General features: G+C 69.2%; 59 protein-coding genes and 7 pseudogenes (1 of these 66 running past the window's edge). 39 read left to right on the forward strand and 27 right to left on the reverse strand.

Going from position 1 to position 54,113, the window contains the following annotated elements:
* Positions 1–41 precede the first annotated feature (41 nt).
* The 3 genes and pseudogenes from ACFV9H_RS09800 to ACFV9H_RS09810 all read right to left on the reverse strand — a co-directional run.
* Entirely contained in the window at positions 42–344 is a 303-nt protein-coding gene (locus tag ACFV9H_RS09800; RefSeq protein ID WP_385395770.1) for a transposase, read from the reverse strand.
* Positions 345–393: 49 nt separating this feature from the next.
* Positions 394–900: a hypothetical protein gene (locus tag ACFV9H_RS09805; RefSeq protein WP_385395773.1), complete on the reverse strand. Its 507-nt coding sequence runs from the start codon at positions 898–900 to the stop codon at positions 394–396.
* A 159-nt stretch (positions 901–1,059) separates the two neighbouring features.
* A pseudogene (locus ACFV9H_RS09810) lies at positions 1,060–1,584 on the reverse strand (energy-coupling factor ABC transporter ATP-binding protein); the annotation flags it as partial.
* Between the two features lie 164 nt (positions 1,585–1,748).
* Here ACFV9H_RS09810 and ACFV9H_RS09815 point away from each other — a divergent pair.
* Positions 1,749–2,000, forward strand: coding sequence for a hypothetical protein (locus ACFV9H_RS09815; protein ID WP_385395776.1), 252 nt, complete (start codon positions 1,749–1,751; stop codon positions 1,998–2,000).
* A gap of 238 nt (positions 2,001–2,238) precedes the next feature.
* Positions 2,239–2,814 (forward strand): hypothetical protein, encoded by a 576-nt coding sequence (locus ACFV9H_RS09820; RefSeq protein WP_385395778.1) that lies wholly within the window; start codon positions 2,239–2,241, stop codon positions 2,812–2,814.
* A gap of 267 nt (positions 2,815–3,081) precedes the next feature.
* Here ACFV9H_RS09820 and ACFV9H_RS09825 read toward each other — a convergent pair whose 3' ends face one another.
* Positions 3,082–3,558 carry a hypothetical protein gene (locus tag ACFV9H_RS09825; protein ID WP_385395780.1) on the reverse strand — a complete coding sequence of 159 codons (477 nt, stop codon included), beginning with the start codon at positions 3,556–3,558 and terminating at the stop codon, positions 3,082–3,084.
* Positions 3,559–3,683: 125 nt separating this feature from the next.
* Between ACFV9H_RS09825 and ACFV9H_RS09830 the strand changes: the two genes are divergently transcribed.
* Complete coding sequence (locus tag ACFV9H_RS09830; RefSeq protein WP_385395783.1) at positions 3,684–4,205, forward strand: hypothetical protein; 522 nt, start codon at positions 3,684–3,686, stop codon at positions 4,203–4,205.
* 483 nt (positions 4,206–4,688) lie between these two features.
* Here ACFV9H_RS09830 and ACFV9H_RS09835 read toward each other — a convergent pair whose 3' ends face one another.
* Positions 4,689–5,540 carry an MBL fold metallo-hydrolase gene (locus ACFV9H_RS09835; RefSeq protein WP_385395785.1) on the reverse strand — a complete coding sequence of 284 codons (852 nt, stop codon included), beginning with the start codon at positions 5,538–5,540 and terminating at the stop codon, positions 4,689–4,691.
* A 236-nt stretch (positions 5,541–5,776) separates the two neighbouring features.
* Here ACFV9H_RS09835 and ACFV9H_RS09840 point away from each other — a divergent pair, with 236 nt between their 5' ends.
* Entirely contained in the window at positions 5,777–5,932 is a 156-nt protein-coding gene (locus tag ACFV9H_RS09840) for a hypothetical protein (RefSeq protein WP_385395787.1), read from the forward strand.
* 302 nt (positions 5,933–6,234) lie between these two features.
* Positions 6,235–7,764 carry a hypothetical protein gene (locus ACFV9H_RS09845; RefSeq protein ID WP_385395790.1) on the forward strand — a complete coding sequence of 510 codons (1,530 nt, stop codon included), beginning with the start codon at positions 6,235–6,237 and terminating at the stop codon, positions 7,762–7,764.
* Between the two features lie 173 nt (positions 7,765–7,937).
* Here ACFV9H_RS09845 and ACFV9H_RS09850 read toward each other — a convergent pair whose 3' ends face one another.
* On the reverse strand, positions 7,938–8,378 hold the full coding sequence (locus ACFV9H_RS09850; protein ID WP_385395792.1) for a VOC family protein: 441 nt from the start codon (positions 8,376–8,378) through the stop codon (positions 7,938–7,940).
* 741 nt (positions 8,379–9,119) lie between these two features.
* On the opposite strand from ACFV9H_RS09850, the pseudogene ACFV9H_RS09855 reads away from it, so the two are divergent.
* Positions 9,120–9,482, forward strand: a pseudogene (locus tag ACFV9H_RS09855) (ATP-binding protein); the annotation flags it as partial.
* A gap of 329 nt (positions 9,483–9,811) precedes the next feature.
* Here the strand turns inward: ACFV9H_RS09855 and ACFV9H_RS09860 are convergent.
* The 5 genes and pseudogenes from ACFV9H_RS09860 to ACFV9H_RS09880 form a co-directional block, all read right to left on the reverse strand.
* The gene (locus tag ACFV9H_RS09860; protein ID WP_385395794.1) at positions 9,812–10,534 is read right to left on the reverse strand and encodes a hypothetical protein; all 723 of its coding nucleotides are present in this window, start codon (positions 10,532–10,534) and stop codon (positions 9,812–9,814) included.
* A 121-nt stretch (positions 10,535–10,655) separates the two neighbouring features.
* Positions 10,656–11,192, reverse strand: a complete 537-nt coding sequence (locus ACFV9H_RS09865) for a hypothetical protein (protein ID WP_385395796.1) — start codon at positions 11,190–11,192, stop codon at positions 10,656–10,658.
* Between the two features lie 315 nt (positions 11,193–11,507).
* Positions 11,508–11,827, reverse strand: a pseudogene (locus ACFV9H_RS09870) (IS110 family transposase); the annotation flags it as partial.
* A gap of 993 nt (positions 11,828–12,820) precedes the next feature.
* Positions 12,821–13,705 (reverse strand): DUF1963 domain-containing protein, encoded by an 885-nt coding sequence (locus tag ACFV9H_RS09875; protein ID WP_385395799.1) that lies wholly within the window; start codon positions 13,703–13,705, stop codon positions 12,821–12,823.
* A gap of 184 nt (positions 13,706–13,889) precedes the next feature.
* Positions 13,890–14,918 (reverse strand): LysR substrate-binding domain-containing protein, encoded by a 1,029-nt coding sequence (locus ACFV9H_RS09880; protein ID WP_385395801.1) that lies wholly within the window; start codon positions 14,916–14,918, stop codon positions 13,890–13,892.
* A 116-nt stretch (positions 14,919–15,034) separates the two neighbouring features.
* Between ACFV9H_RS09880 and ACFV9H_RS09885 the strand changes: the two genes are divergently transcribed.
* Positions 15,035–15,847, forward strand: coding sequence for an inositol monophosphatase family protein (locus ACFV9H_RS09885; protein ID WP_385395804.1), 813 nt, complete (start codon positions 15,035–15,037; stop codon positions 15,845–15,847).
* Between the two features lie 60 nt (positions 15,848–15,907).
* On the forward strand, positions 15,908–16,552 hold the full coding sequence (locus tag ACFV9H_RS09890; RefSeq protein ID WP_385395806.1) for an NADPH-dependent F420 reductase: 645 nt from the start codon (positions 15,908–15,910) through the stop codon (positions 16,550–16,552).
* A gap of 227 nt (positions 16,553–16,779) precedes the next feature.
* Here ACFV9H_RS09890 and ACFV9H_RS09895 read toward each other — a convergent pair whose 3' ends face one another.
* Positions 16,780–17,241, reverse strand: a complete 462-nt coding sequence (locus tag ACFV9H_RS09895) for a hypothetical protein (RefSeq protein WP_385395808.1) — start codon at positions 17,239–17,241, stop codon at positions 16,780–16,782.
* Positions 17,242–17,496: 255 nt separating this feature from the next.
* Positions 17,497–18,573 carry a serine hydrolase domain-containing protein gene (locus ACFV9H_RS09900; RefSeq protein ID WP_385395811.1) on the reverse strand — a complete coding sequence of 359 codons (1,077 nt, stop codon included), beginning with the start codon at positions 18,571–18,573 and terminating at the stop codon, positions 17,497–17,499.
* 865 nt (positions 18,574–19,438) lie between these two features.
* Here ACFV9H_RS09900 and ACFV9H_RS09905 point away from each other — a divergent pair.
* The 4 genes from ACFV9H_RS09905 (at position 19,439) to ACFV9H_RS09920 (ending at position 22,187) form a co-directional block, all read left to right on the forward strand.
* A complete protein-coding gene (locus tag ACFV9H_RS09905; protein WP_385395813.1) occupies positions 19,439–19,567 on the forward strand; it encodes a hypothetical protein in 129 nt (42 codons plus the stop codon).
* 191 nt (positions 19,568–19,758) lie between these two features.
* Complete coding sequence (locus tag ACFV9H_RS09910) at positions 19,759–20,124, forward strand: hypothetical protein (RefSeq protein ID WP_385395816.1); 366 nt, start codon at positions 19,759–19,761, stop codon at positions 20,122–20,124.
* A gap of 45 nt (positions 20,125–20,169) precedes the next feature.
* The gene (locus ACFV9H_RS09915) at positions 20,170–20,844 is read left to right on the forward strand and encodes an endonuclease/exonuclease/phosphatase family protein (RefSeq protein ID WP_385395818.1); all 675 of its coding nucleotides are present in this window, start codon (positions 20,170–20,172) and stop codon (positions 20,842–20,844) included.
* Between the two features lie 548 nt (positions 20,845–21,392).
* Complete coding sequence (locus ACFV9H_RS09920; RefSeq protein ID WP_385395821.1) at positions 21,393–22,187, forward strand: class I SAM-dependent methyltransferase; 795 nt, start codon at positions 21,393–21,395, stop codon at positions 22,185–22,187.
* Positions 22,188–22,262: 75 nt separating this feature from the next.
* On the opposite strand, the gene ACFV9H_RS09925 is transcribed toward ACFV9H_RS09920, so the two are convergent.
* Entirely contained in the window at positions 22,263–23,246 is a 984-nt protein-coding gene (locus ACFV9H_RS09925) for a GNAT family N-acetyltransferase (RefSeq protein WP_385395823.1), read from the reverse strand.
* Between the two features lie 339 nt (positions 23,247–23,585).
* On the opposite strand from ACFV9H_RS09925, the gene ACFV9H_RS09930 reads away from it, so the two are divergent.
* Positions 23,586–24,155, forward strand: a complete 570-nt coding sequence (locus ACFV9H_RS09930; protein WP_385395825.1) for a YrhB domain-containing protein — start codon at positions 23,586–23,588, stop codon at positions 24,153–24,155.
* A gap of 187 nt (positions 24,156–24,342) precedes the next feature.
* Entirely contained in the window at positions 24,343–24,765 is a 423-nt protein-coding gene (locus tag ACFV9H_RS09935) for a hypothetical protein (protein WP_385395828.1), read from the forward strand.
* A 964-nt stretch (positions 24,766–25,729) separates the two neighbouring features.
* On the opposite strand, the gene ACFV9H_RS09940 is transcribed toward ACFV9H_RS09935, so the two are convergent.
* The 3 genes from ACFV9H_RS09940 to ACFV9H_RS09950 form a co-directional block, all read right to left on the reverse strand.
* Entirely contained in the window at positions 25,730–26,179 is a 450-nt protein-coding gene (locus tag ACFV9H_RS09940; protein ID WP_385395831.1) for a DUF2267 domain-containing protein, read from the reverse strand.
* Between the two features lie 49 nt (positions 26,180–26,228).
* Entirely contained in the window at positions 26,229–26,624 is a 396-nt protein-coding gene (locus ACFV9H_RS09945) for a DUF2267 domain-containing protein (RefSeq protein WP_385395832.1), read from the reverse strand.
* A 93-nt stretch (positions 26,625–26,717) separates the two neighbouring features.
* A complete protein-coding gene (locus ACFV9H_RS09950) occupies positions 26,718–27,152 on the reverse strand; it encodes an Hsp20/alpha crystallin family protein (RefSeq protein WP_385395835.1) in 435 nt (144 codons plus the stop codon).
* Between the two features lie 129 nt (positions 27,153–27,281).
* Here ACFV9H_RS09950 and ACFV9H_RS09955 point away from each other — a divergent pair, with 129 nt between their 5' ends.
* The 5 genes from ACFV9H_RS09955 (at position 27,282) to ACFV9H_RS09975 (ending at position 31,347) form a co-directional block, all read left to right on the forward strand.
* A complete protein-coding gene (locus ACFV9H_RS09955; RefSeq protein ID WP_385395838.1) occupies positions 27,282–27,938 on the forward strand; it encodes an HSP18 transcriptional regulator in 657 nt (218 codons plus the stop codon).
* 608 nt (positions 27,939–28,546) lie between these two features.
* A complete protein-coding gene (locus ACFV9H_RS09960) occupies positions 28,547–28,741 on the forward strand; it encodes a hypothetical protein (protein WP_385395841.1) in 195 nt (64 codons plus the stop codon).
* Complete coding sequence (locus ACFV9H_RS09965; protein ID WP_385395844.1) at positions 28,738–29,079, forward strand: hypothetical protein; 342 nt, start codon at positions 28,738–28,740, stop codon at positions 29,077–29,079. The genes ACFV9H_RS09960 and ACFV9H_RS09965 overlap by 4 nt, the downstream gene beginning before the upstream one ends.
* Before the next feature lie 521 nt (positions 29,080–29,600).
* Positions 29,601–30,299 carry a DUF4232 domain-containing protein gene (locus tag ACFV9H_RS09970; RefSeq protein WP_385395847.1) on the forward strand — a complete coding sequence of 233 codons (699 nt, stop codon included), beginning with the start codon at positions 29,601–29,603 and terminating at the stop codon, positions 30,297–30,299.
* Positions 30,300–30,378: 79 nt separating this feature from the next.
* Positions 30,379–31,347 (forward strand): SMP-30/gluconolactonase/LRE family protein, encoded by a 969-nt coding sequence (locus ACFV9H_RS09975; protein WP_385395850.1) that lies wholly within the window; start codon positions 30,379–30,381, stop codon positions 31,345–31,347.
* Here the strand turns inward: ACFV9H_RS09975 and ACFV9H_RS09980 are convergent.
* Positions 31,245–32,141, reverse strand: a complete 897-nt coding sequence (locus tag ACFV9H_RS09980; RefSeq protein WP_385395853.1) for a DUF1266 domain-containing protein — start codon at positions 32,139–32,141, stop codon at positions 31,245–31,247. The genes ACFV9H_RS09975 and ACFV9H_RS09980 overlap by 103 nt on opposite strands.
* 190 nt (positions 32,142–32,331) lie before the next feature.
* Positions 32,332–32,676 (reverse strand): annotated as a pseudogene (locus ACFV9H_RS09985) (indole acetimide hydrolase); the annotation flags it as partial.
* A 15-nt stretch (positions 32,677–32,691) separates the two neighbouring features.
* Here ACFV9H_RS09985 and ACFV9H_RS09990 point away from each other — a divergent pair.
* Together ACFV9H_RS09990 and ACFV9H_RS09995 are read left to right on the forward strand one after the other, a co-directional pair.
* The gene (locus ACFV9H_RS09990) at positions 32,692–32,940 is read left to right on the forward strand and encodes a hypothetical protein (RefSeq protein WP_385395856.1); all 249 of its coding nucleotides are present in this window, start codon (positions 32,692–32,694) and stop codon (positions 32,938–32,940) included.
* A 10-nt stretch (positions 32,941–32,950) separates the two neighbouring features.
* Positions 32,951–33,433, forward strand: coding sequence for a DUF5959 family protein (locus tag ACFV9H_RS09995; protein WP_385395859.1), 483 nt, complete (start codon positions 32,951–32,953; stop codon positions 33,431–33,433).
* 71 nt (positions 33,434–33,504) lie between these two features.
* On the opposite strand, the gene ACFV9H_RS10000 is transcribed toward ACFV9H_RS09995, so the two are convergent.
* The 4 genes from ACFV9H_RS10000 to ACFV9H_RS10015 all read right to left on the reverse strand — a co-directional run bounded on the left by ACFV9H_RS10000 (position 33,505) and on the right by ACFV9H_RS10015 (position 36,966).
* Positions 33,505–35,277: a hypothetical protein gene (locus tag ACFV9H_RS10000; protein ID WP_385395862.1), complete on the reverse strand. Its 1,773-nt coding sequence runs from the start codon at positions 35,275–35,277 to the stop codon at positions 33,505–33,507.
* 255 nt (positions 35,278–35,532) lie between these two features.
* Positions 35,533–35,967 carry a hypothetical protein gene (locus tag ACFV9H_RS10005; RefSeq protein ID WP_385395865.1) on the reverse strand — a complete coding sequence of 145 codons (435 nt, stop codon included), beginning with the start codon at positions 35,965–35,967 and terminating at the stop codon, positions 35,533–35,535.
* Between the two features lie 150 nt (positions 35,968–36,117).
* A complete protein-coding gene (locus tag ACFV9H_RS10010) occupies positions 36,118–36,399 on the reverse strand; it encodes a VOC family protein (RefSeq protein WP_385395869.1) in 282 nt (93 codons plus the stop codon).
* 153 nt (positions 36,400–36,552) lie between these two features.
* Positions 36,553–36,966: a VOC family protein gene (locus ACFV9H_RS10015; protein WP_385395956.1), complete on the reverse strand. Its 414-nt coding sequence runs from the start codon at positions 36,964–36,966 to the stop codon at positions 36,553–36,555.
* 688 nt (positions 36,967–37,654) lie between these two features.
* On the opposite strand from ACFV9H_RS10015, the gene ACFV9H_RS10020 reads away from it, so the two are divergent.
* Complete coding sequence (locus ACFV9H_RS10020; RefSeq protein ID WP_385395872.1) at positions 37,655–37,813, forward strand: VOC family protein; 159 nt, start codon at positions 37,655–37,657, stop codon at positions 37,811–37,813.
* Between the two features lie 79 nt (positions 37,814–37,892).
* Here the strand turns inward: ACFV9H_RS10020 and ACFV9H_RS10025 are convergent, their stop codons facing one another.
* On the reverse strand, positions 37,893–39,338 hold the full coding sequence (locus tag ACFV9H_RS10025; RefSeq protein ID WP_385395874.1) for an acyltransferase family protein: 1,446 nt from the start codon (positions 39,336–39,338) through the stop codon (positions 37,893–37,895).
* A gap of 319 nt (positions 39,339–39,657) precedes the next feature.
* On the opposite strand from ACFV9H_RS10025, the pseudogene ACFV9H_RS10030 reads away from it, so the two are divergent.
* The 5 genes and pseudogenes from ACFV9H_RS10030 to ACFV9H_RS10050 form a co-directional block, all read left to right on the forward strand.
* Positions 39,658–39,765, forward strand: a pseudogene (locus tag ACFV9H_RS10030) (DDE-type integrase/transposase/recombinase); the annotation flags it as partial.
* Positions 39,759–39,929 (forward strand): annotated as a pseudogene (locus ACFV9H_RS10035) (DDE-type integrase/transposase/recombinase); the annotation flags it as partial. The pseudogenes ACFV9H_RS10030 and ACFV9H_RS10035, both read left to right, overlap by 7 nt.
* A 12-nt stretch (positions 39,930–39,941) precedes the next feature.
* Positions 39,942–40,100 (forward strand): hypothetical protein, encoded by a 159-nt coding sequence (locus tag ACFV9H_RS10040; RefSeq protein WP_385395877.1) that lies wholly within the window; start codon positions 39,942–39,944, stop codon positions 40,098–40,100.
* Between the two features lie 292 nt (positions 40,101–40,392).
* Positions 40,393–40,914 carry a DUF3887 domain-containing protein gene (locus ACFV9H_RS10045; protein WP_385395959.1) on the forward strand — a complete coding sequence of 174 codons (522 nt, stop codon included), beginning with the start codon at positions 40,393–40,395 and terminating at the stop codon, positions 40,912–40,914.
* Between the two features lie 767 nt (positions 40,915–41,681).
* Entirely contained in the window at positions 41,682–42,158 is a 477-nt protein-coding gene (locus ACFV9H_RS10050) for a 4-oxalocrotonate tautomerase family protein (RefSeq protein ID WP_385395880.1), read from the forward strand.
* A 60-nt stretch (positions 42,159–42,218) separates the two neighbouring features.
* Here the strand turns inward: ACFV9H_RS10050 and ACFV9H_RS10055 are convergent, their stop codons facing one another.
* Positions 42,219–42,803: a TetR/AcrR family transcriptional regulator gene (locus ACFV9H_RS10055; protein ID WP_385395882.1), complete on the reverse strand. Its 585-nt coding sequence runs from the start codon at positions 42,801–42,803 to the stop codon at positions 42,219–42,221.
* Between the two features lie 79 nt (positions 42,804–42,882).
* Between ACFV9H_RS10055 and ACFV9H_RS10060 the strand changes: the two genes are divergently transcribed.
* The 4 genes from ACFV9H_RS10060 (at position 42,883) to ACFV9H_RS10075 (ending at position 44,974) form a co-directional block, all read left to right on the forward strand.
* On the forward strand, positions 42,883–43,320 hold the full coding sequence (locus ACFV9H_RS10060; RefSeq protein WP_385395884.1) for a 4-oxalocrotonate tautomerase family protein: 438 nt from the start codon (positions 42,883–42,885) through the stop codon (positions 43,318–43,320).
* Positions 43,313–44,341, forward strand: coding sequence for a zinc-binding dehydrogenase (locus ACFV9H_RS10065; protein ID WP_385395886.1), 1,029 nt, complete (start codon positions 43,313–43,315; stop codon positions 44,339–44,341). Before ACFV9H_RS10060 ends, ACFV9H_RS10065 begins: the two co-directional genes overlap by 8 nt.
* A gap of 10 nt (positions 44,342–44,351) precedes the next feature.
* Positions 44,352–44,492 carry a hypothetical protein gene (locus ACFV9H_RS10070; RefSeq protein WP_385395889.1) on the forward strand — a complete coding sequence of 47 codons (141 nt, stop codon included), beginning with the start codon at positions 44,352–44,354 and terminating at the stop codon, positions 44,490–44,492.
* A gap of 77 nt (positions 44,493–44,569) precedes the next feature.
* Positions 44,570–44,974 carry a hypothetical protein gene (locus tag ACFV9H_RS10075; RefSeq protein ID WP_385395892.1) on the forward strand — a complete coding sequence of 135 codons (405 nt, stop codon included), beginning with the start codon at positions 44,570–44,572 and terminating at the stop codon, positions 44,972–44,974.
* 166 nt (positions 44,975–45,140) lie between these two features.
* Here the strand turns inward: ACFV9H_RS10075 and ACFV9H_RS10080 are convergent, their stop codons facing one another.
* Together ACFV9H_RS10080 and ACFV9H_RS10085 are read right to left on the reverse strand one after the other, a co-directional pair.
* Positions 45,141–45,350, reverse strand: coding sequence for a hypothetical protein (locus ACFV9H_RS10080; RefSeq protein ID WP_385395894.1), 210 nt, complete (start codon positions 45,348–45,350; stop codon positions 45,141–45,143).
* A gap of 710 nt (positions 45,351–46,060) precedes the next feature.
* Positions 46,061–46,161: pseudogene (locus ACFV9H_RS10085) on the reverse strand (PRC-barrel domain containing protein); the annotation flags it as partial.
* 1,248 nt (positions 46,162–47,409) lie between these two features.
* Here ACFV9H_RS10085 and ACFV9H_RS10090 point away from each other — a divergent pair.
* The 8 genes from ACFV9H_RS10090 to ACFV9H_RS10125 all read left to right on the forward strand — a co-directional run.
* The gene (locus ACFV9H_RS10090; protein WP_385395897.1) at positions 47,410–48,537 is read left to right on the forward strand and encodes a hypothetical protein; all 1,128 of its coding nucleotides are present in this window, start codon (positions 47,410–47,412) and stop codon (positions 48,535–48,537) included.
* A 195-nt stretch (positions 48,538–48,732) separates the two neighbouring features.
* On the forward strand, positions 48,733–49,185 hold the full coding sequence (locus tag ACFV9H_RS10095; RefSeq protein ID WP_385395900.1) for a hypothetical protein: 453 nt from the start codon (positions 48,733–48,735) through the stop codon (positions 49,183–49,185).
* Positions 49,186–49,373: 188 nt separating this feature from the next.
* Positions 49,374–49,907: an integrase core domain-containing protein gene (locus ACFV9H_RS10100; RefSeq protein WP_385395902.1), complete on the forward strand. Its 534-nt coding sequence runs from the start codon at positions 49,374–49,376 to the stop codon at positions 49,905–49,907.
* Positions 49,908–50,104: 197 nt separating this feature from the next.
* Entirely contained in the window at positions 50,105–51,190 is a 1,086-nt protein-coding gene (locus ACFV9H_RS10105) for an S-(hydroxymethyl)mycothiol dehydrogenase (protein WP_385395904.1), read from the forward strand.
* On the forward strand, positions 51,190–51,822 hold the full coding sequence (locus ACFV9H_RS10110; RefSeq protein WP_385395907.1) for an MBL fold metallo-hydrolase: 633 nt from the start codon (positions 51,190–51,192) through the stop codon (positions 51,820–51,822). The genes ACFV9H_RS10105 and ACFV9H_RS10110 overlap by 1 nt, the downstream gene beginning before the upstream one ends.
* A gap of 278 nt (positions 51,823–52,100) precedes the next feature.
* On the forward strand, positions 52,101–52,463 hold the full coding sequence (locus ACFV9H_RS10115; protein ID WP_385395910.1) for a bifunctional 3-phenylpropionate/cinnamic acid dioxygenase ferredoxin subunit: 363 nt from the start codon (positions 52,101–52,103) through the stop codon (positions 52,461–52,463).
* Positions 52,460–53,662, forward strand: coding sequence for an NAD(P)/FAD-dependent oxidoreductase (locus tag ACFV9H_RS10120; RefSeq protein WP_385395913.1), 1,203 nt, complete (start codon positions 52,460–52,462; stop codon positions 53,660–53,662). Before ACFV9H_RS10115 ends, ACFV9H_RS10120 begins: the two co-directional genes overlap by 4 nt.
* Positions 53,663–53,792: 130 nt before the next feature.
* On the forward strand, positions 53,793–54,113 hold the 5' end (the start) of the coding sequence (locus tag ACFV9H_RS10125; protein ID WP_385395916.1) for an aromatic ring-hydroxylating dioxygenase subunit alpha. The gene runs 813 nt beyond the window's last position; 321 of the gene's 1,134 nt are visible here — the first part of the coding sequence; the start codon lies at positions 53,793–53,795; its stop codon lies beyond the right edge, outside the window.

The raw sequence follows: 54,113 nt of genomic DNA on the forward strand, positions 1-54,113 counted from the left end.
GTGGAGGGGGGGCTGGCTGGCCGAGGAGCGTCCCGGGGTGTTCACGCCGAGGCGGGCTGCCGGGTGACGTTTCGGCTCCGGTGGCGGGCGAGGCGGCGTCCCATGAGCATGGTCATCGACCACGGGACGGCGGCTTCGCTGCTTTCGGGCCGGGTCTCGTAGTCCCGGGCAAGGCGCCGCGAGCGCATCAGCCGGCTCAGCGTCCTCTCCACCACCCACCTGCGTGGAAGCACCACGAACCCGCTCATGTCGTCGGTGCGTTTGACGATCTGAAGGGTGAGCCGCCCTGGACGTCCCCTTGACCCACACTTCCTCTCGTACGAAAACCGGCTCCCATGGTGCAACGCGAGGGGAGAAGGCCGGATTCCGGGGTCAGGTGGACGTCCGGGGCGGTCAGACGAGGTGGATCGTGAAGCGCCTCACGCCCGGTCCGATCGGCTCGGAGTGGACCGAGCCACGAGCCTTTTCGTACTTCCCGGTGCCGCCGGTGATCGCGTTGTCGAAGGGCCCCTGGTCGAGGTAGTTGTAGTACATCCCCTGCACGGTGAGCTGGCCGTCCGGGAGGGTGTAGGTCGCGATGCACTGCTCCGCTTCATCGGCGCCGCCGCGGGTGGTGGTGCAGTCGACGTTGGTCTCGCCGATCTTGGTGTGCGCCGCGTCGTCGTAGAGGGAGAGGTCCGAGCGGGCGACGACCCGATCGCCCTGCGAGACGCTGCCGTCGACGACGGGGAAGCGGTGCAGCTCCTTCACCTCGGCCCGGAGTGTGATGATCTGGGCTTCGCCCTTGGCGTGGGCGGAACCCGTGTCCGTCGCGGCGGCGCCCGCGACGGGGGCACAGGCGAGGAGGGTGACCAGGGCGGTGGCCGTGCCGAGACAGGCGGCTCTGATGGGGCGCATCATGCGACTCCTGAGGTTGATGTTCGGGAATGACCGGATGGCGAACTTTCATCCGATTCCGTTCGATTCCCTTCATAACCCCGGCTCCGCCCCCGCACGGAGCATCCCGACACGACCCACCGGTACATCCAGCCGGTCGGCCCAAACCGGGAGCCTCCCGGATCAGGCGACGGAGCTCGGTACGAAGCCGAACGGCAGCTCCAGGCGGTGCCGGCCATCAGCTCCTCGTCGGCAAGGATCCCGGCCGTCGGCCCGTCGGCGGCGATGAAGCCCTCGCTGAGAATGACCGATCGCGAGCAGAGCTCCAGGGTACGACTGGTCGTGGGTGACCATCAGGACGGTGACGTCCAGGGCACGGAGGATGTCGGCGAGCTCGCGGCGGGAGGCCGGGTCCAGGTTGGAGGACGGCTCGTCGAGGACGAGGATCTCCGGCTCCATGGCGAGGACGGTCGCGACGGCGACCCGGCGGCGCTGCCCGAAGGAGAGGTGGTGCGGGGGCCGGTCGGTGAACTCCGTCATCCCGACCTTCTCCAGTGCGCGGAGCACGACGGCTTCGAGCTCGGCGCCCCGGACGCCGGCCGCGGCCGGGTCGAAGGCCACGTCCTCGCGGACGGTCGGCATGAACAGCTGGTCGTCGGGGTCCTGGAAGACGATGCCGACCTTCCGCCGGATCTCGGCCATGTGCTCGCCGACGGGCCATCGCCCGCTTGGAGCCGGCCGAGGCCCTGTCACGAGCTGCGCGGGAGGCCCTGCCTTCATGCCCGTGCCACCGGAAGACGACCCGACCGGGAACCCTCGTTCGACCACCAAGCGAACCTCTCGGTACGACAACGGCTACTTACCCCCACGGCGTGGTCGGCCGGCTGACCCGCGCCGACTGGGACAACGGCGGCTACGTCGGCGCCCCCGCCGGGCTTGCGGTCGGGCCGGACTACGTCGAGTACGGCACACGGAACTGGCAGACCGTCGCCGAGCTGACGACCGTCCGAGGCGGCGCGGTCCTGACCTCCACCCCGCCCCGCGCGCCCGGCCAGTGGTTCCTGATCCACGAGGGCACGGAGACCACGTCGTACGGCTCCTCCCCGGCCTTCGACGTGCCCTGATCCGCGCCTCCAGGGAGCGCTTGACTTGGAGAGCTGAGGGTTGGGCGTCGATCGTCGGGTTCGGTCGCCCAGGACGAGCAACCGAGTGCGTCCACCATGAGCAGGGCCAGGTCGACCTCGTTGGCCCAGCGAGCCACCACGCTCGCGCGAGCTGTCCACGCCATGGCTGGCATGATCGCAGGGTGAGATATTTTCGCCTGTTCGTATTCCGGGGATCAGTGCAGCTGTACTGCCGGGGTTGTTGCTGATGGCTTGGTGGTTTCGTCGGCGGTCGGAGCCGGACGTCGAACTGGCCGAGCTGACGGTTGCGGCGGAGCTGGGTGACGATGTGGCGATGGGGAACCTGGCGGCGGGCCTGCATTCGAAGGGTGACCGGGACGGCGCGCTGCACTGGTGGGGCCGGGCATGGGCAGCGGGAAACGTCGTTGCCGGCTTCAACCTGGGAATGCTGCACGCGGTGGCTGGTGATGCGAATCGCGCGCAGGTGATCTGGGAGAAGGCCGCGGCGCTGGGCGATCCGGATGCCATGCTGGGCCTGGTCAAGCAGGCGCTCGAGCGTGGCGATGCGGCCGGCATCGAACGCTGGGCGCCGCTGATCCTCGCGCAGGACGAAGCCTTCCCGATCACCGCGCTGGGCGTAGCCTTCCGGGACTGCGGTGACCTGGAGCGGGCCGTGCAGGTGTTCCTGCGCGCCGAGGAGCTGGGCGACGGGTACGCAATGGAATACCGGGCGCGGTTCCTGGCCGGCAGGGGCCGGCACGAGGAGGCCGACGCGCTGCGCGCACGGGCGGCGATGGCCGAGCGGATGCTCTGAGGTGGGGCGCGACGAGCGGGATTTGGTTCCCCGACCTGGTGGCCGCCGAGGAGCAGTTGCCGCACGGCCTGGCTCGACTACCAGGAGCTGTTGACACGCCCGTACGAGAAGCGGCGCGCCCGCCTGGAGGCCCTGTTCACCGCCCACGCCCTGACGGCCCGGTCCTGGGCGCATCGCGCTCAAGCGGCAGTACGCCCCGGTAAACCGGCACTGCGTGGTGGGCGGCGCCGGTGCACTGCTTCGGGGCCCGAGGTTGCTCGCTGCCTCTCAGGTCGGCCAGTTGACCTGCCCGCTTTTGACCTGAAGTACATCCGGAATCTCGGCTTCATAGAACCTGAGGGATCCGATTCCGACTGCGCCATCCCCGAGTTGGTGCGTTTCGTGAGCCCTTGTGGCCAGCCAGCAGAGCAGCTCGCCGACCCTCTCGAACTCGTCGGGGTGGATCTCCTGGCGGGACGTCAGCGACCACCCCGTCCACGGCGGGTCCGAGCGAGTGGCCAGTGCCGAGCAGAGCACACCACCCACCCGCCATGCCGCGCCCCGCCCGGCAAGCAGTGGATAGGGATCGTCCTCGATCACCAGGATCCCCGAGTCGGCCTCCACTACGACCGGGAACTCGGCGACGATGGACAGGCGCTCCGGTTGGGGCCCGATTCCCAGATGCCAGCTCAGCTCGGCGAGCTCCTGCTCGGTGATCTCGTCCCTCAGGTCGACGGCAATCATCAGCTCATAGATGTCACTCACGCAGTGAACCCTACGGCCCGCCCCTGACAAGGCGAGCGGCGCCGGCAGGCTCGTCTGGGTTTGGAGGCGAGACGAGAACGACAGTCGTTTGGTCACGACTTCGGGGTCGCCTTGGCGCCCCCGCCGTGATCGATATCGATGAATTCGGGTTCTGGCTCACGTTTTGTGGGCCGGACAGACTGGCCCTGCTCGCCAAGGTGGGCCAGATCGCGTGTATGGGGCGGGCGGCGGTGGTCAACTGGCGCCGCCGCCACTCCGACTTCCCTGCCCCGGCCGGTGGGACTGACGCGCAGCCGGAGTTCGAGCGGCCCGCAGTCGTCGTCCGGCTGCTCGCGAACGAAAGGATCGAGGTTCCCGCCGGGGCGGTGGCGGCCTCGCTGCTGGTGCGTTGTGCTGGGGGCGGTGCGCGACGGTTCCGGCTCGATGCCCCGTGGCTGGGCCTCGCCGACGATGTCGAGGGCCAGGACGAGCTGTCGGGCTGGTCCACCGACGGGGACGCCGACGCTCTGGCCGCCCTGGCGGCCGGGGAGTTCGGTGCCTCGGTGACCCGGCCGACCGCGCCCGGCACGGGCCCGCTCACGACCCGCCCGTCCTCGTATGCGGGACCCAGTGGCGGACCACCCCGCCCGCCGGCCTTTGTGAGGTGAGCACGCTGGGACGGTCCTCCGCGGTCGTGCCGCTTGAATTGGTGCGCCGAGCGACGGGGACGCTGTCGGCCAGGTCCTGGAGTGGCATGTCGGCGGCGGACTCCGCTGCGCGGCCCTGGCCCCGGCCGGGCCGGGGTCATGCCCGGATTTCGTTGAGGAGCATGCGCAGGGTGAGGCTGTGCTTTTCGGGTGGCAGGGCATCCATCGCGGCGGTGGCGAGGGCGACACCTCCGCCCGGCCCCCGGAGCGGGCCGGCCTCAATCCCCGGTGCGTTTCGAGGTGGGTGGCGAAGCGGGGCAGGCTGGCGGGGAGGTGGGCCAGGCGTGCTGAACCCGCCCGAGCCAGGCCAGACACCTCTGTGTAGGGAGAGCTGGTGGGCGGGGTGGGTTGCCGTGCTGAATGCCGGTGGCCGTTTCCGGGCCCACTGCCACTGACGCTGGCCACCGGCGTGCACGACACTGCGCCGCCGCGCGACAGCACGTCTCACGTTCCCGAGGGCCGCGGCTGCTCCGGTGGCACCGAGCTTTCGGCAGCCGCCATCCACTGGTCCAGATCGGCCTGGGTGAACTCTGTCCACGGTGGGATTTCGGGGAGCTGGCGGAGGAGGTCGTAGGCCTCGGGGATCTGGGGGCCACGGAGGACCGGGCAGTGGCAGCCGGCGATGACCTCGGCGTTCAGGTGCTGGAAGTCGGTGACGACCGTCCCGAACTTTTGGGCGTCCAGCAGGGCGACCCAGGGGGAGACCAGCCTTCCCCCGAAGAACTGGCCGTCGCGGAATTCGTCCGGCGACAGCGCTGCCGTTTCGGGCACGGGGGTCGGCACGTTCGTGGCGAAGGTGTCGACGGCCCACAGGACGTTGGTCTTCGGGTCGAAGAGAGCGCGGGTTGTGGGGTTGTCGTACAGGGGTGGTCGTTTGGCGACCAGGGTGCGGTCGCCCGCGTCGATCGTGTCGCCGTCGGTCATGAAGCGGCACCGGTTGATGGGGGTCTCCCACTCCTCGGCCATGCGGCCGATGGAGAACCATGTCGTCAGCAGGGTCGCGTTCGGGCAGTCGGCGAGGACCGCCAGGAGGTTGCCGGCGTGGTCGCGGTCGTCGTGGGTGAGGAAGATCCACCGAACGTCCAGAGGATCCACGACGGACCATGCTGCCTCCAGCCACTGGGAGCGCACTGCGGGAGCCCCGGTGTCCACGAGGATCGGTTCGGCTCCCCGGATCACCATCGAGTTCATCGGGAAGTGGCCGACGGGCGGGGCCTCAAGGGCCCACGGGATGACGAACGTTTCCTCGGCGATCTTGTACGGCTGCAGAAGGTTGAACGTTTCCATGGTTGTCATCGCTGCTCTCCTTAGGGCGGAGTCGCGGCAGCGTCCATGAATCCAGTGCAGCCCCGTGTCGGGCTGTCGTCAAACGTAGAACCCGTGGCGGTCGGATTCGGTGAGTGACGAGGGGTGAGCGGTCGGCGATGACAGGCTTCGTCGGCCATCGGCTGAGCAGCCCGACCCCGGTCGGCCCCGCCGACGGCCCTCCTCCACGCGTCCGGGCGCGAGGGCCGACGGACAAGGATCACACCATGGCAGAAGAGAAGGCCCAGCCCACCAGTCGGTCGGCCCCATTCGAGGCTGCCGACGGAAAGGGGAGGCAGTGGACGCGCGAGTCAGCGCTGCACGAGGTTGGCAGCGACGGAAAGATCGACGCGGACGAGCGTAAGAACGGCGATATTACCTAGTGGCGGGCCTCCGCTTCGTGGGAGCGACCACGCGCTGGGGCACAAGACATCACCGTCATCGCTGGTTTGTCGGGCCATTTCCCACCAGTAGGTGGTGACCGACGGGAGGCAGTGAGTCACAACACGTGTGACATGAGCTGTCACCGCCTGCACGGGTGTTGAGCTGCAAAAGCCTGTGCGTTCCGTCTTCTCGCACCACGCCACCGCACCCAGAGAACCCCCTTTGCCACGAGTGTCGCGCCCGGTGTCCGGTGTCCGGTGCTGCATGATCTGGTGTCAGCGGCGGCTGTTACGGTCCGGCCATGACACGCCCCGACCACGTACTCACTGTCCTGCGCCGGAATCCCGATCTGGCGAGGCTGGCTGCGGGATCCTTCAATTTTGATCTTGACCGGGCCGAGCACGTGGAAGAAGTCCGTCTGGCGAGCGGAGCGCCGCTGAGGGCCGTGGCGGGCGACGACACTGGCGGAACCTATTTCATATGTGCCGACGGGGCTGTGCTGTACGCGAGCTCCGAGGTCGAAGCCGGCCTCATCGGCGCCGGCATGGACGAGGCTCTGGAGATTCTCTTCGGCCTGCCGGGCTGGCATGACTACACCGATCTCGACCTCGCAGCCGGTGACGAGGCGCTGGAGGCGGTGTTCAACCGAACCGAAGACGAGATTCGGAACGCCTACGGCCCTGAGCTGGACGCCGATCGCAGCACGCTGCTCCGCGGGCTTGGCCTGCGCCGGCTCCCCAGGCGGGAACTGCTGCGCAGGCTCCAGGAATCCCTTCTGCGGACCGAGCCGGAGTTTCTCCTGGTGAACGCGGATGAAGGCTGCGCGTACGCGTTGCTGGACCGTCTTCGGCGTCCGCCGCTCTGGCAGGTGGTTCTCGCTCCCGGCCGAAATGATCTGGCCCGGATGCGGGCGGACCGCAACGCCTGGGACGCGATTGCGTGCGATCCGGTACGGCGGGCCACCGTCCTGCGCGCAGCCCAGTACGACCGGCAGCCGGGGGACCTGCAACTTCTGCGCATACTCCTGCAGCAGGAAGTTCACCTCGGCCCCACCGAAGAAGTCCGCCTCGCCGCGGTGCTGGTCGCCCTGCACGGTGAGACGGAGGACCACACGCTGCTGCGGTCCCTGCGGGAGTCCGACCCCGATTTCCACTTCCTGCTCGGCGGTTTCCCCGATTCCGCACGAGCCCTCACCCAGTGGGCGGCCGACTTCGACGAGTCGAACTACGGCCGGGATCCCCACGACGAATACGAGCTCACCTGGACGGCGCTGGCCCGCCGCCAAGGGCAGACCGAACTGGCCCGCGCCGCGCTCATACGCATCCTCGACGACACAGGCCCGCGTGATGGGGCCCTGCTCGGGTCTCTCGCCAACGAGCTCAAAATCCTCGGGGACCTCGGGCAGGCGATCCGGGCACGCCGCCTGCACGCGTCCCTGCAGGACGACGCCGACAAGCGCGGCTCGGCCCTGGTCGACCTCGCCTCCTTGCAACGCCTCCACGGCGAGGTAGAGGCAGCCTGGCAGTCTCTTCAATGGGCGGTCACGCTACTTGACGGCCCGCCGCCGCTGCCGCCTACTGATCAGCCGGCGCTCGATCTTGATCTACCGAAACCGTCATGTCAGTCCTTCACTTGGCGGGAGCTCGGCCTGGGGGTGAGGGTCACCGAGGAATACTTCCTCATCACACAGGCGGCCGTGCCGCTCGGTCTTCACGAGGTGGCCCAGGCAGCACTGAAGTCGGGGACGGCCATGCTCGACGGTCTTTCTCACCCCACCGAGAATCTGCGCCAGGCTGCAGAGGTTGCGCAGATGCTCGCAGCACCCCGGTGAGGCGGAGGCCCTTTGACAATGCCCTCTACTACGGGCGTCGGCCGGTGGGCAGCGCCATGAGGGAGCCCTGGTGCTGATGACCGGTCCCGCGACCACGCCTCGTCCGGAGTGCGGTTCACGCCGTCTCGGGGCCGAGCGGCTGCGGGTGGGCCAGAACCTTGATGAGCTCCCTCTCAGCGCAGTTGCTCGGCGAGTCCGACGATGATGCCCTCCGGGCCGCGGAGGTAGCAGAGCAGGTAGCTGTCCTCGAACCGGGCGATCTCGCCGACGAGTTCGGCGCCGTGCGGGCGCAGGCGGGCAACGGTGTCCTCGATGTCGTCGACCGCGAACATGACGCGGTGCGTGCCCAGAACGTTGTGCGGCCGATTGCGCGGCCCGGCGCTGATCACCGCGGGGCTGTGGTACTTCGCCAGCTCGAGCCGGCTGTGACCGTCCGGGGTCCGGACCATCGCGATGTCACAGCGGACGCCGTCGAGTCCGGTGCACTGGTCGGCGAATTGGCCCTCGATCTCCGCCCTGCCCTCCAACTCCATACCGAGTTCCACGAAGAACGCGATGGCGGCATCCATGTCCTCGACGACGATGCCGACGTTGTCCATCCGCTGAATCGCCATGCGGGCTTCTCCTTCTTCCTCGTGCGGCCGGTGGTGGCCGCTGATGTCCCTGGGCCGGAGCCGGTGACACGTTCTCGACATGCGCAGACCGCCGAACTCCGAGGATCTGGATCGTGCCTCAACACTGCTACAGCAGACCAGTGAGCCACGCGCTACCACGGAGGGTGAGTGCGGCGCAGATGGCCGCTCCCCTGAAGACGATCAGCCGCAGCGTGCCGTACCCGCTTTTCCATGCTTCCTCGAAGAATCGCAGCGTGCGCGCTTGAGCGTCGCGCGAGGCTCGTAGACGACGTGGTCGTCGGGCTGTCCTCGGCGAGACCGAGGAGCGCCTGGCGCTCGTTCTCATGGATGGCCAGGCCCCAGCGCGGCGTCGTGCCGACTCAGGTAGAGGCGTAGGTGCAGTGGTAGGAGCCGTCGGAGGGCAGCCACTCGGCCGGGTCCGTGTCGGCCTCGGACTGTTGGAGGCTGCGAAAACCGCGATCAGCATGTCCCGGGTTGGCTTGATCGTTTGCGTATGCCTCCCGCCGCGCCGTCGACCATGGAACCTGCTCAGCCGGCGGGGAGCGTCGTTCGAAGCGTGCGATATTCACGGGCAAGGGACGCCGCACCACCACCGGCGAAGTTGTTGTGCCCAGCCCCGTCGTGAGCGTCCCTGGGCGAGGAGGCCAAACCCTTGCAGGGGGCCTGTTGAACCGGTCCGTGGCCCCCGCATCGAGGTCGGCCGCCGTCCGCTGTCCGTCCATGACGAGCCGACCGCACCCGTCCCTTCACCACCCGTCCGAGCACGAGGGGAACGTCTTCAGCGAGCTGGTCTCCACCCGTATCCGCAACATGGCCTGCAAGCTCGGCCTGCCCCACCCGGCCGAAACGATCAATGAGTACACCCGCCGGGCCGACGAGGCCAAGATGTGCCACCTCGACTTCCTCGGCCTGGTGCTTTCCGAGGAACTCGCCGTCCGTGACGACCGCCGCTTCCGCCAGGGCCTGCGACTCTCCCGGCTGCCGGACCGTAAGGCCCTCGACGAGTGCGACTTCTCCTTCCAGCCCGAGCTCGACCTGCGCAAGGTCAAGGGCCTCGCCACCCTCTTGTTCGTCGAAGCCCAAGGGCCTTTCCCGAGTACTTTCCGGACGCGTCCGTCGAGGGTTCGGCCGGCGCGCTGCGCCCGGTTCGCCGGTGTCCGGGGTTGTGGTTTCTGAGCGGCCGCTTCAGAAGGTGAAGGCCCGCCCGAGCTTTCCCATGTCCTACGGATGATTTTGATCTCTTCCAAGGCATGGTCAGCGCGGCCCCTACGTGGGGCGGCACGTCCCTGTCTGTGGTGATCGCTCCGGTTGATGAGGGGGATGCCGTGGCCGTTGAGGTCGTTGACCACGTCGGACCAGTCCAGGGCGGGCTTGTCCCCACACGGTGGCGGCCGCGCTCGGCGGGGCACAACCTAGCGGTTCGGGTAGTAGGCCGGGAAGCACACGGCGCCGTCCGCGCCGCAGATCTCCGTGTTCGGAATCTGGCCCCAGTGCTTCTCATAGGAGATCAGGCCCAGCTTGCGTCCCGAAGCGAACGTCATGACCGCGTCGTGGATCGGGCCCGCCGCCTCTGGCGCCGCCCCCTTGTAGTCGTACGGGCCGTGCTCGCCCTCAACGATGGCAAGGAAGACGACCAGGCCAGACTGCTCGCCGGGCTTCTCCTGGTACGGCTCGCCCGTCGTCACCTTCAGGACGCCCTCGCGCGGCCAGGTCTCCGGCAGGGACCCGCACTCGATCTTGGCCAGCCCCTCGCGAACAATCGCGGAGCAGTATGTACGGTCGTCCTTCATCCACAGGAGCTCACCGGCGTCCGGCGCATCCCGCCGGATCACCGCTACGAACTCGTCAGACGGCATCTCGTGGGACGGCATCGACTTCATGCTCTTGCGGACCGACGCCAGCATCGGTCCGTCGGCGACCGTGGGCCGCGCCGCCCCGACCGGGACTGCGGGCCCCGACGAGGACGCCGGTTTGGGCGGCGAGGGCGACGCAGTGGGTGAGGCCTGCGCCTGCTGTGACTGCGGCGGCGCGGATCCCGACGACGGAGCCGTCGTGCACGACGTCACGGCCAGCAGTGCCAGTCCGTACCCCGCTCCGTGCGCGACGAGCTTGCGCCCGTGCCTGTTGAGCCCCATCCGCCCCACTCCCGTGGTCGAACCCCGCGCCCCTCGAACGGGGCGAACCGCCGAAGCGTAACGCCGATGACACACCTGTCATGGACGGATCGGGAACAGGTACGGGTACTGAACTTGCCGTTCAACCTGCGGCCTGGGGGGTGGTCTGCTCTCCGGCAGGGATGAAGATGGCCACGTAGTCTTCGAACCCCTCGCGGAGACCCCATTCCTCGCGGGCCATTGCGGCTTCGTATCGGGACCGGGAGTTCTCTCGGCCCCTGGCGTAGACGTGAACGGTGTAGATCGTCGCTGCGTTGAGTGTCAGGGTTGGGGCATACCCCTGGCTACCCGGAAGCCAGCCCACCGCCGGCACGGCAGGGCCGGTGGTGGGGCCGGAGATTCCCATCCGGCCTCTGTATACCGGCCGGTACGGCCAGGAACCGAGCGATTGCCATTGTTCCGTCTGCTGCACGGGCTCGGCCTCGGCGACCATGAGAGTGACCCAGGCAGCGTGTTCCTGGACGCAACTGATGATGGTGAGCTTGCCGGGTGTGACGATCACAGGCTCGTCGGAATGAAAGTCCGGCAGATCATCGACACTCTCGAACCCCTCCTCGACGTGCTCGTCAATGTAGAAGTGCGAGTACGCGACACCGACGACACCGCTGACCATGTCCATCTCCGGACCCTACGCGCCGATCGAACAAGCTGAGCGGCGAGTCTCCAAGCCGTGATGCGTCGTGGCTTGGTTCCCTGCTTGTCATGGCCGGCGTGGCAGTAAGGTTCGGCGGATTTCAGCCTGGCCCGTCGCCGCCTTGACGTCCAACCACCCCAACCACACCAGCGGCGGCATGAACATCGCTGTTCGGTGACGATCTCGGGGAGGTGCGGACGGTGGCCGATTCGCTGACCCTGGGGCCTGTCTGGCGCCTAGCCTGAGCCGAGGCTCTCGTCGCGCCGTGCGACACCGTCTGAACCAGGGGCTACGGAATGCGGTCTTCGCCTCACCTGGGTAGAGGTCGGCGATCCGCCGCATCGTCAGCCCCGGTAGATAGGCGACTGGGCAGCCCATGTCTCTTGCGACCGCCGGCGGTAGGGCGCCGATCGAGGCCGGCTGATCGACCACAGCGAGTACGGTGCCGTGCTGGGCCCGGAGCTTCGCGAACAGCTCGCTCAGCTTGGGCTCGGTTTTGGGCAGGCGCTCGTCGAACGCCTTCTTCCCGGCTGGGGTGACGGACGAGTTGCGTGGTGTTCGCCCTTGCCGACGTCCAGGCCGAGGACGACGTCGATATCGCCGGTGTTCAAGCCCCTCATCAGCGGTCCGTCGAGGCCCCCGGACCAGGGGACACCACCCCCGGATCATCAACAGCGAGGGGGAAGTCATGCCGTACGCGAAGGCCGGAGGCCCATTGTGGAGCCGACGAAACGGTCACGGGGGGCGAGCTCGCGGCCGCGGGTGGACAAGTGGAACGCGAAGCCTCGCCCTGCTGGGCGGGGCTTCGCTCTCTCCGGATGCGTCCGGATCTGTTCGGGCGGACGCTGGAAGGCCTACCGGGAGGTGCGTCGTGACGGACTCAATGAGCTGGTGGCCCTGCCGGGCGTGCAGCAGCCAGGACTCGAAGCAGGTGGAGTGGAGTGAGTTCTCCACGGAGGACGGCGTGACGTCGGCTCGCATGCAGTGCAGAGCGTGTGGTACGGACCGCCGCGAGGTCGTCAGCCACCTCTGGGAGCCGGGGGCGGGCGAGGGATCCCGCTGAGCGCAGATGCGAACGCGCGTCCGACCTGCCGCTTGACCTGCCACGCCTCCAGACCCTGGCGACCTCCCTCCACCCGGAGCTCGCCCGAGTGGAGGACGAGCATGGGCAGGCCCAGCGGCGCCACGAGCCGGAGCCGTCCGGCGCCGTCGCGTGGGGCGCGGGTGCGGCCAGGGTCACCGTGGTCCGCGGCACGGCGACGATGGCGGCCAGGGCGAGGGCCCGGCCGCGAGCGCGGCCCAGATGCCCAGCCGCGCCATACGCGGAACACGGGAGACCGGCCGTCCGGCCGGGACGCTATCGGGTTGGTGTGTCCGCAGGGACCGGGCAGCCGGCGGCGTGGGGGAGGAGCGGGGGGCGTGGTGACGCCTTCCGTGGGGGGCTGCGCCGTAAACCGCATCAAGAAGATCAAAAGGCAGCTCTACGGGCGAGCCGGGTTCGCACTCCTACGCAAGATGATCCTGCTCCAGTAACGCTCCGCTACCACTCCTCAGAACCGAGTATCGAGAGCGCCGGGGTGAGAGGCGTGTGTCAGACGGCTTGGGTCTGCCGGTCATCGGTCCGACCAGTGTCCGACGGGGCGGTGGGGACAAGTGCGGCACTCGAAGACGTAGACGTTGATGCCGCAGGTGTCCAGAAGGGTGGGGTTGAACGCCTCGGATTTCCATAGCCAGCGGGTCTCGGTGTTCTCGGCCGGCCGGTCTTCCTCGGGAAGCCAGGTGCGCCAGGACTCACTGTCGAATTCCCCCTCGGCCACGGTCAGAAGGTGCTCCATCCGGCCCCCGCACGTTTCGCAGTCCGGCCAGCAGGGCTCCTGGCTCCAGCCCGGGTAGCCGCCCAGCTTGATTCCCGGTGCGTCGGCAAGATGCGACGAGTACCGCAGCCCGGTTTCTGCCAGCAGTGCCTCGACACGGTCCTCGAGTGCGTCGCGGAGATGCCGGGGGCGGTCATTCCTCGGGTACTCGGTCACCTGCTCGGGGTGAACGACGCAGGGTGCCGGGTACCAGCCGTCGGGAAGCCCGGCCGCCGACGGTGCAGGTGTCGCCCCCACATCTCCGATGGCAAGGGAGTCTCGCCAGTGCACCTGGGGCAGCGGGTGACAGTAGGTGCCGTGCGCGTAAGGACACCACAGGACCTGGAGGAGGTCGGTGCCCTCTGGGAAGGGCAGGCTGGGTACGTCGGCGCGGTGGATCTGCACGATGGGGGCCATGGGTGCGGCAGGTTCGAGGCGGCTCGTGGTGTCCGTGTCGTAGTGCTCGGCTTCGCACACCGGCCATGGTTCGTCGGCGGGCCACAGCAGAGGGCCACCGACAGAGCTGTCCCGGCACGTCGGAGAACCGGGGCGCGGGTGCAGGCGGACGGACTCACGGCGGAAGGGAAGCAGCTCGGGGAAGAGGCTCTCCACGTCGACCGGGCGGTCGGGTGTGTGACGGGACATGTGCCGAACTCTAGAACCGGGGTACGACACCAGCCTCACCGGCCTCGCCGTGCTCTGGATCAGGGCACTGGATCCCCCAAAGAGAGCCAGCTCTATGGTCGAGCCGGATTCGAACTGCTCCGCAAGGTGATCCTGCTTCTGTAACGCTCCGCGACGACTTCCCAAGATCTGTGCCAGAACCGACTTACGACGTCGTTTCGACGTGAGATTGGGAGTCGGCGCTTGCGCGAATAGGTGATGTTGGCGAGGACGGGAGGCAGCTGCCGCAGATGTTTCCCTGGGCGTATCCGTTACTGCCCGGTGAGGCGGTCGGTGGTGTGAACAGTGCCTGGACGGTTTCGGTGGCCAGGTCTCGTAGCCAGGTGTGGGCGCTGTCGTTGTCGTAGCGCTGGTGCCACAGCAGGTACAGGGGGACGTCGGGCAGCGGGAGTGGCGGCGGCAGTGTGGCCAGGCCGAGTTGTTCCCGGGCCGTGCGGGTGACCGCGTCGGGGAGGGTGACCACCAGGTCGGTGTCGAGGGCGAGTTGCAGGGCGAAGGCGGCGGTGGGCCCGGCGGCGACGACGCGTCGTTCGAGGCCGCGTGTGGTCAGGGCGTCGTCGATCGGGTCGCGCAGGTTTCCGCGCCGCGAGACGGTGAGGTGTTCGGCGGCTGCGTAGCGCTCGAGGCTCAGCGGGCCTTCGGTGAGCGGGTGGCCTGGGCGGACGGCGACGATCAGCCGGTCCCTGCCGACGAGGCGGTGGCGGATGTCGGGGAGCGTCGGAGCGCTGGAGCTTGATTCGAGGTCGACCTCCCCCCGGCGCAGCTCGGCGTCGTCCGACCCGGGTTCGGCGGACAGGCGCAGCCGGACGCCGGGGGCCTGATGGTGGACGGCCGTGGTCAAGGCGGTGCCGCAGGCTGCGGTCAGGGCGTCGTGCCAGCGCACGGTGAACACCCGGTCCAGAGCCGCCAGGTCGAGTTCCTGCTGCGCGGAGAGAAGCTGGTGGGCCTGCTGCACGAGGGCGTGGACCTGGGCGCGCATGGCCAGCGCGCGGGGGGTGGGGACCATGCTGCGGCCGGTGCGGACCAGGATCTGGTCACCGGTGGCCTTTCGGATGCGGCCCAGGGAGCGGCTCATCGCCGGTGAGGTGACGTGGAGGCGTGCCGCGGCGCCGGCGACACTGCCCTCTTCCAGCAGGGCGTCCAGGGCGGTGAGCAGGTTCAGATCCAGTTGCATGAGAGTAACTCTACAAGTGACAAGCATGCACTTGTTGTTAATCGTCAGGCGGCCTACTTTCGAAGTGCGGGGACGAGACAACCGCCCCGCTTCTACCGATCCCCAGGGAGCCCACCATGAGCACAGCCATGCCTTTCGTCGCCGACGCGACTCTCCTTTCCGACGTGACCGCTGCGGTGAAGGCCGCCGGCGTCACCCTGCGCGACCGCTACACCTCGCACGCCCGGGGCGTGAGTCTGGACGAGGTCGTCGGCGAGATCCACGCCAACGACGACGCGGTGCTCGACGTGCTGCGGGAACCGCTGCTGCGGGCCCGGCAAGGGGCGCAGTGGGCCGAGGACGAGCTGGCCGGCGGCGCGCTCCCGCCCGGGGAGTGGTGGGTCGTCGACCCCGCCGAGGGCAACATCAACCACGTCCACGGCATGGAGGACTGGGCCGTCACCGCCACCCTGGTCCGCGACAACCGGCCGGTACTCACCGTCGTCCACCTGCCGCTGACCGGCGACACCTACACGGCCGTCGCCGGCGGCGGTGCCCGACTCAACGACCGACCCCTGAAGGTGTCCGCCAAGACCGACCTGGGCGCCGCGCTCATCGGCACCGGTCAGGCCAAGCCCGGCGAGGACGAGCGCACCTTCCGGCGGATCGGTGACTCCGTCACCGCCATGCTCATCAACGGCCTGGTCGTGCGCGTGTCCGTTCCCGCCACGATGCAGCTCATCCACGTCGCCGCCGGACGCATGGACGCGTTCTGGCAGTTCTCCGACGTCCGCTCCGGTCTGGTCGCCGGCGCCCTGCTGGTCTCCGAAGCCGGAGGCACCGTCACCGACCTGACGGGCGCCCCCTGGAACACCGGCAGCCGTGACTTCCTGGCCGCCGCCCCCGGCATCCACGGCGCCGCCCTCAAGGTCCTCTCGCCGATCGCCTGACCGGACCGGACCGGACGTCTCCGCTCTTCCCCACCCCCATACCGCAAGGAGCATCACCGCATGACCAACATCGGCATCCTGGGCGCCGGCCGCGTCGGCACCAACCTCGCCGGCAAGCTCTCCGCAGCCGGACACCACGTCACCATCGGTGGCCGCAGCCCCGAAGACCCCGCCGCCCCCACCATTGGGTTCGCCCCGCGGATGGCCTTCGCCGACCAGCGCACCACCGCCCACACCACCGACATCGTGATCAACGCGACCCCCGGCGACAGCTCCCTGGAGCGCCTCATCGACCTGCGCACCGAGCTCTCCGGAAAGATCCTCATCGATGTCTCCAACGCAACCCGCGACGCCGCTGACGGCTTGCCCGGCGACCTGTGCTATCCCGGCAGCAGCCTCGCCGAGAAGCTCCAGGCCGCGCTCCCCGACACCCGTGTGGTCAAGACCCTCAACACCATGCTTTTCATGGTCATGACCGCTCCCGAAACCCTGGCCACCCCACCGACCGCCTATCTCTCGGGCGACGACGAACAGGCGAAGAAGACCGTCTCCGGCCTGCTCGGCGACCTGGGCTGGCAGCCCGAACGGATCGAGGACCTCGGCGACATCACCACAGCCCGTGCCACCGAGGCCATGATCCTGGTCGTCCCCCACATCCTGCGCCGGCACGGCTTCAAGCCCTTCGCCGTCTCCCTCGCCCGCTGACCCACCAAGATCCGGTCACGCCCCAAGCTGCGCCGGATCCGACGCACGGCAGCACCGAGTCCGAACAGGGATGGACCCCATCTGATGCAGGGCTGCCCGTACCCACCTCCTCACACGCGGAACACGATCGAGAGGCGGAAGAAGGGGTGGCTGCCACCGGACTGCGGACTGCGGACTGCGCGAGCTTCGCCACCTGCGCTGAGAACCGCCGAATCTGCAGTGAGTTGTCACTGGCCGTGCGGCTTCCCCGTAGCGTCCGGGTTCTCTGCCCTGTACCAGGGTCGAAGCTGCAGGTATTTCTCCTTCATGGTGGGCCCGAGATGTGCCTCGATGCCGTACCCGGGTTCGCCCTCGTACGGGAGGTCGTAGAGGAACGACGTCACGATGACCTCGATTGCCCCGGGCACGCGACGATGCGTCTCCTCCTCCAGGAACGCGAGGACCCGGCGCCAGGAGGGACCGTCCGGGTCGCCCTCCGCCAGGTACGAGCGCACGGTGTCCTGCACGACGTCCCAGAAGAACACGTGCGGGAGCACTCCGTTCTGGTTGAAGACGTGGCACTCGTAGGCGTCCTGGAACCCGGGCACCTGAGCAACCAGGCCCTCTACGAGCCGTACGCCGGCAGCAGCCTTCTCGGCAGTTGCGTCCGCCTGGTGCTCTTCTCGCTCTTCGTTGTCTTCGGCCGCCATGTGCCGGGACGCTATCTCATTGCGCCGGCACCACCCGCGGCCCTTCCCGCCTTGAGCTGCGCATACCAGGTCTCGCGTTCGGTCAACGGGACAGGTCGCTGCGGTTTCGATGGTGCCTTTCTGCGGTGGTTCTTCAGTGCCTGGGTGTTTCGCTTTCAGAGGATGCTGAGTTCCGTGACCTGGTGGCTTGCTGCCGAGCCTGTGAGTACTGGGAGTTCTCGCCTTTTTGGTGAAGATCGTCGATCAGACGATTCCTCAGGCTGTTTCTGACGGATCCTTACGCGAGGCGACCTCGTTCTGGAGGGTGCGCAGCAGGTCGAAGGCGGGGGCGTCGACGGGGCGCTGGGTGTTGCTCAGGACGATGACGGCCGTGCCGGTCTCGGGGTCGAACCCGACGAAGGAGGAGCAGCCCCCGGTTCCCCCGTTGTGCCAGATCTGCAGGTGTGCGCCCTGGCGGGGGTGGAGGCGGTGGGCCGTCCAGCCGAGGTGCATCCAGGCGAAGGGGCCGTTGCGGTGCTCGACTTGCCGACTGAGGCGGATCGCTTCCGCGAGCTCGGCGGGGTCGCCACCTTCCAGTTGGGCCCGTACGTAGGACACCAGGTCGGTCGCGGTCGACCACAGGCCGCCCGCCCCGGCGAGGTCGGCCAGGTTCCACGGCGGGGTGGGGCGGTGCCTGCCGTCGTGGCCCTGGGCCAGCCGGCCGGGCCGGCTGGCGGGAGCCGCCACCATGGTGTCGGACATGCCGAGCGGGGCGCACACGAGTGTGGTGACCAGCTGCTCGTAGGTGGTGCCGGCGCGGCGGGCGAGGGCCAGTCCGAGGAGTCCGGCGCCGAGGTTGGAGTAGTGGACCCGCCGGCCCGGGGAAGAGCCGAGGCGGGTGCGGGCAAGCCCGGACAGCAGCACGTCCTCGGTGCAGTCGGCGTACGGATCGGGGGTGCGGGGGCGCAGCAGGGCCCGCAGCAGCATGCCTTTGGGCAGTCGGGGCAGACCGGAGGTGTGGGTGGCCAGGTGCTGCAGGGTGATCTCCTGCCCGCCCCGTGATGGTACGACTGTGCCGGCGGGGAGGAGACGGGTCAGCGGGTCGTTGAGGTCCACCGTCCCGGCGACCGCCATTCGTGCGAGGGCCAGCGCGGTGAAGGTCTTGGTTACCGAGCCGATCTCGAACAGTGTGCCGGCGCTCGGTGTCCCGCTGCCGGTCCCTCCGTTGGTGCCCGCCCCCGCGAACCCCACATGCCCGTCGGCGACGGCGGCGACCACGACGCCGACGTGTCGTCGGGCGAGCCGGTCCGCGGTCGTCAGGGCGAGCGTGCCGAGTTCCTGCGTCTTGTCCATATCTGAATCATGCGGGGATGTGATCACCCGCCGACAGCGCCCGGATGATGATTCCCGGCCGCCGCAGTGCGACTTGAGGAGGAGCGGGTCCGATACGAAGGAGGCTAGGCGCTCGGCATGCATACGTTCCTGCTGTCGCTGGTCAGTGCATCTGCGTAGGCGTGATGTTCCTGACCTGGGGTTGTGCCGGTTGGTTGAGTGTGGTCGAGGCTGGGCGGCTTGTTTAGCCTGCGCAGAGTGGAAGCTCACCGGTGGTTGCCGGCCCTCGACTACTACGGGCGTGCCGATGGTGTCGGGGAAGGCCACCCGCCGCAGGTCAAGGTCACGTACGTGAAGTGAACCGGGGTTGATCGCCAACAGCCGCCGGGAGCCACGGGCCCACGCCCCCCGGCCTGCCGCGTGTTCGCGACCGAAACTACTTCTTGTTCGTCGTCTTGTCCGCCAGGCCTTCCTGGAAGAGCTTCTCGCACGCGGGACCGCTGTCCATGGCGATGAAGCTGCCCACATCCGTCCCATCCGCCCGGCCCTGGGGATGGTGCCACGCCCTGAGGTGCCAGCCGCCCTTGTCCAGCGCCTTGGTGACCGACAGCTGCCCGTCGTGGCTCCTGCGCCCACTGCCCGGATGTCGCCTTCCGGGCGATGGCGGACGACTATCCGGACTGCGAGTTCTGTTTGGCTGGACCCATCGTGTAGTCAGCGAATCGGGTCCCTACGATTCTGATCATGTGGAAAGAGACGACCCTGCAGGCCTTCCCTGGCGTCGGCTTCCGGCAACCAGCTCATGACCGCGAACTCGCCGAGGCCGAGCGGCTGCTTGGCCGTGCCTTTCCTCCAGATTGAAGCAGATGCTTCTGGAGAGCAACGGGTGATCGGTCAGACCTCGGTCGACACCGTCTGGGCCGTCGACCGGATCGTCGAGCAGAACCTTCTCTTCTGGTCCGACCCATCCTTCGGAGCCGCCATTCCCAGGTGGCCCGCCGCGAAGGCCAGGTGATTTTCGGGCCCACCCTCTGTGCCAGCGCGCGCACGTGAGGCGCGCATGGCCGGGGTCGCAGGTGAGCCATCCGATTCGCGTCGGGAGCATCGGCCGCCCGGCCTACACCCGGATCGCCGCATCGCAGAGGTCGCCTTAGATTCGCCGAGGGTGCGGACTCTCCTCCGCTCTTCGCCGAAAGGCCTCCTCGCATGATTCGCCGTTGGTTCACATCCGTCCTGGGCGCGCTCCTGCTGCCGCTCGTACCCGGGTCACTCACTGCGGCCTCGGCCGCCGAGCCCCCTGCCACGTTGCGGGTCCTGACCCGCAACCTCTACCTGGGTGCCGACCTCGCACCCGTCCTCGCCGCCACCACCCAGGAGGCGCTCGTCGGCGCCGTGACCACGGCGTACGGGAACGTCCGGGCGACCAACTTTCCCGAACGCGCCGAGGCGCTGGCCGACGAGATCGCCGACAGCGACCCCCATCTCGTTGGCCTGCAGGAAGCCGTGCTGTGGCGCAGCCAGACCCCCGCCAACCCGGGCCCCGCCACCGACATCGAGTACGACTTCCTGTAGATCCTTCTCGACGAACTCTCCGCCCGGGGCAAGCACTACGAAGCCGTGGCCACCATCACCGTCGGCAGCGATTTCGAGGCCCCGCGAGTCATGCCAGGTAGCGGCCTGCAGGACATCCGCCTCACCGACCGTGACGTTCTCCTGGCCCGCACCGACCTGCCCGCGCGCAACTTCTCCGTGGCCAACCCGCAAGCGGCCGTGTTCGCGAACCACGTGGGAATCTGCGTCCCGGCCACCGGCTGCCCGGACGATGCCGGCCCCATCCGCGTCGAGCGCGGCCGGGTCTCCGTCGACGCCACCTTGCGCGGTCGCACCGCCCGGGTGGTCAGCACCCATCTGGAGCCCGCCGCTCCTCCCATCCGGCTCCAGCAGGCCGGCGAACTGGTCGCCGGCCCGCTGAACACCGCACTCCCCACCGTGTTGCTCGGCGATCTCAACTCGGCCCCCGGCACCCCGCCCCACAACGCCCTGCTGACCGCCGGTTTCACCGACGCCTGGGCCGCCACCCGCCCCCGCGACCCCGGCTTCACCTGCTGCCAGGACGCCAACCTGCGCAACACCACCTCCAAGCTCACCCGGCGCATCGACTACGTACTCTTCCGCGGAAACGTCACCACACTGACGACCAACCAGGTGGGCGCCACGCAGGCCGACCGCACCCCCTCAGGCCTGTGGCCCTCCGACCACGCCGGCGTCAGAAGCGTGCTGCGACTGCGCTGAGTGACGGCATTGCAGTCAACGCAGTTGCGGCGCGAGTCCGGAACTCCCGACCGGCACCACGACAGGACGAAGGGCTCCACCGCCCGGTGGCGGAGCCCTTCGTTCGGCCCCCAGTGCGCGAGTGGGGAATGACGTGACGCTCAAGGCTTCGATCGCGGGAAACTCCCTGAACGCTCACAAGGACGGAGGACTCGTGCGCGGCGATGTCGACCACGGTGACAGTTCTCCTTGCCATCCGGTGAGTCCGTCGGTCTCTCGGCTAGCAGGTCGAAGGTCACCTGCGGCCTCCGCCAATTTGAAGTCGCAGGCCAATGGGCTGGTGTGAGCGGTTCTCGGGGGTACTCGCGCTGGTCGTGGGCGGTCGTCTGAGGAGCAGATCGTCAGTCGGCGTCAAGTTGGCGAAGGGCGAAGGCCCCAGTGCGGTACACGGACATCTGCTCACATGCCGGCCTCGGAGGTCATGCGTGCCCCCGGCGGTTCCCGTAGCGGCCGTGCGGCCGCCCATGTCATTCTCCGATCGGTAGCTGCTCTTCCCGCCGGAGGTCGACGTGGCGCTCCTTCCCGACATCACAGCCTTCTATGGTGGCGGCGATGAGGCTGCCCGCCTCACTTCCGGGCGCACCATCGGGACGATCGAGTTGGTCCGGACGCAGGAAATCCTGCGCGCTCACCTCCCGCCCTCGCCCGCGTCCGTCCTGGATGTCGGCGGTGGGCCTGGAGTGCATGCTCGCTGGCTCACCGACAGCGGCTATCAGGTTCGCATCGTCGACCCGGTGGAACAGCACGTACTGCAGGCCCGCGGCCAGGGTCTGGCTGCCTACGTGGGGGACGCGCGCCACCTCGACCAGGCGGACGGCTCGTTCGACGTCGTGCTGATGCTCGGTCCCCTCTACCACCTGCCGGACAGCAGCGGGCGTGCCGGCGCCTGGCGGGAGGCTCACCGTGTGGTCAGGCCTGGTGGCCTGGTCGCTGCTGCCGCCCTCAACCGGTATGCCAAGCTCCTGGACCTGGACTCGCCCAATGCGCTGGACATCGCAACGACCGGGCTGCGTGTCCGCCGGGACGGCCCCACCACGTACTACCATGACCCCTCAGAGCTCCGTGCCGAGGCTCGGCAGGCCGGCCTTGGTGACCTGGGCGTCTACGGGCTGCACGGACCCGCCTTCGAGGCATTGAGAGGCGAAGAGCGCCGGACCGGCAAAAAGGACCTTGGCGCGAAGGCGCTTGAAACCGCCCTGGCTGCCGCACGGTTCGCCGACGGCCACCCAGAGCTCGTGGTGTCCAGCCTGCACCTGCTGGCCGTTGCGCGCCGACCAGCTGTGGGAACAGTTGAGTCCTCCTGAGACGCGGGGACACTGCCCCGGTCAGAGGCATTGTCAATTCCTGGGGACTGACCAGACGGCCCAATGGTCGGTCGATCAAGCAAGCGGCTTGCGGTAACGGGCGTACTCGTTCTGCCGCCGGAACCCCACACTCTCGTAAAGGTCGTAGGACCGGTACGGATTCGCCGTGCCCGTGAACAGCCGGGCGGTCGTTGCACCCTGCTCGTGAAGGCTCCGCAGCCCGTCGAGCAGCAGGACACGGCCGATTCCGAGGCGTCGATGGTTCGTCCGGACACTCAGCTCTTCCACCTCGCCCACGGTGTGGTCGTGACGGCGGATGGAGCAGAGGGCGACGCCGACCATGTCCTGACCGTTCCAGGCAGCCCTCCAGCATGTCGGGTCGGCGGTGTCGACGAAGTCCTGGAAAGGCCATCTCTGAGTGAAACCGGTGTCCGCATACGAATCAACGACCGTCCTCCAAGCTGCACGATAGTGGGTTGTCCCGATCGGCCCTGTCCGTATCCCGGCGGGCAGCTCGCTGCCCGGGTCGGGCAACTGCTGCAGATCGCCCAGCTCCAGCTCGACCAGGCTGAAGACACGTCGGTAACCGGCTGCGAGCAGCAGCGCCGTGGCGTCCTGCTCGGAGGCCACGGCGTTCGCGCCGATCATTGCCGTCCGCACCGTTCCATGCTGTTCGGCGAGTTGGCGGATCCGCTCTTCGGCCCAACTCAGCATGGCTGAGCCGATGCCCTGGCCGCGATGCTCGGGCAAGAGGTAGCCGCGGTGCAGGTACAGCCACGTATCATCCCGCTCTGGCCACCATCGGATCGTCGAGTAGCCGACGACGCCACCGTCGAGCACCACCAGGATCTGGTTCTTGGACGGCTCCTCCAACCTGGCAGAAGCTTCGGCGATCTCGGTCGCTGTCGGGAGCCCTTCCACAACCGAATGCACATCGACCCGGTCTCGTTCAACACATCCCAGCCGCACCGCGGCCATGGCGCCGTGGTCTTTGTCGCCGCGATACGGCCGGAACCCCAAGCCGACCGGAAGGTCCTGTCGTGCCGCGCCATCCAACATGACCGGATGATCTCGAACATCGAGGCAGGGCCGCCACCCTATTCGACCCGCGGGGGCAACGAGGTGGGGTCCATTCACGGCTCGCAGCGGTCCTGGGTGGACTCGACGAGCTTGAACAGCATGGCCAGGATCCCCAGTACGCGAATCCGCAGCCCCAGGGTGTGGCAGGCCGAGGTCATCGAGCGGGTACCCGCTTCTTGACGGTTCGGACGTCGCTTCTTTGGGCCGTCGGTGCGGTGTGAGAACTTCCGGGCTAGCCGTCGTTGCGACGACAGGAGTTGTGACTGCGGGCCCGCGAACTTGCTGGTCAGCACCGGATCCGTAGTGGATGCTGCACGCGTGATCGAGCGAGAGACCGCGGTTCGTATCGTCGAGGAAGAGCTGGACCGCGAGAACCAGAAGTGGGCGGCTCGGGGCGTGGCCCCGGTGCGCACAACAGTGCTGCATGTGCAGGAACACGAGCTGGTCTGGAAGGTCTACTGGCAGTCCGAGGAATACGCCCGCACCCGGAACCCCGCCGCCATGTTGGTCGGCCACGGCCCCTACCTGGTAGACCGCATCGACGGCGGGCTGCACCAAATCGGAGCCGTCTCCGAGATGGAGGGAGCCTGGGAGGCTGACTACCGCGTTCGCATCCGTGGGCTGGCCGTCCGCACCCCTGTGGACGATCTGCACGATGAGATACGCGAAGCTGCCGCCGTGCGTGGGCGCATGCAAGCGGTACGCATCCTGCGCCGGAGACTGCCGATGCTGTCTCCATCGCAGGCCCTCGAGTACATGAATGCGTTGCTGCATGCCGATGCCGCAGCCCACCTTGTGGCTGTTGCCGTTGAACAACTCACCGAACCCATGAACCCGGTGCTCGGCGTGCAGACGATCCGCCAGGGGAGGATCGGCCAGTGGATCTGACTCACGACGGTTGACTTCTCCATTGGGAAACCAGTGAGCGTTCGAGTTGGCCGCTGGTGTGTTCCTGTGACTGAGCACTCCAGTTGGCATTCGAGCAGCTCAGTTGGCACCCTGGCTGCCGGCCTCATGCACATGGCCAAAGCAACGGTCGCCTGATACAGGCCGGTCAGACGTGGGGGTGGGGCGCATGAGCGCGGATGTGGAACGGGAGCGTTGGGAGCTGCGGTTCGAAGGCGGCGTGGGGCCGCTGCGATTTGGGATGTCCCCAGCCGAGGTTGCCGAGGCACTGCTGGTCGCTGAGCCTCAGGCATGGGTTGGTGGCCCGTACGGGCAGGAAGACTTCCCGGACGGGGTGAAGGCTTTCTACGACGCGGGCAAGCTCGCATGCGTAGCGCTGGACGCAGTCACTGGTCCGCAGGTCTTCCTGGCCGGTTTCCCGTTGGCAGGGAGCGATCTGGCGCAGAGCCACCAGTTCCTCCTGGACCACGCTGCCGAGCACGGGAACTGGGTGCTTTACACCCCTGACGACTCGCTCGCCCTGACTGATCTCGGCATCCTCCTCGTGCGCAGCAGGTCGGGGAAGCGTGCCTCACGCGTCCGCTCTTCGTGAAGCAGGAGTGGCTGGAGTCGCAGTACTACCGCGACCACCTTCCGCTCGAAGATCCCCCAGGCTGAGCGATCGATCTGGCGAGCGGTGCCAACTGGAGTGCTCGGTCGCGACGGCGCTGAGCCGAAGCACGATAGTCGTCACATACGCAGGCTTGTTGTCACCAGGACCGCGGGCGGGCGCGCAGGTCTGGGCGACGGCGTAGCCAGGTGGCCGGCTGGGTACCGGAGTCGGCCGGGGGCTGGAGAAGACCGGCAGGATGAGGCCGCCGAAGATGCCAATCCCGGGGTCCTCTCTGAAGTTCCTGGGATCGCGGGGGGTCGTAGAACACGCTGATCGTGTTCGGCGGCGTGTACTCGTTGATGTGGGCGTGCGACTCGCCTCGGACCGTGGCGCTGCCCGGGGCGTGAATCGGACGACCGGGTAGAAGTGCACGTCGCCGTCGCCGTCGCCGTCCTCGTGCTCCCACACTCCGATGACCTCCGCGTCGATGCCTATGCCCCGGCGCTTGATGGCCGCTCCTCGCTCGTCCAGGGCCAGCTCGTCCAGGGGGTGGGCGGCGGGCGTGTGTCCTGTGCTGAGCTGGCGTCGGCCGGGGGAGCGGGGTGCCGCCGTGACCGCTTCGGTGGCTGTACACGCTGGTTGATCAGCGGCGCCGGCTCGTCGTGGGCCGTGGCCGGCCGCACGCGATCCTGGCGGTGGACGGTGCCGTTGGCATCCACATACCCGTACCCGCATGGGGGTTCGAAGTCGAACTCGGTGCGCAGCCCTGGTGTCAGTTGTTCCAGGGTGGGGCGGTTCCTCCATCGGGCATCGGACCGGCCTGCCCGCGCTCGTCGAGGTGGGCGCCGACTTCGTGGGACCGGTACGGTCACCGATCGTTGGTGAACTCAGGCCCCCGCCGGGATTTGACGGGGACCTCAGACGTCTACGCCATGCATTGCCCAGCCGTGGCTGACGATCGGGATCAGGCGGCGGGCTGGTGCTGCCGCAGTTCTGCCCGTCCGAAGAGGAGCGCGTAGCCGCCGGGGAGCTGGTGGAGGATTCGGGCGAGGAGGTCGGGGCCGGCGAGGCGCGAGACGACGGCGAGTACGGCTCCGGTGTCCCATCGGGCGATGGCCGGGGTGGTGCCGTTGCGGCCGGCCATGTCCTTGACGAAGCCCCAGCCGGTGAGCTGTTCGGGGTCGGGGATCTGGGCGGTCAGTACGAGAGCGGCCTCGACGGGCAGACACTGTGCAAGGTCGACGCGTTCGTCTCCAATGATCTGTCGGCCGAGGGCCGCGAGGACGGTGCGGGCGGCCGCCTCGGCGCGTTCGCGGGTGGGGTAGGCGCCTTCGTAGCGCACGCGTTCCAGCATCTGGTCGAACGTCATGGCCGTGGCCGCAAGGGACGGGTTCGCTCGAGGCTGGTCGTACATGGTGCTGAGGTTGCCTTTCTCTTCGAGGGTTCGGTTTCCGGCCGGGTGGTCAGGTGGGCTGGGGGTGGCCGAAGAGGAGGTCGTAGCCGGGCGGGAGCTGGAGCAGGACTTCGCGAGTGAGGGCGTCTCCTGCCGCTGCGGCCGCGGCGCTGAGGACCGCGCCGATGTCCCACAGGGCCGTCTTCTCGGTGGCGCCTTCGATCCAGGCCGCGGTTGCGCGGACGAAGCGTTCGGGGGAGAGCGGTTCGGCGGCCTGCAGGGGGTTCAGGAGGATCAAGGCGTACGTCTCGGGAAGCCGGGCGGCGAGCTCGGCGCGCACGGTGCCCACCAGGTGAGCGCCGAGCAGGGCCAGGACGACGCGGGCCGCTCGTTCGGCTTCCTCCCGGGTCCGGTACTCGCCGCGTTCCTGTACGTGGGCCAGGAACGCTTCCCGGCGCATGGGCATCGCGTCACCTCCGGGGGGAGGGGTCGAGGAAGTGCGGAGGACGGGTGCCGGAGGGGGTCGGTTTCCCCGTCCTCCGCTGCTGTGCGGGGCTGGTCAGCCGGAGATCTGCTTGCGGTCGCTCTCGCCGCCGATGGCGATCTTGCGGGGCTTGGCGCGCTCGGCGATCGGGATCCGCAGGGTCAGGACGCCCGCGTCGTAGTCGGCTTCGATGTGCTCGGTGTCGAGGGTGTCGGCCAGCATGACCTGGCGGGAGAAGACACCGAGCGGCCGCTCGGAGAGCTCCATCTGCACGCTGCCGCCCTGGGCGGCAGGGCGGCGCTCCGCCTTGACTGTCAGCATGTTCCGCTCGACGTCGATGTCGATCGCCTCGGTGCTCACTCCGGGGAGGTCGAAGGCGATCACGTACGCGTCGCCCTCGCGGTAGGCGTCCATCGGCATCACGGACGGCTTCGACCAGGTTCCGGTCGTACCCGACAGCTGCTGGAAGATCCGGTCCATCTCGCGGAACGGGTCCGTGCGCATCAACATCGCGAAACACCTCCAGTCGGTTCAGGCAGGAACTGCCAATGCGCTTCCACGTGCTCCCGTTGTAACATGTCATCGAAACGATGACAAGCAACGTGTCGTCTTAAGGATGACAACGCTACGGAGAGTGCCATGGACGAGGCCGCCCCACCGACCGAGCAGGTCTCCTTCCTCGCCGCCGCCGCGGCACTGGAGACCATCGGCCAGGCCGTGAGGGACGCGCAGCAACCGCCCGCGGGATCAACGGCGCCCGCGCCGGCCGCGGGCCCGCACCCGGCGCTGGCCGCACTGCTGATGCTCCGCGAGGTCCGTGAGCAGCTCGCCGGCTGGGAGAGCGTCCTGATCGAAACCGCCCGTGGACAGGGCGCGAGCTGGGCCGACCTCGCCGGCCCCCTCGGAGTCGCCAGCCGCCAAGCCGCCGAACGCCGCTACCTGCGAGCGCGCCCCGGCATCGCCGGAACCACAGGCGAACAGCGCGTCCAGGCCACCCGCGACTCACGCGCCGCCGACCGCACCGTGACCGTCTGGGCCCGTGACAACGCGGCCGACCTGCGCCGGCTCGCCGGCCAGGTCACCGCTCTCACCGGCCTGCCCGCCGGCGCCAGGGATGCTGTCGACGAGCTGAGCCTGGCCCTTGCCGACAATGACGCGGCACGCCTCGTCCGGCCGCTCACCGACACCCGCCCTCATCTGCGGCCCGAGGACGCGGACCTCGCCGAACGGATCGATGCCCTGACCCGGCACACCGACCAACTCCGCCAGGACACCCACGACCAGCGCAGCACCTGATCTCTGACCCGAACCATCGACTGGCCGACGCGCGGCCGGGAGTGAGGCACGCATTTCGGGCGGCGGCCTTGCCACCCGCCATCCCGCTTGATCTCGTTCGTCGGCTCGAAGACTTGTGCAGCCCGGGCGGCAAGGTCCCTGCCGACGTCGAGCCGCCGGGGCGAGGGCGGTCGGCCGGCAAGCCGTCGGGAAGGTGCCGCACCTCGGCGCCTTCGCGGGTCGGTCCTGGTGATGGGCAGGGATGGAGAGGACGGCTCCGGAGCGAGGTGCCGGCGGGCACGGCGGTGACGTCGACGAGGTGCTCCAGACGGCGCGATAGAGGCCGGCGCTGCCGGCGGACGCCACCGACGCGCTGTCCAGCACTCTCGCCGGCCGGGAAGCGCTGCGGCGGCTATGCCGGGTGCTGCTGCCGCAGCCGGCGGACTGGTACGCCGCCGACCTGCCTGATGCCAGGGCAGGCCGTCCTGTGTGCCACTTGCGCGGGAGCTTACCGGCGCGCGGCTTGGGTGGCTCGGTGACCAGGCTGACGTGGCACGCTGAAGGCCCTTGAAGGCCCAGAAGGCCCTGAAGTAACGGAGCCGCTGGCCATCAGCCGATACGCTCGCCGCGTGACCAGCCGTGCAGCCCAGGCCACCGTCGCCGCCGCCCTGCCCAGGATCGGGGTGGAGGAGGAGTTCCTACTCGTCGACCGGACCAGCCGGACCTCGTTCGGGGCCGCGGTCGCGGTGGTCAAGCGCGCTCGTGACCTGGCCGACCGGGTCGGGCCGGAGGTGGGAAACGCTAGGGATAGTGTTCAGCCGTGAGTCTTGAACAGCTGCGCGGCCACGTCTACTGGTTGACATCGGTCGTCCTTCGGACCGATCTGCAGCCCAGCGAGGCTGTCATCGAGCTGAGTTCGGAGGGCGCGAGTGCGACCTTGCGCCTTGTGGGCATCGTGCATGCGAGAGCCGACCTGGCCGACCCAGATGGCGGCTTCGTGGCGGAGGTCGTCGTGCGGGAACTGCCTCAGCACGGACCGTGGCCGGCCGAGGCCCGCCATCTCCTGCATCACCACGAAAACCGTCGCGTGCTGCAGTGGCTGACCGTCACCGGTCCGAGCGAGAATGTGGAGATCCTCGCTGAGGAGTTCAGCGACAACTAGCGTTCAGTCCCGTCCGGCGTGGTGGACCATGCGGTCGATCATCGCGGCGGGACCGGACACAGGAGCCCGAGGCCCGGCTCTGGCCGCCGCGTTCGGCTGGCTCTGCCTCACCGAGGAACCGCCCCCCCCCACGACCGGCGCGCCACTCGAGGACCTCGCCCCCGACGGCACGCCCACGCCATGGACGCCCTGCCCTGGATGGCCGCCAAGGGCGGCGCTCGCGCGCAGGCTTCACCCACACGGCGGAGTGGATTGTGACTCCGGCCGAGGACATCGCATTCGGACCGTCCAACCGGACGCTCCCGCGCTCAGAGCGAGGGCTCGCGGTCCGCATCCGCCCGTGCTGCCACAGGGCGGCGTACCGTACGGGGCAGTCCCGGTCCGGGCCGGCGGAGGCCGTGCGTCATGGTCGCGTGACAGGACTGCCACAACGGCGCAGCACGGGAACTCGGGCGGGCCATGGTGCCGTGTCCCTGCACGTGCCGGTGCGGATCCGGCCGGGAGACACCGAGGAGCATCCCATGCAGTACTCAGCAGGCCTCCGCCGCTCGGCGGCGGCGCTCGTGGCGGCGGCCGCCGCCACCGTCCTGATGACTGGCTGCGGCCCGGCCGACGACGGGGCGGCGGGCACGCCGCCGGCCACCCCGGCCGCTTCCGTGCCGGCCGCGCCGACGTCCACGGGCGGCTCCTCGACCGGTGGTGGGGGCGCTTCCTCCACCGGCGGCTCGGGCAGGACCGCGCCCACCCCCTCGGCGTCCGCCCCGGGCGGCGGAACGAAGCCCTGCACTGTCGGCGATGTCAAGGTCTCCGATGCCCAGCAGGCCGCGGTGCGGCCGCCGGGCACCGGGACCGGCGCCGCGGTCCTCTCGGTCGCCAACGGCTCGAAGCACGCCTGCACACTCACCGGTTACCCGACGGTGGCCGGTGCGGGCAACGGCTCACCCGAGAAGAACCTGCCGCTCGCCGTCACCCACAGCGGTACGGCGTCGACGGTGACGCTGACTCCCGGAGCCCGCGCGTGGACGAAGCTGACCTTCGTCAACGTCCAGGGCGAGGCAGACGGATACTGCGTCTCGGGGGCCACTCCGGCCAGCTTCCCGACGCTCGTGATCGGTGTGCCCGGAGCGGGCTCGCACCAGATCGCCATGACCGACGGAGTCTTCGCCGAGTGCGACAACAAGGTGACGGTCATCGCCTTCTCCGCGGTCAAGCCGTCCTGACCGGAAGTGCGGTGTGGTGCGGCCCCCGGCCCGCGCCCGATACTTCACGGGCAGACGGTCCGGCCGTGGAGGGGGAACGATGAGGCTCAGCAAGAAGCTCCGCACCGCGTTACGGGGGCCGCGCGGCACGGCGCTGGCGGCGGCCGTGCTGGCCGCCGCCACGGCCGCCACGGCCGTCCCGGCCGCGGGGCCCGCGTACGCTGCGGCCCGGTGCGGGTCGGCGGAGGCGGCACCGCCGGTGCGGGTGGCCCGGATCCCGGACTGGGTCGAGTCGATCGCCGTCGACGGGCGGGGCCGGATGTTCGCCACCGCTTACTTCAGCGGGCGGGTCTACCGGGTCGACGCACCGGGCGGCGAGCCGGTCGCGCTCACCGGGGACATCGGGGCCAACGGCGGGATCGTCGTGCGCGGGGACGGGCAACTGCTCGTCGGCACGGGCAACGACCTCGCGCACTCCCTGACCGGCGACCTCTTCCCCACGTCGCGGCTGCTGCGGGTGCATCCGGATTCCGGCGCGGTCACCACGTACGCCGCCGGTCTCGGCGGGATCGACGGGGTCGCTCTCGCTCCCGACGGCACGGTGTACACCACGACCCTGGGCGGCCGGAACATCGGCCGCGTCACGCCGGACGGGCGGGTCGACCCGGCCTGGTCCCGGGTTCCGCAGCCCAACGGGATCGCCGTCTCCCCGGACGGCGGCGAGGTGTACGTCGTCCAGACCACCGTCGCCCCCGGGCTGTACCGGATCCCCGTCGACGACCCGGCCCACCCGCGGCGGTGGATCTCCGCCGACGCCGCCGACGCCCTGGCCCTGCCCGACGGGCTGACCCTCGACGGACAGGGCCGCCCGCTGGTCGCCACGCACACGGCGGGGCAGATCTGGCGCGCCGAGGAAGGGCGGCTGTGCACCGTGGAGTCGGGGCTTCCGCTCTCCACGCAGCTCACCTACGGGCGCGGCGACCGGGGGTTCTCCGCCGGCCGGCTGTACCGGGCGGGCGTCGACGGGGAATTGTACGAGGTACCCGCCGGCGCCGAACCGGGGCGCTGAAGCGGGGCCCTCAGCTCCAGTGGAGCGTGCGGCACGGGGCTGGCCGGGTCGGTGGTCAGGGCGCGGTGGGTCGCGAGGACCGTCTCGTACCACTCGCCGAACTCCTCCTCGTCGAAGTGGAGGCAGCGGCTCAGGACGTAGGCGGCCGAGAAGCTCTCCCACGAGCGGTAGTTGAGCTGGACGAGACGGCCGGCCCGGACCACGGCCGCCTCCGCCTCCTGCAGGGAGCACAGGCGGGCGGCGAGTCCCCAGCGGGCCATGCCGGAGGCCCGGCCATAGTCCCAGGCCTCGACGCTCCGGACGAAGCCCCCTTCGGGCAGCAGGCCGTCGGCGCGGAACCGCGCCTGGTAGCGGGCGATGCGGCCGATCAGCCGCTGCACGCCGGTCAGTTGCCCCTCCAGCTCCGCGGCGGTGACGGTGCGGCCCTGGGTGACGCCGTCCGTGGTCAGGCGGGGTTCGGCGGCGGCCTCGCCGCGCCGGCGCACCACGTTCCCCGCGGCCTCGCGCCAGTGGTCGACGTCGACGGGGCCCGCGAAGTCCAGGGCCATGGAGCGGCGCAGTTGCGGGACGAACTCCCAGACGCCGCTGACCATTCCGGCGCGCAGCAGCTGTTCCTGCGTGTCCTGCCAGTCCCCGCGGGTGGTGACGCCCCACCAGCGTTCCAGCGTGCGCCTCTCGTTGAGGTAGCCGCAGCCGTGGTAGGCCATCGAATTCCAGTAGCGCCCGTTGCGCACGTTGATGTGCGCGCCGGCCGCGAGCCCGAAGGCGACGGGGCCGCTGCGGGGGCCGCCCACCTCCAGGGTGTGGACGACGTCCTGGGCCAGCCCCGGCCGTTCGACCGGGGCGGAGTGGTGCTGCCACAGGGCGCGGCCCTCCGGCCAGGCCGGCAGGACGCCCTCGCAGGGGCTTGCGGGGTTGACGACGAGGTAGGGCGGGTCGTTCTGGTTCCTGGGTGGTCCAGTGAGGTCGGCGTGCCGGTCCCGCCGGGCGGGGGTCGACCGAGGCGAGGACGCCGAGGCGGTCCTCGACGGCCTGGGCGCCGTCCAGGCACCAGGTCCTCCCGGAAGGCGCGTCCGAAGATCTGCACCCCGCCGGGCAGGCCGTCGTGCAGCCCGGTCGGCACGGCCACGGCGGGAACACCCACGAAGCCGGTCGCCGCGCACAGCCGCATGGCCACCGCGACGCGGTCGCGGCCGGCCGTATCGCGGGACTCCAGCCCGGGCTCGACCGGTAATTCGGTGAATGAGAGGCCGAGCAGCAGCCGGTACACGGCGAGGAACTCACCCACGAGCGGCGGATGTTCAGCCAGGTGCCCATCAGTGCCACGAGTCCGGCGGAGTCGGCGTGCCGCAAAGTGGTCGGCATCCATCCGCCCCGCTGGTGCTGCGCCTCGTCGACGCGGGTGGGTTCCAGCGGCCTGTGCGCACCGTGGCCTGTGAGCCGGCGGACAAGCGCCCGGCGGTGGACTGCTGGTCCACCGCACTGCGCGTCGGCGACCAGGTCATGGCGGGCGGCAACCTCGTCGACAACGCATGCCTGTCAGCGGCCGCGCAACGCAGACCCGTCGCAGTCGTTCCCGAGCGTCTGCCGTAGGTTCCGGGTCATGGACACGAACACACAGCCCGATGCGATTGAGCTGATCCGGCTGGCCGACCACAGCCAGAGCATCAGCGTTCGTTTGCGCTCTACCGAACCCACCCTCGAAAGCCTGGGCGTCCGCTACTACGACGCGGAGGCCATCGTGACCAGCGGCTTCGTGAACGGAACCGTCTACCTTGGGTTCGACTCCGAGGACCTCTCAGACTGGGGGCGGCTTCTCGACGCCATCGAGGAGGCCGAGCAGGAGGCCGACCTCGACGAGCCGTTCACGGCGGACTGGCCCCAACAAGGCCGCACGGCCTACCTCCGATTCATTGCCGACGACCCCTACGTGGTCGAAGTCCATGACGGGCCCAGCACCCAGATCGTGGTCTCCGTACCGCTCGACATGGGCGAAGAGTGGATAGCCGAGTCCAGGGAGCGTCTGGCGGCTGCCCGAGCCGCTCTCGGCGTTGGCCCAGAGGACCACCACGGCGCACGTCCCTGACCGCCGGCTCGCCCTCCCGCACCACACTCCGGCTGTTTGACAACGACGATGGGGAATCAGTCACAGGTGCACTAGTCGGCGGGACGGTGCCGCTGACCCCCAAAATCGAATGATGGAAATAGTGGATGGCGTCCATCCGCTTCCCCGGCGACCTGATCGATCTCCAGGCCGTATGGCTGCGCACCCTTTCGGACTCTTCCGGGCCGCTCCCCGGCCGCCCGGGTCGAGCTGAGCTGCCGTGCCCGAGCCCGCGCCTGGGTGACGGCGGCGTGACCGGCGAACCGGACGGTCCGAGACAGGCCACCGGGTTCCCCGACGACCTGGTCGCCCTTCTTGGCGGAGGTGGGCGGACCCCTGGCGGTGCCCGGGGGGTTCCGGGCATCGGTCGAGGAGGTGTCAGGGGGCCTGACCTGCGGTTCTTCTCTGCGCCCGGGCCTCGCCTGGGGGTTATTTCCACCCGGACTCCTCCGAGGTGCGGAAGGCAGAAAGCGCCCGGTCTCAGGCCGGGCCCAGCTCCGGGTCGCGGGTTTCGTGGACCTCCCAGTGGCCCGCCCGGTCGGAGAGGGCCGCCCGGCGCCGCGCCAGTACCACGCAGGCTGCCACGGCCACGACCCCGGCAAGGACGGCCGTCCCCAGCGCGGCACCCCAGGACATCGGCACCGCCAGTACGAGGAGAGGCCGTAGGACAGCAGCATGCCGGCGAGCCAGGGCCAGTGGGCCCCGGGCAGCACGGCGGTGGGCGCGGGGGAGAGCACCGTCCGGCGTTCCGGGTCGGGCTGCACGGGGGCGGCTGGGGCGAGGATCCGCTGGAATTCCTCGCGGTCCATCTTCAGCCACGCCACCTCCCCCTCGTCGGTGACGAAGACGACCGGCTGGTCGTTCCTGATCAGACGCCAGTTCCGGGCGCCGCACAGCCAGCCCGGCCGTCGTCCCATGCGCGCCGCGAGGAGGGCGAGCCCCCTGGGCTCGACGGCAGGGTTGCCGAGCAGCACCTCGGAGTCCTCCAGCTCGAAGCGCAGCTTGTGGTCCGATGTCACACGGACCGTGCCGTCTGTGGAACCGAACGACGTGTGGTCGCCGCGCCGGGCCGCGGTGATCCGCGCCCGCACGGCGGGCACTGCCGCCCCACCGGCCGCGTCCGAGAGGAGGGCCTGGGCGGCGGTGTCGGCGGGCGGGATCTGCGTCAAACGCGGCGCCAGGACGAACAGCAGGAGCCCTCCGGGAACGATGGCGATCACGGCACCGAAGGCCGGCAGGGAGAACGCGAGCGGAGAGTCCGCCCTCGCGTACCGGCCGACGTCGTTGCCGGCGTCCACGACGCCGCCGAGTTCCGGCGCGGTCGGGGCGTACAACACCTCGACCGGCTTGAAGGAAGGCGCGTCCCTCTGATGCCCGAGGTGTCCGTTCACCACCTCGACCCGCCCGGTACCCACGCCGCCGTCCCGGGTGCGGACGGGGACTTCGACCGTCACGTCACCGCTGTACTTCGGAAACTCGGGGTCCTCCTTCTGCAGCCGGTGAACGGCGACGATGCTGCCCTCGGCCACCGTGGCGCCGGCCTTCTGTATCGCCGCGATCCGCTTCAGGTCATCGCCGTCCGGACGGAGCGCCAGCTCGGTCACCACGGACAGGGCGGGCAAGACCACCGTCACGCCCAGCAGCCACGGCACGATCATGAACCGGCTGAATCGGTCCCAGGGCAGCCGCGCGGGCGGCGCCGGCACCGGATCGACCTCCCGGGCCGGCGTGACCCGGACCGGCCGGGAACCCGACCACACCCACCCGGCGGTCAGCACCAGTGCCACTGCCCCGAGTACGGCCACGTCCGGCCTGTACACCGACATACCCGCACGGAGCAACAGCGACCATATGGCCGACACTGCGAACAGCAGCGCCCCCGCACCCAAATACCTGGTTATCCAGGCGTTTTCTCCCCATGGCCGGGAACTTGCCAACCCCGTTGCGCGGGGCTGCTGGTGGCCGTCCGGAAGTTTCCGAACGGCCGGTTCGGCGGGCCGAAGCCCCTCGCCCGCAGGGCAATGCTGCGGCGTTCTCTCATGTGCAGATCGTTCCTGTTTGGACGGTTTGATGGCGATATGTCAACCGTACCGTCCCGCCAGCTTCTCTGTCTGGGCGGCGTATCGAGGCCGTGCACGGCGGTGCAGGTCTACATACGGGCGCACCTGTGCGAAGGTCGTCGGGATCCCGGGGAACAGAGCCACTACGTCTTCGATCTCGAGCAAGCCACGGTCGGTCAGCACGGCAAGAAGCTCGAGCTTCTGGAGGAGGTTGTCCAACTCTTCTCTGTCGTCTGCACTGAGCTGCGTGAAGTCCCCAAGCTCATTGGCCCTCAGCCGACGACGTACCCGACTCAGCTCAGCGGATTGGTACTCCTGGTGCAAAGCGACCAGCGACGTGATCGCCCGAGTGCGCTTGACCTCGCTGACCTGGCGCGCGGCGTACAAAGCCGCTATGGCCACGATCAAGGTGCCGGCCACTGAACTCAACGTCGTCACGGCGTTCCAGACTGACATGGTTCCCCCCAGTCCGTTTTAGTCCAAGGCTAGCGACGCCCTCGGGCCGGCAGAACCGTGTTGCCGAGTTCTGACAGTGGTTTGCCTTTGCATCAAGCTGAGCGGCCCCGGGCATGTCCCATGGGGTGTCCGTCGGGCGGGTGGTGTGGGTCAGCCGTCCCGGCCCTGCCAGGTGGAGACACAGGCCTCGTTGCCTTCAGGGTTGGCGAGTACCCAGAAGGCCGGGGCACGGGCCGCGGAGACGAGTCGGCCACCGGCCGCCGGCGCGGCCTCGATCCGTCGGGGCGCCTCGTCGTGCGGAGCGCTGACGTCGAGATTCAACCGGTCCGGGCAACGCTCTCGGATGGTGTCCGGAATCCCGGCACTATGGTCCACTCCGAGGGCCGACCCGGCCGCCTGGGAGCAGGTAAGAACGGCTCCAGGATCGCCCACTGTGCGTCGGTCAAATCGCGAACCGCCGCGTCACCGCCAGGGTGGCCACGAGGTCTCCGGTGTCTGGTTCTTCTTGGTCGATGAACCCTTACCGGAGACCTCGCTCCTTCCCCATCAGGACACGCCGCCGCTCAGCTCACTTCGAAACACGGCCTACTGGTCGTGCTTGGGCCAGATGGGGCCCTGATCGGTCCAGATGACACCCTTGTTGCGGCAGAGGCAGAAGGGGTGGCCAATGGGGTCGGTGTAGACGCGGAAGCCGTAGCCGTTGGGGCCGATGCAGTCCCGCTGCAGGGTCGCGCCGAGGGCCAGGACGCGGTGCTGTTCGGCCTCGATGTCGTCGACTTCGAAGTCGAGGTGGAACTGCTTGGGGTGCTCGTTGTCGGGCCACTGCGGGGCGCGGTAGTCCTCCACCTGGATGAAGGCCAGTTCGATCTCGCCGAACCGGATACCGGCCCAGTGCTCGTTACTGCCCTCCTTGACCGGGAGCCCCGTCACCTCAGCGTAGAAGGCTGCCAGCTTCATCGTATCCGGGCAATCGATAATGAAATCGGTTAGTCGTAGCATCCAGCGATCTTGCCACAAGATCAAATGAGCCGGACTTTGAGCCAGGCCCTGGGGGGTGTCGGCGCACAGGGTCAGGTGGCGCAGTGTGGTGTAGGTGACGTAGCCGGGCCAGGGGTCGGTGTTGGGGACCAGGCTGGTGAAGTGGGGGTAGGAGGTGCTCCCGTTCAGCACTCCGGTCAGCAGCGTGCCTGCCTCGTTCCCTGCTCGCTGTGCGGCGCGCGTGGAGGCCATCAGGGCGGCGCCGACCGCCGGTCTGGACGGCCCGTGGGAGTCTGCGGGCCAGTCGATTGGTCGCACCGTCTCCGGTCCCAGCCAGGCCGACAGGACTCCACTCACGGTGCTCCACAGCTTGAATGGACGTAGGAGGTGCGGGGTTTGCGCGATTCCGTCCGGTGTGGCACCGCCTGGTCCCAGGAGTCCGGCAAGGGGGCGGTCGAAGAGGGCCCGCGCGCCCCGGTCGAGGTTTTCGGGGTGGCCCGTGGCATGGATCAGGTAGAGGACGGGGTTCAGCGCGCCGAAGTCCCCGCGCAAGATGCCCGGGCCGGGCCGGTGGGGCAGGAAGTCCCCCGCGAGCTGATGCGCCGGCTCAGCCCGCCGCCGACGGCGCGCCCGCGGGCTGAAGCTGGCCGGCACGGGCTCGCTTCTCCTGTTCGCTGGGCTCGGCGAGGTCGCGGAGTGGTTCGCCGGGGTGGCAGCCCCCTTGTCCGTCCCGGACTTGGATGCCGCGGTCGCGGCCTGCGAGGCGGCAGGCGCTGAGGTCATCGCCGCACCTGCGGCCACGCCGAACGGACGTCGGGCGGTTTTGAGGCACCCGGACGGAGGGGTTTTCGAGTACGTCGGTCGGTGACCTGGAACGTCATGTCATGAACGGCTCAGGCAGAAGCGCTCGGCTGACGTGGGTGTTCCTGTCGTCCGGCGTCGCTGGCTCAGCCCGATTTCCCCCGGCCACCCGGGCTCGGGGCCGCGCTTGTGCCCGCCAGTACCGGTTCCGGTGCCGTGGAGGCATGCGCCGCCGGGATGACGGGGGGCGCCGCGACGGGTGCCGGCTGTTCCAAGGGCTGTGGCGGCCGGCGGCGATTCATCGCCCGGGTCAGCGTGCGGCCCAGGTTCTGGAACGGCACCTCCACCAGCCGGTACACCACCCAGCAGACCGCCAGCAGTACCGCGACGTACCCGGCCACCCACGACCACCGCTCGACGAACGGCATCGCGGCGAGCTTGTTGTAGTAGTGGTTGCTGTCCCAGCCGAGCTGCCACAGCAGGAACTTCTTCACCGGCCAGTGCAGCAGGTACACCGAGAAGCTCACCGCGCCCAGCCAGGTCAACACGCGCGGCAGCCGCCGGTTTCGCAGCAGGAGGAAGAGCCCGAACGACGCCCACGCCGCCAGATAGGCGTTGGTCCACGCCGGCCAGGTGAACGTCGCGGTCGCCCGCGCCATCTCGTCCCGGTTGTACATCCACCCCACCATGGCGCCCGCCGCCACCACGAAACCGACGGACAGCCACGCCTCGATGCGCTCGATCTGCCCGTGCTGCGCCCGATAGACCACCGTGCCCGCGAACATCGTCGCGAGGATGGTGAAGGTCTCGTACGCGGGTGTCCGGCCGTTGGTGAACACCAGCAGCACGCCGAACCCGCCCAGCAGCAGACCACCCATCCGGGCCAGCGCCGCGTTGCCGCTGATCATGCAGGCCACACCCGTGACCACGACGAGCACGGCGGCAGCCACGAGGTGGTTGAGCTCGGCAAGGGTGTGGGTCAGGCTGTACGACGGGATCCAGACGCCCAGAGTGAGCGCGATCCCCGCCGCCGTGACCGCGATCGGCGTGGTGCGCCGGTGCCAGGCGACCGTGAAGAGGCTGCTGACGAAGAAGTAGAAGAGCATCTCGTACGTGAGCGTCCACGAGATGCCAAGCGCATTCACCACGCCCAGCATGTCCGACAGCATCAGGCCGTTGCCTGCCAGCCAGAGCTTGTCGTGCCCGTAGCCGTCGAAGGTGAGGACCTGGTAGTCGGGGGGCAGGACGAACTCGGCGAGGAGCATGGTCACGATCAGCGCCGGATAGATCCGGAAGATCCGGCCGATCCAGAACGCCCGGACGTCACCGCGGCGCTCCAGCGAAGCCGGGATGATGTATCCGCTGACGATGAAGAACGCGATGACCCCGTAGAAGCCGAGGTCGAATCGGGCCGCGATGGTGTCGCCGTTGGGGATCAACCTCATGATCTCGAAGTGGTGGGCCGCCACGGCCAGCGCGGCGATCCCACGCAGCGCATCCAGCCAGCCGAGCCGGCTCCCCGGCGCGGCGCCGCGTTCCCCCTGCTCGGCCCTGCGTGCTCGCCGCCGAGCCGGCAATCCCTTGAACATCATCCGCCGGAGACTAGCCCACGCGCAGTACCCGGCCGCGGCCGGGGTCCGCATGCGGGTTCCGGTCATGCCGGGCGGTCAGGGAGTCCGTACGGCTCTACCGTGCAGGTCGTGGCGTCCGCTGGACTCGCCCGGCGGTAGTGCGGGGCCGCGCAGTGGTACTGCATGAGCTGCAGGGACGGATGGACTGACTGGTCCATGAGGGCCGCCGGTCTCACCGGCCGCCACCGCAGGCGAGGGCAACGGACCACCATCCCCGCCCCCCACACCACAAACCCGGCCTGACCTGGTCCGACGCGACTTCCAGCCCGACCCGGCCGCCATCGACACGCGCTGGTGCGGCGACATCTCCTACATCCCGACCGGTGAGGGCCGGCTCTACCTGGCCACCGTGATCGACATCGCCTCCCGCCGCGTTGTGGGCTGGGCCACCTCCGACCACCTGGGGCTTCCCTCGCGGCGGACGCACTCAAGGCCGCCTGCCACCAGCGACAACCGGAAGGAACGGTCGCCTTTCACTCCGACCGTGGCAGCCAGTACACCAGCCATGCCTTCGCCGCCCTCGTCTCTGCCCACGACATCAGGCTCTCGGTCGGACGGATCGGAGTGTGCCGGGACAACGCCCTCGCCGAATCCTTCTTCGCCACCGAGCTGGTCAGCCAGCGCACCCGTCGACTCCACAGCAGTCTCGGCTACCACCGCAGCCTGACCAGCACATGCAACCTGTCCGCCAACAGGAACAAGCACACTCTCCGGGAAGCCTGAGTGGCCCGTTGGCAGACCCGACGTGCTCACTCGGGAGGGCGACCGGCACGGCTCCGCCATAACGGTGGCCCGCCGTCATGGCGCAGACCGCTGTTCATGACCCCATCCCGGCTCATCGCAGAGGCAAGACGTTCCGGACCGCCTTGACCTTCTGACGCGGGTCGGCCAGCGCCCGTAAGCGCCCTGCTCAGCGGAGGGCCAGAACGCCCTGCTCCCGGGCATGCGAGGCAAGAGGGAAGGGCGCAACATGGACTTATCCGGACCCGCCACGCTGGAGAAAGTCGTGGTGCTGATGCCCGACAAAGGCCCAACGCTCAGGAGCAATCGGCAACTGGTCGAGGCGGTGGCCGCGGTCACGCTGGCCGCCTGCGCGTGGTTTCCGGCCACCGGTTTCGCGGTGGCGGCGATGCAGGCCAACACCGTCACGACGGTCGCCGGCCCAGCCGCGGCAGCCCCGGCTCAGACTCAATACGACCGGATCGCCACTCAGACGCTCGACGACATCGTGAACGGCAACTTCACCGCCGCCGCAGCCCACTTTGATACGACGCTGCGCAAGCTACTGCCCCCGGACGCCCTGGCGGGGGCCTGGGAGACCTACCAGAACAAGTTCGGCAGCTATCAGTCACACGGGGATCCCAACGACGTCGCTTTCGGCGAGTTCACCGTGGTCAACGTGCCGCTGAGCATGGAACGCCGGCCTGGGGAGTTCCGAGTGACGTTCCACAAGGACGGAAGCATCGCTGGTCTGTTGTTCCTCGATACAGGAGTGCCGATTTCTGTCGTCAGTTCAGCGCGCGGCCCGTTCCGGTAGAGCCGCCACGCAGCGGTGACCGTGCCGGTGGTGTTTGCCGGACACTCAGGGTGAGCATATGGCGACGTTCACCGTGTGGACGTGGAGGGGCTTCCGTAGACGGCACGCCCGCCAAGATGAGCGAGTCCACCTCCTACGACGCCGTCACCTGGGGGGACGCCTGCCAGGTCACCCTGAAAGTGACCGGATTCGGTATCGGGGGAGGACAGCGGGTGCGGCCTACCGTCCTTCTCGGGGGTTTGTGCCGGCGTGACCGGGCACCGGCAGGGTGGAGGATGAGCCCCGACCTGCGCGTGATCGTCTACCCGCCGGACGCCGAGCGCGGGCGCCGCGTCCGCGTGGACGGCGAGATTCTCGGCCGGGGCCCTTGAAGGGGGTGCGCCGCTGGCGGATTCAGGAGGGTGGGGGCACAGCGGTGGCGTGACCCGGCATCCGGCAGCGGATACATCCGGGCACGCCCTCGGCCGGCAGCCTCCGTAGCTGCTCCGGGACGGCGAGGGTGTAGCCGTGGCCGGTGTCCCAGCAGTCCCCGGTGTGCAGGGGGCGGGAACTGGCGCCTCCGATGCCGGGTGTCTGGCCGCTTCACCGGGCCACCCAGTGAAACCCGTACGAGATCTCGCTCAGCTTTCCAGCGGCCCTATGCCGGTCTACCGCCAGGCGCTTCGTCCGGCGCCGCGGGCTCACACCTCCACCAGCCGCGATATGACGATCGTTATAGGCGGGTGTACGCTGGAGGGCATCTATAACGACTGTCATAGGAGGATGTCGTGACGATCGTCACCGTGAACACCCCGACGGGACGACTGAGCCAGGAGCAGCGCCGCACGCTGGCCGAGACGCTGACTGACGCCGTTCTCGTGCCCGAGGTGGGGCGGTTCGCGCCGCCCGCGCGGATCGGGTTCCAGGTGCACTTCGTGGAGCGTCAGCCGGACATGATGGCGATCGGCGGGCGGCTGCTCGCGGACCTGGGGCCGGATGCCGACGTGATGGTGATCGACGTGGCGGTGATGGACGGGGACTGGCGGCAGGAGGTCAGGACCGCGGTCATCGAGCGCGTCCTGGCCGCACTGGCCGACGCCTGTGGCTTGGCGAAGCCGTCGCCGACCTGGTGGGTCAACTTCCGCGTCATCGACGAGGGGAGCTGGGGCTCCAGCGGCGGGGTGCTGTCCGTCCTCTCGCTCCTCGACTCCGGAGTGTTCACGGAGGAGAAGATGAAGGCGATCCGCGCCAAGCTCGGCGCGTGACGCCGGCCCGTACGCGGGTGTCCGCACCCCGCAGGGAGTGGGGACACCCGCGAACGGGGGTCACTTCGCGGTTGCTGCGGCGATGAGGGCCTGGAGCTGCTCGGCGGTGCGGTCGAGCGGCTCGGTGCTGCGCTTGGCGCGACACATGGCCACCGTGCCCTCGACGGCCGCCACGACGAGCGTGGCGAGCTGTGCGGCCTGCTCGGGCTCGGCACCGTGCGCCCGGAGCGAGTCGGCCAGCAGGGCCTCCCACTGCTCGAAGACCTCGGCCGCGGCCGTCAGGGCGGGAGGGATCTCGCCGTCCTGAGGCTCTTCGATGGCCACGGCGAGGACGGGGCAGCCGGCGTGGAAATCGCTGTCGACAACGATCTTGCGCCACAGGTCGAGGAAAGCCCTCAGGCCCGCGGCCGGACCCGCTTCCAGCTCTTTACGCAGGCTCCGCGCGACCCACTCACCTGTAAACCGGACGGCCTCGCAGGCCAGTTGCTGCTTGCCCTCGGGGAAGTAGTGGTACGTCGAGCCGAGCGGCGCCTTGGCGTGCTTGGCCATCTCCCGGATGCTCGTGGCGCTGAGCCCGCGCCGGCTGATCATGTCCGCGGCACCGGCCACGATGCGCTCGCGCGACGGCGTACTGCTCTTGGCCACCTGCATGCTCCCCTCTGGCTATAACGTCCGTCATAGTCTACCGTGCCCGGGGTCTATAACACTCGTCATAGGAGCTGCCATGCCCATGATCCGGCTGACCGTGCCGACCGGCGCCCTCACCAAGGAGGGACGGGCCACCGTCAAGCGCGACCTCGCGGCCGTTCTTCTGCGCTGGGAAGGCGCGCCCGACACCGCCTTCTTCCGCGCCCAGGCGTGGAGCTACCTCGTCGAGCTGCCCGAAGGCACCCAGACGACCGCCGAGGACGACGCGCCCCGCTACCTCGTGGAGGTGACAGTGCCGCAGGGGGCGCTGTCCGAACGGCGCAAGGGCGGCCTGGTCCAGGACGCGACGAATACCGTTCTGTCCGCCGCCGGCCTCGCCCCGGCCGAGGCTCTGCGGGTGTGGGTGCTCGTCCACGAGCAGCCGGACGGAACGTGGGGCGCGGGCGGCTCCGTCATCCGCTACGCAGACCTGGTCGCCCTCGCCCAGCAGGACAAGGAGCAGGCCGATGCGTGAGCTCACCTACATCGCCCGCCGCACGGTCGAGTGGCGCGAGGCCCCGGACCCGAAGCTCCGGTCCGATCAGGAGGCGATCGTCGCGCCGGTGGCCGCGACCTCCTGCGACGTTGACTCCGCGATCCTGGCCGGACACGGTTTCATCGACCCGCCGTTCGCCCTCGGTCACGAGTGCGTCGCCCGCGTCACCGACGTCGGCGACGGGGTGACCACTGTGGCTCCGGGTGACCTCGTCGTCGTGCCGTGGTCCATCAGCTGCGGCACCTGCGAGCCCTGCCGAGGCGGGCTCACCGCCCACTGTGCCTCGGTCCCGCACATGGCGATGTACGGCGCGCCGATCGGCGGCAGTTGGGGCGGGCTCTTCTCCGACCTGGTCCGCGTCCCGTACGCGGACGCCATGCTCGTCCCGCTCCCCGCCGGCCTCGACCCGGTCGCGATGGCCTCGGCCGGCGACAACTGGTCGCTCTCATGGCGCCTGGTCGCACCCCACCTCAAGGCCCGCCCCGGCGCGCGGGTCCTGGTCGTCGCCCGCGGCAGCATCGGCCTCTACGTTTGCGACATCGCCCGCGCCCTCGGTGCCTCCGACATCCTCTATGTCGACCCCGACGCGGAGCACCGCAAGCTCGCCGAAGGCTTCGGTGCCCGCACCATCGAAATCCTCGAACCGGTCCACCACGGATTCGACATTGCCGTCGAGGCCACCGGTCGCGTCGAGCAGCTCGCGCTCGCGGTCAGGTCCCTCGCGCCGGAGGGCATCTGCGAGTCGGCGGGCAACCACTTCCGCCCCGGCGAGCTGCCGCTGCTCGACATGTACCTCACCGGCGTCACCCTCAGGGTCGCCCGCGACAACGTCCGCGCCCACATCCCCGACGCCCTCGACCTCGCCGCCTCCGGCACCGTCGACCCCGCACGCGTCGTCTCCCACGTCCTCGACTGGGAACAGCTCCCCGACGCACTGCCCGAGAAGCACCTCAAGCCCGTCTTCGTCCGCGACACCACCCCGGCCGAGCCCACACGCTGACCACGTCCTCATGAACGCGCCCCTCACCACCCCGCACGACCCGGCAGCCGGAGACCTGGAACGCCAACGGGAGGCGATCGCCGCCCTCGGTCACGAGCTGCGCTGCTCGTCGACGCCGCCGTCCGCACCGCGGCCTCCCCGGAAACCCTGAACCACCTGGCAGACGGCGTCCGTACGCTCACCGGACAGCTCACCGGCCGCCGCCGCACGCCGGCGGAGATCCCCGAGGTGGACTACTTCCCGGGCGGCGTACGGATGTACAACCCCGTCACCGGCGCCGGCAGCCCGCTCGCGCCACCGATGCACGTCACTCCCGTCGCCGGCGGCGTCACCGGTCGGTTCCGCCTAGGCATCGCGCACGAAGGACCACCCGGCTATGGCCACGGCGGCATCAGCGCCATGCTCCTCGACGAACTGATGGGCTTGGGCATGCGACGCCGCCGCCAAACCGGGCATGACCATATGAAGGGCGCTGACCGTGGGCGATCCGATCCGATGCGGGAGGAGACCGACGTGGGCCCGCTGGCCACCGAGGCCGGCCGTAGAGACCTGGAGGCACTGGTCGACGAGGCCGTGGGCCACGGTGCCACGGTTTGCATCGGCGTGGTGCGAGCCGGGACATCCTGGATGTGACCCTCGTACACCCCGAGCTGGTCGCGGAGATCAGCGCCGGTACCGCCGTCGACCGAGGCGGCGTCTTCCGGCACCCGGTTCGCTTCAATCGGCTGTGCATCTGCGGGTGGATGACCCCGCAGATGCCGTCCGTCCTGCCTTCGGTCGGGGGCTGGCCTTCGTATGGTCAGCGTCGGCGGAGGGCGCCTATGAGGCCGGCGCCGCCGATGGCGACGGCGAGGGGGTCGGCGAGGTGTTCCCGGTAGATAGCGAGGCCCACGGCTGCGGTGACCGTGAGGGTCAGGGCGGTGCGGGCCGAGCGTCGCAGGCGGGCGCGAATCCGGGGTGAGTTCGGTGTTGCTTGCGGCGCGGGGGACTCGGGGGTCTGAGCGGGCATGGCAGACGGTCCTTTCGTGGGCGGCATGGTGTCCTTTCGGGTTTGCTCCCGTCGCACGTAATTGCGTGATGTGGCGATGGCCAGCCGCCGGGGGCACTGTGCGGGGGACATGTGTTCGCCCCGCAAGTCCGGCATCTGCCCGCCACGGGATCGGCACTCAATGGCTGTGACCAGCATGTTTACCGGCATGGGCGGCTTGGATGCCCGCGCTGACGCGGGTAGGGGCCAGCCCCCGCAGTCCGGTGTGGGGGGCCTCGCTGCCGGTCGCTATCGCGCTGGTCACGGTCCGATCTCTATCGCCCTGGCCACCAAGCGTGGCGGCCGCTGCGTCCGACCAACGGCAACGCCGGCAACGACTCTGCCTCGTCCGCGCGCCCGGCCCGGTCGGCGGAAGTCAGCGCCGACCGGGCTGTTCTCCGGCACCCGCTCCGCTTCAAACGGCCGCGCCTGGACGAGATCGTGGAGGAGGTGCCGCTGTTCAGCGAGGGACAGAGTTCAGCCCATGGTTGACGGCCTGGGTGGGCACCTGCAACTGAGGGGGAGGGGCAGGTGCCCACAGGTGCGGCCGGGGGCCGCTCACCGAGCCGGCCGCCCTGTCCAGCGTAAATTCACCAGGTGCGAGGAGTCACGGGCCAGTCGTGGAGGCGTGTGCAGGTCGGCGTGAGCGCGCGTGGCCGCGCCGCCGACGAGCGCGGTGGCCGCCACCACCGCTTCCTCTGCTTCTTTGTCCGGTCGACGTAGACCTTCTCCTCGATCATGTTGATCGTCCCGGCGGGCAGCAGCACGTGCTTGCCGAGATCCACACACCGGTGCAGGCCGGCCGGCACCCGCTCATGCATCACGTGTTGCGACCTATCGCGCCTTTCACCGCCTACCGGCCAGAGAACGGCGGCCAGATTGGCGCTGATGGTGACGCGAGCCTCCAGCGTCCGCCGGCTCGGGTCAGCTCAGGGCACCCGGGTACCGAGCGCGGAGGCGAAGTCGTCTGGGCATGGGGGTACCTCCTGAGACGCGCGCTCATCCATCAAAGAAATGACGGACCTTGGCAAACTCGGAAGCGCGGGGCCCCCACCCTGCGACGAGGTAAAGGGCGGGTCGTTCGAATGCCGAACAGTCGCGCTGACTGTGCACCCCTGTGCGCCCCCCGTGCTCCGGCACCGTAGGTCAGGTCGAGCTTACGGAGGGTAGGGGAGCGGGGCTGCCTGGTGGACGGCCCGTTAGGGCGGGGTGTACGGACTGAACCGTGACCGCCGCCGTGTTCAGCCCCGGGACCAACCGGGCGCCTACCAGGGCAGCGTGCGCACCCACACCGCACCCTTCCGCTCCACACAGGACGGGTTAGGACGGTGCCGTGTCTCTACGGATGCCTGCGGGTCTCAGTGGTGCCACGCTGGATGGAACCGCCAGAGATTGGACGCTGCCATGACTGCGAAGAAGCAAAAGGCCCCGCAAAAGGCTGACAAGGCCGACCAGCCCAAACAGTCCGCGAAGGCGCCCAGCAAGGAAGCTGAAGACGCTTCCCCCGGGGCACGCATCACTGCCATGGACCCTGCGGGGCCCATGTTCTCCGGCATCAATCCAAGGTGAGGAACAACTAGAACGGCGGACCAGCGGCCCACCAGGTCTTGGAACTACCCCGCGTCCGTCGCACGGCCCCTGGATTTCCACCCCGCCAACGACGAGCCAGAACGAGTAAGAGGGGAAGGCCGGGCCCTCGTCCTGCATCTCTGGGCCCTCGGCGCCGCCACATGTCTGAGTGCCCGCTGACGTGCTGAGCACACCATTCTCCAGATGGGGCGCTCAGCCACAAGCACCTCTCCACGAACTTCTGCGGAGCATCACCAACGACGGCTCTGAGCATCGAAGTTGGTCCCGAGGCGTTCCAGTTGGCCGAGACGGCGCCGCAACGGGCCCAACCGCTGCGGCCGGAGGCGTGCGGCAAGATGTGGACGCATGACCCTCTCATCGCGTTTTCACCCTGCCGGGCCAGGTCCGAGCTGTGGCCACGTCCGATCCCTCCGGTCCTTTGACCGTGACCGGCCACGGTGCGAATCCCCTGGTGACCGTGGTCACGAGGGTCGACCTCTCAGGCAAGGTGGCGTGGCAGCGGACCTACCCCGGGACGGGCATGCCGCAATCCCGTCTGTCCACGGACGGCACTCTGTGGGTCGCTTACCTGGATGGCGACGGCCGGCTGCTGGAAGGTGTTCTGCCGGACGGATCCTCTGGGCCCCGCGTCCGCCCGGACTGCCGCCACGACGAGGAGATCGGGGCGTTCGTCCTCCTCGACGACGGGTTCGTCATTTCCTGGGTCAGCGCTTCCTGCCTGGTCCGTGGGGAACGAAGCCGGCCCACGTCTGCGCCGGAGCCTCGCGTGGCCCGGTACACGCGAGAGGGCGAGCGCCTGTGGTCAACGCCGATCGGCCTCGGTGCGGTGTCATTCCCGGGTGTGGTGGAGATGGGAAACCGGACCGGATGGGAGATCGAGCCGCGTAGACCTTGGATCCCGGAGGAGATCGACGTAGACCACTGGGAGCCACTGCTCGTAACGGCCGACCGGATCGCAGCCAGCTTCACCGACACACGGGGCGGCATCGGGCGGACGTTCTTCCTCGACCTGGACAGCGGCGAGACCGTGTCGGCCACCTCGCCCGCTCCCACAGGCCGAAAGGCGATAGCCGGCCTTGGCCAGTTCCTGATCGGATCCCAGGGCTACGGCGCGTTCACGACCGGCCGTTTCGGCCGGGACGGCGCCGAAACCGCGCGCTGGGCCAGCCACGGGGCCATGCTCGTCGACAAGAACGGCAGCGCCAGCGGCCCCGAGCTCGAAAATCGCCTGCCTTCGAGATCATGCTTCCGGCGGCTCGCACCGGACAACAGCCTCGTGGACGGGCCGGCGCTGACGGGCTACTACACGTCCTACCCCGCGATGGACTGCGAGGGAACCGCCGTGTTCTGGCGCGACGGCAAGCTACTCGCCGTGGACACGGACCTCGCCGGACACGAACTGTTCGCCATGGACGACCGCCGAGCGGTCATTGGTCGTGCGCTACTGCTGAGCGAAGGCAGCGTCGTCGTCTCCCTGGACAATGAGGTCCTGGTATTCCGTACACCGTTGGGCCCTCTGGCCGAGGGCCCCTGGCCGTGCGGGGAAGGGAACCTCCAGGGCAATCCTCTGCTGAGCTGAAAATGCTGGCGTTACGTGGGCGGAGTCCGCGCCTGAGCATGTGTTGCCGCTGAGCCCTGCAGTTGGCCGGAACCGTGCAGGAGGCGTCCCTATGACGTCTAGGGATCCGGCTGAGCCAGAGCCTCGACCGGGCCACGTACGCACGCGCGCGAAAAGGAGATGCTGGCTCCCGGCCTGAGCAGGCAGGATCTCTCCATGTCGACCGACGTCAGCGGAATGATCGAATGCCGGCCGGGGGCCCGCCTATGGGGCCCCGACGACGAGGACTCCGTATGGGAGGTCGGCATCGATCTCTTCCTCCTCAACAGGGGCAACGCCTACGACGGCCTGGCCTGCCTCTTCGGAGTCCGAAACTCCTTCGGCTTCCGTCCCTTGGCGGAGGATCGTGGCTTCCCGGACGACGCCTCGGCTGGGCTGCGAGGTGAGTTCGCCGGCTACGGCGGCCCCCGCTATGTGCACGGGACCACCTGGCTGACCTGGGCCGAGCTGGACACCACGGACTGGCAGGAGACCAACGCCTCAGGCACACGAACCCGCGCCTCAGCCGCAGGGATCGACACCGACTGGGGCCGGGTCTGGAGCGTCATGCGCATCCTCAGCGAGGTCCACGGGGCCGAGAACGTACGCCTTGTCGTTTGGTTCCACTGACTTGTGGCTGCGTACCTGGTTGGGGAGATTGGCCAACTACGACGCTCCTTACCTTGTTGGCGGGTTGATTCCGGTCTTCGTACGATCGGGAGATCCAGGGGCCTGGGTGTGGCAGACGACGCTCATGCCGTACGTGTGGCTTTGACTGATTGGCCGCCCAGTGCCCCGCGACGACACACCCGCTCCAGATGGAGAGAGTGCAAAGTGGGGCGCGGGTCAGGTTGCCTCGTAGGCGATGCGCCAGGCGTAGCGGGTCGGTGAGGCTTACCTGGTCCTTGAGGTCGACGCTGCCCCGGTACTCGGGGGGACCGTCACAAGGATCCTCGCGGAGCTATCCCGAGGTCCTGAACCTCCTCCTCCGTGTAACTGAGCCGAAAGTTGATGCCGCTGCGCTCCGCGTACACGTACGCGAAACCGCCGAACAGAGAACCCCACTTGCGGAGCCGGAGCCGGAGCCGGAGCCGGAGCCGGAGCCGGAGCCGGAGCCGGAGCCGGAGCCGGAGTCTGTCCGTCGGGCGTACCGGCAATGCTGGGACAACGCGCTCGCCGAGTCGTTCTTCTCCACCCTGAAGAACGAGCCGGGCGACACTCGTCCCTGGCCCAGCCGGGTCGCCGCCCACACTGCGATATTCGAGTGGATCGAGAGCTGGTACAACCTGCACCGGCTCCACAGCAGCCTCGGCTACCAAAGCCCGGCCGAGTGCGAGGTCGGCGCAGCCTGAGCAACACATGCAACCTGTCCGTCAAACAGGAACGACCCCAGTCCGCTCGTGCTCGGCCGGCGTGCTCACCGCTCCTATCTCGGATCGCATGACAGGTTCCTTGACCGCTGCTTCGGCCTCCGAGATGCTTGTTGCGAAAGGCGAGATGCGTGCCGTAATAGGAAACATCTCGAACCTCTGTCAGTCGAGGAGTGGCCATGACTCAGCAGGTCCGTGCTGTCGTCGCGCGGAGCAAGGGCGCCCCTGTCAGTCTGGAAACGATCGTCGTGCCCGATCCCGGCCCGGGTGAGGCGCTGGTCGAGATCGAGGCCTGCGGCGTCTGCCACACCGATCTGCACTACCGCGAGGGCGGCATCAGCGACGGCTTCCCCTTCCTGCTGGGGCATGAGGCCGCGGGAGTGGTCGAGGCGGTGGGTGAGGGGGTCACGGACGTGGCGCCCGGTGACTTCGTGATCCTGAACTGGCGTGCTGTGTGCGGCCAGTGTCGCGCGTGCCTGCGCGGGCGGCCCTGGTACTGCTTCAACACGCACAACGCGAAGCAGAAGATGACCCTGACAGACGGTACGGAGCTCTCGCCGGCACTGGGCATCGGCGCTTTCGCCGAGAAGACGCTCGTGGCGGCCGGGCAGTGCACGAAGGTGGACCGGGCCGCGTCGGCGGCCGCCGTCGGGCTCCTGGGATGCGGTGTGATGGCGGGCATCGGTGCGGCCATCAACACCGGCAACGTCGGACGCGGTGACAGCGTGGCGGTCATCGGCTGCGGCGGTGTGGGGGGCGCGGCGATTGCCGGATCGAACCTGGCGGGTGCGGCGAAGATCATCGCGGTGGACGTCGACGACCGCAAGCTGGCCACCGCGAAGAAGCTGGGCGCGACCCACACGGTCAATTCCGAGGAGATTGACGCGGTCGAGGCGGTGCGCGAGCTGACCGGCGGATTCGGCGCCGATGTGGTCATCGACGCGGTGGGCCGTCCGGAGACGTACCGGCAGGCCTTCTACGCGCGCGATCTCGCCGGGACGGTGGTGCTGGTCGGCGTGCCGACCCCGGAGGCGAAGCTGGAGCTGCCCCTGCTGGACGTCTTCGGCCGGGGCGGGGCACTGAAGTCGTCCTGGTACGGGGACTGCCTGCCCTCCCGTGACTTCCCGGTGCTCGTCGACCTCTACCTGCAGGGTCGCCTCGACCTGGACGCCTTCGTCACCGAGACCATCACGCTGGACGAGGTGGAGAAGGCCTTCGAGCGCATGCGCCACGGTGATGTCCTGCGCTCGGTGGTGGTCTTCTGATGGCGGGCATCCGCATCGAGCGTCTCGTCACGTCGGGGACCTTCTCGCTGGACGGCGGCACATGGGAGGTCGAGAACAACGTGTGGATCGTGGGCGACGACGAAGAGGCGGTGGTCATCGACGCCGCCCATGACGCCGACGCCATCGAACGGGCCCTCGGTGGACGCACCCTGCGCGCGATCGTGTGCACTCACGCGCACAACGACCACATCGACGCCGCACCCCAACTGGCCGACCGCACCGGCGCCCCGATCCTGCTGCACGCCGACGACCTGCCACTGTGGAAGCAGACCCATCCCGACCGGAAGCCCGACGGCGAGCTGACCGACGGGCAGGGACTCACTGCCGCGGGCACGGAACTGACCGTGCTGCACACCCCTGGCCATGCCCCCGGCGCCGTGTGCCTGTACGCCCCGGCACTCGCCGCCCTCTTCAGCGGTGACACGCTGTTCGCCGGCGGGCCGGGAGCGACGGGGCGGTCGTACAGCGACTTCCCCACCATCATCGACTCGATCGCCAAACGCCTCCTCGCGCTGCCCGGCGACACCACCGTGCACACCGGCCACGGAGAGACCACCACCATCGGGGCCGAGGCGCCACACCTCCAGGAGTGGATCGACCGGGGCTTCTGAGCCCGCGGCGACGGCCCCCGCCCCGATGTACGCGGCGACGACCCCGGCCAGGTGGCGGTTCCCCATGGACGGCATCGGCAACAGGGTCGTCGCCGCGCCCTGCAAGGGGCCTGTCGTGCCTGCTCACATGGATCTTCGAGGTCGCTCCGGCATGCCCGGAAATCCGGCGCCGGACCCCGCGTAACCAGGCCTCTGGACGCCTTGACAGCGGTTCAGGGCGGCCCTCAGACTTGCGTTGCGCTCATCGCAATCTGTTTCGCTATACGCACCGAGGTGTCATGATGATTCCCGCGTGCCGTCTCGCGGATCTGCCGCGAGGCGAGGCCCACCGGCTCGACATCGATCCGCCGGTCTCGGTGTTCCACACCGATGACGGCGAGCTCTTCGCCATCGACGACACCTGTACCCACCAGGACGCCTCGCTCGCCGACGGCTGGCTGGAGGGCTGCGAGGTGGAATGCCCGCTGCACGCCTCGAAGTTCGACCTGAGGACCGGAGCGGTGGACGCCCCGCCGGCCAAGCTGCCGGTGCGGACCCACGAGGTCGTGGTCGTGGACGGCATGATCCACGTCCGGCTGTCGACCGAGGCCCCCGACCTGCCGCCCTGCGTCGCCTCCCGCCTGGCCGGAGGACCCGCGTGAGGACCGTCGCCGTGGTGGGCGCCTCCCTGGCCGGACTGTCGGCCGCGCGCTCGCTGCGGAAACGGGGGTACGAGGGTCGACTGGTCGTCATCGGCGACGAACCCCACCGCCCGTACGACAGGCCGCCGCTGTCCAAGGAGTTCCTCGCCGGAGCCCTCGGCGAAGCGGATCTCGCCCTGGAGAGGGACGACGAGGACCTGCGGGCGGAATGGGTGCTCGCAACCCGCGCCACCGGGCTCGACCGCACCGAGCGTACGATCCGGCTCGCCGACGGCCGGGAGATACGAGCCGACGGCGTCGTCATCGCCACAGGTGCGGCCGCGCGCACGCTGCCCGGCACCGAGGGCCTCGCCGGCGTGCATGTGCTGCGCACCGTGGACGATGCCCGCGCCCTGCGCGACGATCTGGCCCGCGGCGGCCGGCTGGTGGTGATCGGCGGCGGGTTCATCGGCGCCGAAGTGGCCTCGACCGCCTACGCGCTCGGTCTCGACGTCACGGTCGTCGAGGCCGCGCCGACACCGCTGGCCGGACCGCTCGGCGAGCACATGGGCGCCGTCGTCTCCGCCCTCCACGCCGACCACGGCGTACGGCTGCTGTGCGGGACGGGGGTCAAGGGGCTGAGCGGAAACGGGCGAAGCGAGAGGGGGGTCCCCCCGGACCGAGCCCGGGGGAGGGTCGATGCCGTACTGCTGGAGGACGGCCGCAGCATCCCGGCCGACATCGTCGTCGTCGGTGTGGGCGCGCGGCCCTGCGTCGAGTGGCTGGAGGGATCCGGCGTGGCGCTCGACAACGGTGTGAAGTGTGGCGCCGACGGCCGCACCAGCCTGGCCGGAGTCGTCGCCGTCGGCGACTGCGCCAACTGGTACGACCCGCGTACCGGCAGTCGCCGCCGGGTCGAGCACTGGACCGGTGCGCTGGAACGGCCCGACGCCGCCGTGGCCGCGCTGCTGGCACACGGCGCGACGCCACCGGGTGTGCCCCGGCCTCCCTACTTCTGGTCCGACCAGTACGGAGTGAAGATCCAGTTCGTCGGGCACGCCCTCGGCGCCGACAGCGTGACGGTCGAGGAAGGCTCCACGGACGAGCGCAGCTTCCTGGCCGTGTACCGGCGGGCCGGCACGCCGGTCGCCGTGTTCGGGATGAACCAGCCGCGTCTCTTCACCCGTTGGCGCAAGCAGCTCACCGCCGCCGATTCGTGACACCGCGGACGCGGCCCCCAGTGCGTTGCATATCGTACGTAGCGTTGCTTTATGCCCAACCTTGACCCGAAAAGGGCCCTCGCTGCGTGTGACGACCGATCCTTCCACGACGATTCCCGAGGAGCGCAGCGTGACCTCGCCAAGCCTGCCGGACAGCCTGATCGCCACCCTTCCCGGCTCCTCCTACACGGACCCGGGCATCTTCGCCCAGGAGCAGGAACGGATCTTCGAAGCGATGTGGTTCTGCGTCGCGCGCGCGTCCGAGCTGACCAAGCCCGGCGCCTTCCGCACCGTCGACGTGGGCCGCGAGAGCATCCTCGTCACCCGGGCCCGGGACAACTCCATACGCGCCTACTTCAACGTCTGCCGGCATCGAGGCGCCAAGCTCTGCACGGAGGCGACCGGTGAGGTCAAGCGCGCCTTCCAGTGCCCGTACCACGCCTGGACCTAC

This window comes from Streptomyces sp. NPDC059874 (genome assembly GCF_042731135.1).
Lineage (GTDB): Bacteria > Actinomycetota > Actinomycetes > Streptomycetales > Streptomycetaceae > Streptomyces.

Excerpts from the sequence above, each read along its gene's own strand:
- ACFV9H_RS09805 (WP_385395773.1), bottom strand. The coding sequence starts at position 900 with ATGATGCGCCCCATCAGAGCCGCCTGTCTCGGCACGGCCACCGCCCTG.
- ACFV9H_RS09835 (WP_385395785.1), bottom strand. The coding sequence starts at position 5,540 with ATGACAACCATGGAAACGTTCAACCTTCTGCAGCCGTACAAGATCGCC.
- ACFV9H_RS09840 (WP_385395787.1), top strand. The coding sequence starts at position 5,777 with ATGGCAGAAGAGAAGGCCCAGCCCACCAGTCGGTCGGCCCCATTCGAG.
- ACFV9H_RS09845 (WP_385395790.1), top strand. The coding sequence starts at position 6,235 with ATGACACGCCCCGACCACGTACTCACTGTCCTGCGCCGGAATCCCGAT.
- ACFV9H_RS09850 (WP_385395792.1), bottom strand. The coding sequence starts at position 8,378 with ATGGCGATTCAGCGGATGGACAACGTCGGCATCGTCGTCGAGGACATG.
- ACFV9H_RS09860 (WP_385395794.1), bottom strand. The coding sequence starts at position 10,534 with ATGGGGCTCAACAGGCACGGGCGCAAGCTCGTCGCGCACGGAGCGGGG.
- ACFV9H_RS09865 (WP_385395796.1), bottom strand. The coding sequence starts at position 11,192 with ATGGACATGGTCAGCGGTGTCGTCGGTGTCGCGTACTCGCACTTCTAC.
- ACFV9H_RS09875 (WP_385395799.1), bottom strand. The coding sequence starts at position 13,705 with ATGTCCCGTCACACACCCGACCGCCCGGTCGACGTGGAGAGCCTCTTC.
- ACFV9H_RS09880 (WP_385395801.1), bottom strand. The coding sequence starts at position 14,918 with ATGCAACTGGATCTGAACCTGCTCACCGCCCTGGACGCCCTGCTGGAA.
- ACFV9H_RS09885 (WP_385395804.1), top strand. The coding sequence starts at position 15,035 with ATGAGCACAGCCATGCCTTTCGTCGCCGACGCGACTCTCCTTTCCGAC.
- ACFV9H_RS09890 (WP_385395806.1), top strand. The coding sequence starts at position 15,908 with ATGACCAACATCGGCATCCTGGGCGCCGGCCGCGTCGGCACCAACCTC.
- ACFV9H_RS09895 (WP_385395808.1), bottom strand. The coding sequence starts at position 17,241 with ATGGCGGCCGAAGACAACGAAGAGCGAGAAGAGCACCAGGCGGACGCA.
- ACFV9H_RS09900 (WP_385395811.1), bottom strand. The coding sequence starts at position 18,573 with ATGGACAAGACGCAGGAACTCGGCACGCTCGCCCTGACGACCGCGGAC.
- ACFV9H_RS09910 (WP_385395816.1), top strand. The coding sequence starts at position 19,759 with ATGATTCGCCGTTGGTTCACATCCGTCCTGGGCGCGCTCCTGCTGCCG.
- ACFV9H_RS09925 (WP_385395823.1), bottom strand. The coding sequence starts at position 23,246 with ATGTTGGATGGCGCGGCACGACAGGACCTTCCGGTCGGCTTGGGGTTC.
- ACFV9H_RS09935 (WP_385395828.1), top strand. The coding sequence starts at position 24,343 with ATGAGCGCGGATGTGGAACGGGAGCGTTGGGAGCTGCGGTTCGAAGGC.
- ACFV9H_RS09940 (WP_385395831.1), bottom strand. The coding sequence starts at position 26,179 with ATGTACGACCAGCCTCGAGCGAACCCGTCCCTTGCGGCCACGGCCATG.
- ACFV9H_RS09945 (WP_385395832.1), bottom strand. The coding sequence starts at position 26,624 with ATGCCCATGCGCCGGGAAGCGTTCCTGGCCCACGTACAGGAACGCGGC.
- ACFV9H_RS09950 (WP_385395835.1), bottom strand. The coding sequence starts at position 27,152 with ATGTTGATGCGCACGGACCCGTTCCGCGAGATGGACCGGATCTTCCAG.
- ACFV9H_RS09955 (WP_385395838.1), top strand. The coding sequence starts at position 27,282 with ATGGACGAGGCCGCCCCACCGACCGAGCAGGTCTCCTTCCTCGCCGCC.
- ACFV9H_RS09970 (WP_385395847.1), top strand. The coding sequence starts at position 29,601 with ATGCAGTACTCAGCAGGCCTCCGCCGCTCGGCGGCGGCGCTCGTGGCG.
- ACFV9H_RS09975 (WP_385395850.1), top strand. The coding sequence starts at position 30,379 with ATGAGGCTCAGCAAGAAGCTCCGCACCGCGTTACGGGGGCCGCGCGGC.
- ACFV9H_RS09995 (WP_385395859.1), top strand. The coding sequence starts at position 32,951 with ATGGACACGAACACACAGCCCGATGCGATTGAGCTGATCCGGCTGGCC.
- ACFV9H_RS10000 (WP_385395862.1), bottom strand. The coding sequence starts at position 35,277 with ATGTCGGTGTACAGGCCGGACGTGGCCGTACTCGGGGCAGTGGCACTG.
- ACFV9H_RS10005 (WP_385395865.1), bottom strand. The coding sequence starts at position 35,967 with ATGTCAGTCTGGAACGCCGTGACGACGTTGAGTTCAGTGGCCGGCACC.
- ACFV9H_RS10015 (WP_385395956.1), bottom strand. The coding sequence starts at position 36,966 with ATGCTACGACTAACCGATTTCATTATCGATTGCCCGGATACGATGAAG.
- ACFV9H_RS10025 (WP_385395874.1), bottom strand. The coding sequence starts at position 39,338 with ATGATGTTCAAGGGATTGCCGGCTCGGCGGCGAGCACGCAGGGCCGAG.
- ACFV9H_RS10045 (WP_385395959.1), top strand. The coding sequence starts at position 40,393 with ATGCCCGACAAAGGCCCAACGCTCAGGAGCAATCGGCAACTGGTCGAG.
- ACFV9H_RS10060 (WP_385395884.1), top strand. The coding sequence starts at position 42,883 with ATGCCCATGATCCGGCTGACCGTGCCGACCGGCGCCCTCACCAAGGAG.
- ACFV9H_RS10065 (WP_385395886.1), top strand. The coding sequence starts at position 43,313 with ATGCGTGAGCTCACCTACATCGCCCGCCGCACGGTCGAGTGGCGCGAG.
- ACFV9H_RS10070 (WP_385395889.1), top strand. The coding sequence starts at position 44,352 with ATGAACGCGCCCCTCACCACCCCGCACGACCCGGCAGCCGGAGACCTG.
- ACFV9H_RS10080 (WP_385395894.1), bottom strand. The coding sequence starts at position 45,350 with ATGCCCGCTCAGACCCCCGAGTCCCCCGCGCCGCAAGCAACACCGAAC.
- ACFV9H_RS10095 (WP_385395900.1), top strand. The coding sequence starts at position 48,733 with ATGTCGACCGACGTCAGCGGAATGATCGAATGCCGGCCGGGGGCCCGC.
- ACFV9H_RS10100 (WP_385395902.1), top strand. The coding sequence starts at position 49,374 with ATGGAGAGAGTGCAAAGTGGGGCGCGGGTCAGGTTGCCTCGTAGGCGA.
- ACFV9H_RS10105 (WP_385395904.1), top strand. The coding sequence starts at position 50,105 with ATGACTCAGCAGGTCCGTGCTGTCGTCGCGCGGAGCAAGGGCGCCCCT.
- ACFV9H_RS10110 (WP_385395907.1), top strand. The coding sequence starts at position 51,190 with ATGGCGGGCATCCGCATCGAGCGTCTCGTCACGTCGGGGACCTTCTCG.
- ACFV9H_RS10115 (WP_385395910.1), top strand. The coding sequence starts at position 52,101 with ATGATGATTCCCGCGTGCCGTCTCGCGGATCTGCCGCGAGGCGAGGCC.